The organism is Pseudoalteromonas issachenkonii (genome assembly GCF_002310795.1).
Taxonomy (GTDB): Bacteria; Pseudomonadota; Gammaproteobacteria; order Enterobacterales; family Alteromonadaceae; genus Pseudoalteromonas; species Pseudoalteromonas tetraodonis.
The window spans coordinates 173,015-230,685 of record NZ_CP011031.1 but is presented as its reverse complement, the minus strand read 5'-3'; the positions used below and the strand labels follow the sequence as shown (position 1 = coordinate 230,685).

Here is a 57,671-nt window from a genome sequence, read left to right as displayed (position 1 = left end):
CTAAGTTAACCGTTAGCTTACTAAGCCATTCGCTATCAGAACGAGCTCTCAACTGCTCTATGGTTGATTTTGAAAGATTATTAAAAAGAGATAATCTAAAAACAGATATTAATCTTAAAATAGTATCGTGGTTGTAAATTCTTTCTATATACCGAGAGATCGTTCTACTTAATGCAAAAAAACGAATACCGGAGCCGGGTATATATAAATTTAATATAGAAGTAATGCCCAAGCTTATTGCAATACCCGTTAATGCTGTAGCTGTGATAAACCAGCCCGATACCATCAATAAACTCACACCTGAAATAACAGTTAATAAAGCCCAGAAAACACCTAAAAAAAGACGTTTTTTTTGACTTTGGTATAAAAGTTTAAACCAATACTTCATTGTCATCCTCTGTGCTTGTTATTGATAAATCTAAATGGGCATCAGCAATATTCAAAAGTAATGGGTCGTGCGAGGCAACAATTAATATACGCTCTTTTTTAAGTATTTTAAGCGCACTGATAATATATTTTTTACTCAATCTATCTAACTTAGAAGTGGGTTCATCTAATAAAATCAATGGTGCTGGATTTAATAATACTCTTGCAATACTAATACGCTGAATTTGCCCGCCAGATAAACCTTGCCCATGTTCGCCAATAAGAGTATTTAAACCCGTGTGTTTTTGTAATAACTCTTTATCAAGACCAACAATTCGAAGCGCATCAAACATCTGCTCTTTTGTGGCATTAGGTGCTAACACTTTTAAATTATTAAAAACGGTGTCATTTTTTATCCACCCTCTTTGAGGCAAGTACGCAATGGGTGCTGCTTGCGGATAAATACTCATAGTGCCCGCTATCGGTGCTGTATATCCTGCAAGTGTGTTTAAAAGTGTTGACTTACCTGCACCCGAAGGCCCCGTAATACTTAACATTTGTGCTTGTTGTATATCAATATTAATTGTATGAGGAAGTGGTAACTTCTGGTTGTATCCAATGACTAAGTTTTGCAATCTAACCGCAATGTGTTGCTCTGAACCACTATCAGGTACACTTAAATTATAATACTTTTTACTTGTAGTGCTTTTTTCATCACATTCATCGCTATCAAGCAATAAGACGAGGTTATTAGCAGAGCCTAAAGCAGTCGCTCTGTCATGGTAAAATGCAGCTAAATTTCTAAGTGGTTGAAAAAATTCAGGTGCTAAAATAAGAATTGCTAACCCTGAAAATAAAGTAAGTTCGCTTGCGGGTCCCCAATCGATTGACCCATATAAAGAAAAACCAATATAGATTGCCAAGCTAGCAATCGCGACACTTGTAAAAAACTCTAATACCGTTGAGGATAAGAATGCGAGCTTAAGCGTTTTCATTACAACGGTTCTGTAACCTTCACTATTAACTTTAACCTCGTCATAAATTGCGCTTTCTGAGCGCAATAATTTAATATAATCAAGATTTGCCACTCTATCTAAAAAGTGACCAGCCAAACGCTGACGGATCAATGAATACTTCTGATTAACTTTTTCAGCGCCCATTCCCACCAAAATCATAAATAACGGAATAAGAGGCGCAGAAATAAGTAAAAGCAATGCCGATAGCCAATCAAGCCAAGCAATAACGCTTAATATTAAAATAGGAGATATAATAGCTAAATTTTGCTGCGGCCAATATCTAGAGAAGTAGCTATCCATAGATTCAACTTCTTCTATCCATTGAGCTGCAGAGGCCCCTGCGGAGTGTTTTTTTAACACCAAAGGGCTCGACATCCGCCATTTAGCTAAAATTGATAGCCGAATATCATTTCTGATTCGCACACTGGCTTTTTGACTCAAATTAACTTGCAACCTTATAAATAAAGGTTGGCCAATTAGTGAGGTAAAAAGCACGATAAGGGAGCCATATAAATCATTTAATTGTGCTTTTTCAATGAATAAGGAGTGCGCCAAATAGCTAAAAGTAACCCACTGAATTAAAAGAAGTAACGTGGAGGCTGTTCCTGACAATACAGCCGCATATAGTAAAAATGACTGTTTTTTACTGTAGCGTTTTAAAAACAGCTTGCCAGTGAGAGCTGCACTCTCACTGGCGGGTTTATTTTTCTTAAGCATCTAGTGGTAACCAGTATCCTTAACTTTCCCTCTAAATACCCAGTAACTCCAGCTTGTGTAACCTAATACAATAGGGATAACAAAAAGAAACCCTATAAGTAAAAATAACTGAGAATTATACGACGAAGCAGCGTCCCAAATAGTAAACTTAGGTGGGACAATATATGGCCATTTACTGGCTAATAAGCCTATGTAACTAAACAAGAAAATACCCATTGTTGCTACAAACGGCATACCGTCACTTTGCTTTTTAACTGAACGATAAACAACGTAAGCACAATAAATCACTAAAACAGGAATTATCCATAACAAGCTTATCTCATCAAACCATCTGCTCATAACGCTGTCATCGATGTAAGGGGTATAAACACATACAATTGCAAACATAACTAAAAATGCGACTAGTAATTTTGGCGTAATTTTATAAGCCCACTCTTGTACTTCACCATCAGTTTTCATTATGAGCCAAGTACTTCCCAATAATGCATAACCTACAACCAATCCTAATCCGGTCAATATGGTAAATACACTTAACCAATCAAGCGGGCCACCAGAATATACAAAACCCTCTGTTTCAAAGCCCTGTATATAAGCACCAACGACCGCTCCTTGAGCAAATGAGGCAACAATAGAACCTACTGAGAATGACCAGCTCCATAAATGTTTTGACGTTTTTGCTTTAAAACGAAACTCAAATGCAACGCCTCTAAAAATCAGTCCAGCCAGTAATAAAAAAACACCTATATATAGTGCAGGTAAAAAAACAGAATAAACCAGTGGAAATGCCGCAAGTAAACCCGCACCACCAAGTACTAGCCAAGTCTCATTTCCATCCCAGACAGGGGCGACTGAATTCATCATTTTGTCGCGTGCTTTTTCGTTTGGGGCAAAGGGAAATAAAATCCCCTGCCCTAAGTCAAAACCATCCATTAATACATACATCATGATCCCAAAACCAATAATGCCTGCCCAAATAATGGTTAAATCAAATGGTTGTTCCATAATTTATTCCTTTTCATCGATAGCAACATGTGCTGCAGAAAACGGACGCATAGGGCGCTCAATTTCATCCATCTCATGTGGTGCACTCGCCTTTTCTATTCCGCCTTTAAACACTTTTAATAAGTAGTAAACACCAGAGCTGAATACGAGTGAATAAACGATGATATACCCAACTAAAGTAAATAGTGCCATACCGCCGGTTAGTGAAGGGGTTAGTCCTTGAGCATGGGTCATTTGACCATAAATCAACCAAGGCGCTCTGCCAGTTTCTGTTACTATCCAACCAGCTAAAACAGCAAAAAACGGGCTTAAACTCATTAATCTTAAGCCATTTAAAAATAAAGGCGATTTATAGTACTGTCCTTTTCTTCTTAAGATTAAGCCCCACAATGCAAACCCTATCATTAAAAAGCCAAGCGCAACCATGATTCTAAACGACCAAAATACAATAAATACTGGTGGCTGCTCTTCTTTGGACACTTCTTTAAGGCCTGGTACTTCACCATCCCAGTCATGAGTTAAAATGAAGCTGGCTAGTTTTGGAATTTTTACTTCAAAATGATTTGTTTGCTCTTCTTTATCAGGTATTGCAAATAGTAACAGTGGAACACCTTTTTGTGTTTCCCAGTTACCTTCCATTGCAGCTACTTTCATAGGCTGATATTTAAGTGTGTTAATTCCATGAAAATCACCTACAAGCGCTTGTGCCGGAGCTAAGAAAAGTAAAAACCATAATGCGATTGAAAGCGCTTTTCGGTTAGCTTCAAACTCTCTGTTTTTAAGCAGGAACCATGCGCTTACGCCTGCTACAACCAATGCCGCAGTTAAAAAAGAAGCCAAAGCCATATGTAGAAAGCGATATCCAAACGAGGGAGTAAACAATGCCTCAGACCATGAAGAAACATGATAAATGCCATTTACTAATTCTAATCCCTGAGGCGTCTGCATAAGGGAGTTAGCTGCAAGTATCCAAAAAGAAGATATAAATGTACCTAACGCAACCATACAGGCGGCGAATAGATGAACACCTTGTGGCACTTTATCTCTACCGAATAATAGTACACCTAAGAAGGCTGCCTCTAAAAAGAACGCAGTCACAACCTCGTAACTCAGTACTGGACCCAAAAAGTTTGCGGTTGCATAGGAGAAGTTACTCCAGTTAGTTCCAAACTGAAAGGACATGACGATACCGGATACAACACCAATACCAAATACGACTGCAAAAACTTGAATCCAAAATTTAGAGAGCCTTTGCCATATTGGATTACCCGTTTTAAATGATAAGAATTCAAAGCCAGCAATTGTGCTTGCCAAGCCTATAGTGAAGACAGGGAATATTGCATGGAAACACACAACAAACGCAAACTGTATTCGGGATAGTAAAAGTGGATCTAGTTCCATATCCATTCCTAATATTTTAAAAATTACGCTCTGATCTATTGACCTTAGCAGAATAAAATTTATTTAACTCACCAGTAATTCATAACAGTAAAAGGCTTTTAACAGCGCTTATTCCATTTTAATATATACACCTTAAATTTTAACATAAGGATTATATTTCATCTGATCAAAAAATCAACTCTCAAATAAAATATATAATAAAAAATTCATTGTGCTAATACTAAACTCAGTACTGTTTACACTAATTAGTTGCTTTTAGTTGTTTTATTAGTGTAAACGCGCCACGAATATCACCCACATTAAATCCAATTGCTTTATCTTCAGGGTAATAATGCTGAATAACTTTTTTGACTTCAGGTGTGACTGAGGAGCCATGACAAGCTAAGCACAAACCGCCGGTTGGTATCGCTTTCATGTAACGAAAACTTTGTTCATCGTAATTCGACTTTGCCAATGTATTAACCTCAATGCCTTGTTGTTTGAGTTTTTCAAAATCAACCAGTGTTTTTAGTTCCCATTGATCAGCCGTATTGCTGGTGTTTCTGGTGCGTAAGCTAGTACGACCAACAGACCAACCGTCAGTTGACAACTGCTCAGCTATTTTTGGTGCCTGCTCACTACACACTTTAACACCAGCGCTGAGCCCTCCTTTATTGATAGCTAACTTTAACTGCGACTTTAAACTGCTCGAGAATTCTTTTATTCGCTTTTGTGCTTCTTGCTCCAATACACTTTTATCATTTTCACCAAGTGATGTTGAATTTACAGCTAAAGGAGTAAAACCCATGATTAAAATTAAAACTAAGTAGTTTTTTAACATTACTCTTCCCTCTGAGCTCTTGTAAAATAGATTAACTATAAAAGTAGCTATAATTTTAAAGCTGATTTAGTGGTACTTTTAAATAACTTACACCGTTATTATCTGCAGGTGGAAAATTACCAGCCCTCACATTAAGTTGAATTGCAGGCAAAATAAGGCGCGGCATAGATAGCGTTTTATCACGTGTTTCACGCATTTCTATAAATTGCTCTTTTATTACGCTGTTGTTGACATGGATATTAGACTCTTTTTGCTCTTTAACCGTTACGCTATGGCGATAATCTCGACTTTCGTTTGGGTAGTCATGGCATACTTGAATCGTTGTTTCATCCGGCAAAGCCAATACTTTTTTTATCGAGTCAAAAAGCTGTGAACTGCTCCCACCCGGAAAGTCACAACGCGCAGTTCCAACGTCCGGCATAAAAATTGTGTCTCCAACAAATACAACACTTTCATCAATTAAATACGCCAAGTCGGCAGGCGTATGTCCAGGTGTATGCATTACTCGGATAGTAAGTTCACCTATATGAAATATTTCACCATCTTTAAATAATTTATCGAACTGAGTTCCATTTGGTAGAAATTCTTTTTCTAGGTTAAATAACGTTTTAAATGTTTTTTGAACCGTTTTAATATGTTCACCAATCCCAATTTTTGCACCAAATACTCTTTTGAAGAATGGAGCACCTGAAATATGATCAGCATGTGCGTGGGTTTCTAGCACCCACTCAAGATTTAGCTCATTTTTCTTAATATAATTCGCTATTTTCTCAACCCCCTCCTCAGAAGTGCGGCCAGATTTATAATCGAAGTCCAATACAGGGTCTATGACTATAGCTTTCTTTGTCTGTTTATCAAAAATGACATAGCTAAATGTTTCACTGTCTTGATCAAGAAATTCTTGTATCTCATAGTTTGTTTTCATAAATATTCCCTCGAAGTTAGCCCTAGGAGAAATCCTTGGGCTAACGTTTCATTAAACAGTATTAAAGAGATTTTTTACTAAAGTACCAATCAACATAATCGTATCCTTTATCTTTACGACCAGCAGCGTCTTCAACGGTATGCGGTGGAGGTACAATAACTGGTTCGCCTTCTACCCAATTCTCTGGTGTAGCTACTGAATTTTCATCACTTGTTTGAAGTGCTTTAACTAAACGTAAAAATTCATTTACTGAGCGACCATTACTCATTGGGTAATAAACCATCGCTCGCATTACCCCCTCAGGGTCAATGATAAACGTAGCTCGTACAGCTGCAGTATCGCTTGCACCAGGTTGAACCATGCCATAAGCATGAGCCACTTCCATTGAAAGATCTGCAATAATTGGGAAAGGTATATTCACACCAAAGTTTTCTTCAATGTTACGTACCCAAGCAATATGCGCATGAATACTGTCAATCGATAAACCTAATAATTCAGTATTCATCGCTGAAAACTCTTCTGCTGCATTTGCGAAACCCATGAACTCGGTAGTACATACCGGAGTAAAGTCTGCTGGATGCGAGAAAAGCACTAACCACTTACCTTTGTAATCTTCAAGTGTACGATTACCATGAGTTGTCTTCGCATTAAATGCAGGTGCTGGCTTGTTTAATTGTGGGAACTGTAATTGTCTTTCATTTTGTTCAGTCATAACATTCTCCTAATTGATGTTTATCGTTTTGACAAGATCAATATCGCATAAGCATATAACTAAAAGCAATATCAAAAAACAGATTAACTTAATCAATATTATCGATGAAAAAGTAAGCTTTAAGAGTTAAAAAAGATTACCAACCTCGAAAAGTAAAACTCAATTTTATAAATTTAGTAAAGTATTCACCTTTTATATTAGAATAATCTAATATAAAGTACAGCTTGTTCTAAATAATTTTATTTCATGAGGAAATTAAAAAATGCAACCAAAAGAAATATCTGCAAATGAAGCTTTCATGTTAATTGAAAGGGAAGATGTAGGAATAATTGATGTTCGTGAACCAGCAGAACACATGACTTCACACATTGAGGGCTCTGAATTACTCCCTTTGAGTAAACTAAAAGGAGAAGATATTAAACATGAGAAAAGCGCTTATATAATATATTGCCAAAAAGGCGGTCGTGGTAAAAGTGCGTGTGAAAAGTTACTTGCCCATAACCCAGATTTGAATATATACAATATCAGCGGAGGCATAAATGAGTGGGTCAATGAAGGATATAATGTTCGTAAAGGTGAAAAATCAATTTTGCCACTAGATCGTCAAGTTCAATTATCTATAAGTACTCTAATTTTAGTGTTCTGTGCTCTTTCTTTAACAATTTCGACCGCTTTCATTTGGCCAATAATATTTATTGCAGCAGGCTTGTTTGTTGCTGGCGCAACCGGTTTTTGTGGTCTAGCAAGAATTATAGCGTTGATGCCGTGGAACCAGAGAGTATAATTAAAAACAAGTGCCCTCAATTACTGAATTAAAAAAGGTAAATTTTATGCGAATATTAACAGTCATCTTATTATTGGCTTCTACTATTAGTTTCAGTGCTTTTGCAGACGATAATAAGGCAGGCACTAAACCTAAGCTTTTATCATTTATAACATCTGACAACACACAAACTCAGTTAATGGGTATGGTTTTATCATCACAAGCTTTAAAACAAGGTGCTGAGGTCAATATCCTTTTATGTGGGCAAGCCGGCGATATTGCACTGATCGATGCTCCTCAATCAGTTTTAACACAGCTAAAGCCTAAAAATATGAGCCCACAAAGCTTAATGAAAAACATTATAAAAATGGGGGGAACAGTTCAAGTTTGCGCTCTTTATCTACCTAATAGAGGTGTTAAAAAAACTGATTTGATTGAAGGTATTACCCCTGCTTTACCTCCCCACATAGCTAAAAAAATGCTTGATGCTGAAACAAAAGTCATATCATTTTAATCACTGTGAGTAACTGATTCAGGCATTACGATTCGTATTGTCCTGAATCAACATAAATCTAGAGCGTGTAGATCCCCCAAGCTCTATTCTATTAGAAGCTATTCATGCTAAGTGTGTTTAGCTTTTTATACTGTTCTAATATGGTTATGTGTTTTCAAATTTTTTAGTTAGTGCAATTTGCTTTTTTGAGCCGTTTTTAAGATACTAAGTAAGTGCTGACGAGTTACGTAAAATCGTAGCACAAACCATAGCACGACAAAGTAACAACCTGTTTTTAAAGACTTTAATTGAAAACCTTATAACTGTCACAGTTAATGCATTTGCTGTTTATAAGTAAAGCCATGATTAAACTCTCTATTATGAAACAGCTTGTTTGAAAGGATTGCGGGTGTCTTGGTTTTCATCTAGGTTGCGCATCAGTATCGCGTGCTCTAAATCAATGTTGTCAGGCAGTGGAATTTTTACGATATGGCCTGAGCCTTTAGCATCAGTAATGCTTTCGCCTTTTTTATTTTCCATACTTTCTAGGGGAAAACTAATATTGCCTTTCGGCGTCATTAGCTCTAATGAATGACCAACACAAAACTTATTTTTTACATCTATTTCAACCAAACCATTAGCATTACGCCCTAATACCTCACCCACAAATTGCTGCTTGGTAGATACAGAGTGACCGTATTCGTAATTTTGATAATCTTGATGGGCGTGGCGTTTTAAAAAACCTTCAGTATAACCGCGGTGTGCAAGGTTCTCAAGAGTTTTAAATAAATCAGCATCGAATGGTTTACCTGCAACCGCATCGTCAATCGCTTTACGGTATACCTGTGCGGTACGGGCAACATAATAAAATGACTTAGTACGCCCTTCTATTTTTAGGCTATGCACCCCCATTTTTGTTAGCTGCTCTACGTATTGCACGGCGCGTAAGTCTTTTGAGTTCATGATATAAGTGCCGTGCTCGTCTTCAAATGCAGGCATATATTCACCCGGGCGACCTTGCTCTTCTAGCATAAATACATCGTTACTTGGTGCGCCTTCACCTAACGTAGGTATAACCGTTTTAGGGTCAATTTTATGTACCATTTCACCGGTTTCGTTTTCTGTACCAGGTTTAACATCATACTCCCAACGACATGCATTGGTGCAGGTGCCTTGGTTGGGATCGCGTTTATTAATATAGCCTGAGAGTAAACAACGCCCTGAATAAGCCATACACAGTGCGCCATGCACAAATACTTCTAGTTCTGTTTCTGGGCACAGAGCACGAATTTCGCTGATTTCTTCAAGCGATAGCTCGCGAGACAAAATTACCCGCTCAATACCTTGTTTTGCCCAAAACTGTACGCTTGCGTAGTTCACTGCATTGGCTTGAACCGACAAATGAATTGGCATATCAGGCCATTTTTCACGTACTAGCATAATTAACCCAGGATCTGACATGATCAATGCATCCGGTTTCATAGCAATCACCGGCTCTATATCACGTAAATACGACTTAACTTTTGCGTTATGCGGGGCAATATTCGACACTACATAAAACTTTTTATTCAGCGCATGTGCTTCGTTAATCCCTATTTGTAATGTATCTAAATCAAATTCGTTATTGCGCACTCTTAAACTGTAACGCGGTTGGCCGGCATAAACCGCGTCGGCACCATAGGCAAAGGCATAACGCATGTTTTTTAAGCTGCCTGCGGGGCAAAGTAATTCAGGTACAAATAAGGTTGAAGAAGAAACAGCTGACATGTGCGCTCCATACATCGAACCGGGTTCAAGCCGGTTGCATGAATAATTAAGGAAAATAAAGCGCGCAAGTATAATGAGATGGCAAAAGAGAAACCTTGATCAAGATCATCAAAATTTCTCTTCTGCGCTAATAAATGAAGAGCTGTAAATTTAAGTTATTTTTTACTGCTTAATTGGTTCGAGAATTGACTAACGGCATCAACAACTTGTTGCGCGCCTTTTTTAATATCACTCATTACATCACCAGATTCTTTGGAGAGCGCTAGACCTTGTTGCGCTTTATTTTTACCTTGCTCAATTACTGCAACGGTTGATTGAGTTAAATTTTGGTTTTGCTGTACAACATCCACGATTTCTTCGGTAGCTTTACTGGTTCTGGAGGCAAGTAAACGCACTTCATCAGCCACCACCGCAAATCCACGGCCTTGCTCGCCTGCACGCGCGGCCTCAATAGCCGCGTTAAGTGCCAATAAATTAGTTTGATCAGCAATACTGCTAATGCTCTGCACTATGCTCGCTATCAGTTGCGACTGTTTATCTAATGCTGAAATTTCTTGAGCAGCTTGCTCCATTTGCACCGACAGTTCGTTCATAACCTGAACTGTTTTTTGTACCACTTCAGCACCTTTATCCGCGTTATTATCAGTTTCGATAGAAGTGCCATGCGCAATACTCGCCGCTTGCTCTGTAGCCAGTTCTCTTTCTACTTGGTCAGTGATCACTGTGGCAAATTTAACTACTTTATAGAGCTCATTTGCTTCATTAAAAATCGGATTATATGAAGCCTCTAACCAAACTACATGGCCGTGTTTATCAATACGTTTAAATCTGCTCGCAATAAACTCACCATTACGCAAACGTTGCCAGAAGGCCTGATACTCTTTACTACTCGCTTCTTGTTCGTCACAAAACATACCATGATGCTTGCCCACCACGTCTTGTCTTGAATAACTCATACTTTTTAAAAAGTTGTCATTAACACGTAACACCATACCTTGAGTATCAAACTCAATAACCGCTGTTGAACGATGCAATGCTTTGATTAAATCTTCGTTTTCTCTTGAACTCTCAATTATTTGTGTAAGCACAGTGCAATGCAGGGTTAAATACTCAAGCTGACCTTGCTCGTTTTTTATAGGATGTAAAATGCAGCGTAACCAATCTCGTTGTCCGTTTGGGTGGGATACTTGGATAGCGCCGGCAAAATGTTCTACTTTACTTAGCGCTTTTTGAAAGGCATGAAAATCCGCGTTATTTCTAGCATTTTCAGGAATGAAGTCTAAAATATTTTTATTAATTATTTTGTTATTTGAGTAGTTAAACTCTCGCTCAAAATTTTTATTTTGTCTTAAAATAGCACCTTGCTTATCAAGCTCTAACACCAGCATTTCACTGTCTAAGCTTTGCTTAACCTGCTCCCTTACAGAAAGCTTACTTTGTAAATCAGCGATTTGATTTTTTAAAGATTGGTTAAAAAACATATTGTTACCTTAGTGTTTAAATGTATCGGCATGCATATTGAGTCTATAAAAAGTGTACTATGAATAAAAAGTCTCACCACTTAAACAAAAGTATAGCTCATGTTTATAAACACATAGTAAACGTAAAAACATTGTTTTTAGTTCATAAATCGGGGTTAGCAAATTAAAAAAAGCAAGCAAGGTAGAATAAATTAGGTTTTTTTGACTAAAACGCGTATAATTCGCGCCCGTTAATATTCAACCTTTTATTTAAATTATTGGAGCACAAAGATGGCTTTAGAGCGTACTTTTTCAATCGTAAAACCTGATGCAGTTGCTAAAAACCACATCGGCGCAATCTACAACCGTTTCGAAACTGCAGGTCTTAAAATCGTTGCAGCTAAAATGGTTCACCTTTCACAAGAGAAAGCTGAAGGTTTCTACGCTGAGCACAGCGAGCGTCCTTTCTTTGGTGCTTTAGTATCTTTCATGACTTCTGGCCCAGTAATGGTTACCGTTCTTGAAGGCGAAAACGCTGTTCTTAAAAACCGTGAAATCATGGGTGCTACTAACCCAGCTGAAGCACTAGCGGGTACTTTACGTGCAGACTACGCTGATAGCATCGACGAAAATGCGGTTCACGGTTCTGACGCTGTTGAATCTGCTGCTCGCGAAATCGCGTACTTCTTCGCTGACGAAGAACTTTGCCCACGTACTCGTTAATTCGAGTTCACAGCTAACCCTGTGATGCAAAGTATGAAAAGGGCTTTCGAGCCCTTTTTTAGTCATTACGTAAAGTATTAACCGTTTATTTATGATGTTTTACTTAATGATTATAGTGGATGAATTGTGTACAATTCGCCCTTGTAAATTTTTACCATCACCGCCACCGATTGAGGTTGTTACATGACCGAGCAAAAAAAGATTAACTTATTAGATTTAAACCGAGATGCAATGCGAGAGTTATTTGTATCATTCGGTGAAAAGCCATTTCGTGGCGATCAGGTGATGAAATGGATTTATCATTTTGGCGTAGATAATTTCGACGAAATGAGCAACGTAAACAAAAAGCTAAAAGAAAAGCTTAAAAATGAGTGTGAAATCGTTGCACCTGAAATTTCAGTTCGCCAGCAAGCCAGCGACGGTACAATTAAATATGCACTCGTACTTGAGGGCGGCCAAGAAGTTGAAGCTGTTTGGATCCCAGAAAAAGATCGCGCCACATTATGTGTATCGTCTCAAGTGGGCTGTGCACTGGAATGTACTTTTTGCTCAACGGCACAACAAGGCTTTAACCGTAATTTAAAAGTGTCTGAAATTATTGGCCAAGTATGGCGTGTAGCCAAAGACATTGGCCTTGATGGAAACAGTGAAAAACGCCCTGTCACTAACGTCGTTATGATGGGAATGGGCGAGCCGCTACTGAATGTTAAAAACGTAGTCCCGGCGATGGAGCTGATGATGGACGACTGGGGCTTTGGTTTATCTAAGCGCCGCGTTACATTAAGTACCTCGGGTGTAGTACCTGCCCTTGATTTATTAAAAGAAAAAATAGACGTAGCACTGGCTATTTCACTTCACGCTCCTGATAACGCACTGCGTGATATTTTAGTACCGATCAATAAAAAGTACCCAATTGAAGAATTTTTAGCGGCCTGTCGTCGTTATATTGATGGCTCAAAAGCCAATAAAGATGTCACCATTGAATACGTTATGCTTAATGGCGTAAACGACAGTACCGACCAAGCACATGAACTGGTTAAAACGCTAAAAGGTACGCCATCTAAGGTAAACCTTATTCCGTTTAACCCGTTCCCAGGTAATGAGTATACGCGTTCAAGCAACAGCCGAATTGACCGTTTTTCAAAGGTATTACAAGCTGCGGGGATTACCTGTATTGTTCGTCGTACACGAGGGGACGACATTGACGCTGCCTGTGGTCAGTTAGCTGGCGATGTGGTTGATAGAACAAAACGTATGGCTAAAAAGAAAATGCGTGATGACAATGCAATTGCAGTAAATATTCACCAAGCCTAACTAAGTAACTCTGTGCCTTTGTGCCTTTGTGATAAATTGTTTATTTTTAAATAAATGATGCAACACAAAGGCTTTGAGGTAAGATAGAGGCTATGGAAATAAATAAAGAGACAAGGTAATGCGATCTTTACTTGCTTTAGCACTATCAACACTACTTTTAAGCGGTTGTGTGACTGAAAATAGTTACAACGGCAGTGACAAACCCGTCGTCGAAAATAAAATAAACAACGCAGGCGCAGCACGTACCCGCATTGCTTTGGCATTACAATATTTAAACACCGGTAATAATTCCCAAGCAAAATACAACCTTGAGCGTGCGAGCGAATATGCACCAAATCTTCCCGAAGTTCATTATTCTTTAGCCTATTACTACCAACAAGTTGGCGAAAATGCATTAGCCGACAAAGCCTATCAAAAAGCGTTGGCGATTAAGCCTGACGATCCGAACACCCTAAATAACTACGGTACGTTTTTATGTAGTATTGATGAGTATGATCGCGCGACCGATCAATTTTTAAAAGCGATTGAAATTCCTAGCTATATTCGTGTAGCACAAAGCTATGAAAATTTAGCCTTATGCGCCATTGAATTTAATGACTTTACCAATGCAGAAAGCTACTTTCAACAAGCGCTAAACCACAGCTCGCAACGCGCCTCTACATTAATAAGCTTAGCGGCTTTGTATTACGCCAAAAGTGACTTATATAAAGCCAGTACTTTAATAAAACGTTATGACGATACTGCACAGGTTTCTTCGCGAGCATTGTTACTCAGCTACTTGGTTAAACAACGCATGGGTAGAATAGAAGATGCTGAAAAAATTGCAGCTACCATTTTGCAAACGTACCCAAATAGTGTTCAAGCTAACGCCATTCGTGACAACCAATTAAGGCAAACAGAGTTTGAAGTGCTGCGCGAAAAGTACCGCCAAGCACAACTTGATGAATTGCAAGAAAGCAGTAATAACAATCAAATTATTGTGGAGCCAAAAATAAAAATTATTCGTAAAAAAAGTCCAACATCTGCAGTAAGCTCTGATGATTCAGTAAAGTAAGCTGCAAAAATACAACAGAGACACAAATACCTTTTTAAATTAGTATAAATAAGAGTAAAAACGAGTGTATCGATTGATATCGCTCGTTTTGCTGTAAACCAATTTAGCATTTCAGTGTGATTCAATGCTAAACTGCTATATGTTAGGTGCATTAAAGGGCTTTAAAAATAAAAACAGCAAAAATTTTAAAAGGGCGATACTAACGTTTTTATAAAACCGCAGCTGATGATACCCTTTAAAAGCGTGCATTCTAGTAGCAAGAATAAACGAACACTAAAAAATAAAAACAAAGTCTTACTCTGGTTATTAAGCCAAAACATTAACTTTTACTCGTGGATCCAGACTCATACATATTATGAATGAAGATAATACACAACCGCAGAGCGACGAACCCTCTGTAGGACAAATACTAAAATCGCATAGAGAAAATGCAAATATCAGCATTGCTGAAATCGCCTCGCTATTAAAGCTAACAGAATCACAAGTTGAGCATATTGAAAGCGACGAGTATCATTTACTGGGTGCAAAAACGTTTGTTAAAGGCTATATAAAAAATTATTGTCGTACACTAAACATTGATAGCCCAGCTATTTTAGCGATGTTACCCGCTTTTAGCACATCAGATAAACCGGTCGATATGCAAAGCTTTTCAAGGCGCACAGAAAAAGAAGCCCATGACAGCCGACTTATGACCGTAAGTTACTTAATTTTAGCTATCGTTATTGGTTCTTCTGCAGTGTGGTGGTGGCAAAATGCAATGCCTATTGATGAACAAACTAAAACTATTAATGCTAATAACTCGCTCATAACTCAACAACAAGAAAACACCAAGCTGTTAGCTGAAGCCGCCGACGAGGCACTATTAAATGACATTGAATCTACAGAAGAAGTAGATTCTGCATTACAAAATGAACAACAAACAATTCAAGCTGCGCCAGTTGATAATGCACAGAGCACCAGTGAGCCAAAAAACAGTGATTTAAGCACCATTTTTATGATGTTTAACGATGAGAGCTGGGTAGAAATTCACGATGCCAATGATGAAAAAATTGCTTTTGGTGTAAAAAAAGCAGGCTACGAAATGACCCTAACCGGAGTAGCGCCTTTTTCAGTGGTATTAGGCAAGCATGATGTTGTTCGTATTACCCTAAATGGTGAGCCAGTTGATATTTCGGCCTTTCCTAAAAACCGTTTAGCTAAATTTAAATTACCCTTAGCAGAGTAGTCGCTATGTTTTCAGAATCTCCTATAAAACGCAGAAAATCCACACGCATAAATGTGGGTAATGTTCCTATTGGTGATGGTGCACCTATTGCCGTGCAGTCGATGACCAACACAGATACGATGGACGTTGATGCCACTGTAGCCCAAATTCAAGCTATTCAAGATGCCGGTGCAGATATTGTTCGCGTGTCAGTACCGACCATGGATGCCGCTGAGGCATTTAAAAGTATTAAAGAGCAAGTGTCGATACCCCTTGTCGCCGATATCCACTTTGACTATCGCATTGCATTAAAAGTAGCAAAATACGGTGTTGATTGTTTGCGTATCAACCCAGGCAACATTGGTAGTGAAGAGCGTATTAGAGCGGTAGTTGATTCAGCGCGTGAGCATAACATTCCTATTCGAATAGGGGTAAATGGCGGCTCACTTGAGCGCGATTTACAAGAGAAATACGGCGAACCTACTCCAGAAGCCCTATTAGAATCGGCTATGCGCCACGTAGATATATTACGCCGTTTAGACTTTGATCAATTTAAAATTTCAGTAAAAGCATCAGACGTATTTTTAGCGGTAGGCGCGTATCGCTTGCTCGCTAAAGAAATCGACCAACCACTGCATTTAGGAATAACCGAAGCTGGCGGCATGCGCTCTGGCTCTGTTAAATCGGCCGTTGGTTTAGGGATGTTATTAGCAGAAGGCATTGGTGATACGCTGCGCGTATCTCTCGCTGCAGACCCAGTACAAGAAATAAAAGTTGGCTTTGATATATTAAAATCACTGCGTATTCGCTCGCGCGGGATTAACTTTATTGCTTGCCCAAGCTGTTCACGCCAAGAGTTTGATGTGGTGAGCACCATGAACCAACTTGAAGAACGTTTAGAAGACATTATTGAACCGGTTTCAGTGTCTGTAATTGGCTGTGTTGTTAACGGCCCAGGCGAAGCGCTAGTCAGTGATATTGGCCTTGCCGGTGCAAACCGTCGCTCAGGCTTATACATAAATGGCGAACGCCAAAAAGCCCGTATTGATAACAATAATATTGTTGATCAGCTCGAAGGCTATGTGCGCGATTTTATCGAGCAAAAGCAGCAACAAACACCAATCGATATAAAAATCGTAGAGTGATTTAAACGCCAGCAATATGCATTCAATTGACTTTTTTAGTAGCGGCATTCACAGCGCAGTACAAATTACATACACACCGCTATACTCGCAATTACCTTGTAGTTAGGGTTATAATGCGCGGTCGATTTTTTAGTTTTACGTAGTTGCAGTCTAAGACTGCACATAAACAGATTTAGGATTTATCAGTGGCAAAACAAATTCAGGCAGTTCGCGGTATGAACGATTGCCTGCCAGGCGATACGCAAGTTTGGCAGAAAGTAGAGCACATTTTACGCGAGACCGTATCATCGTTTGGTTATCAAGAAATTCGTTTTCCAATTGTAGAATCAACCGACCTATTTAAACGCTCTATTGGTGAAGTAACCGATATTGTAGAAAAAGAAATGTACACCTTTGCCGATCGTAACGGTGATAATTTAACTCTGCGCCCTGAGGGTACCGCGGTGTGTGTACGTGCAGGTAACGAAAATGGCCTGTTATACAATCAAGAACAACGCCTTTGGTACATGGGCCCTATGTTTCGTCATGAACGCCCACAAAAAGGTCGTTACCGTCAATTTCACCAATTTGGTTTAGAAACCTTTGGTATTGCCAGCGCCGATATAGACGCTGAAGTTATATTGCTCACGGCGCAACTTTGGGAAGCATTTGGCATAAGCAATCATGTACGCTTAGAGCTTAACTCATTAGGCTCAAATGAAGCTCGCGCGCAGTACCGTGATGCCTTAATTGCCTTCTTAGAACAACATACCGATGTACTAGATGAAGACTCTAAGCGTCGTATGTACTCTAACCCGCTGCGCGTTTTGGATACTAAAAACCCAGATATACAGGCAATATTAGTGGATGCGCCAAAATTATCTGAACATTTAGATACTGAATCAAAAGAACATTTTGAAAATTTATGTGAACGATTAGATGCCGCAGGCGTCAAATACACGGTTAATGAAAAGCTAGTTCGTGGCTTAGATTATTACAACCGTACTGTATTTGAATGGGTAACCGATAGCTTAGGTGCACAAGGTACAGTATGTGCCGGTGGTCGTTATGATGGCTTAGTTGAGCAATTAGGCGGTAAATCAACCCCAGCAGTTGGTTTTGCAATGGGATTAGAGCGCCTAGTTTTACTACTTCAAGCACTTGAATGTGTAGGTGACATACGCCGTAGTGCTGATGTATATTTAGCAGCCATGGGCGACAAAGCCAGCATTCAAGCCCCTATTATTGCATCTACGTTACGTCGAGACGTACCTGGATTACGCGTTATGGTGCATGCTGGCGGTGGTAACTTTAAAAAACAATTAAAACGTGCTGATAAAAGCGATGCATTAGTCGCGGTTATTATCGGTGAAGATGAATTAGAGCAAGGCGTTGTGACCATAAAGTATTTACGTGAGCGTAAAGAACAAGTCACATTAGAACTAGAACAAGCTAAAGCGCTACTTGCAGAACTAATTAATAGCTAAAATTACATAAAGCGCAGCGAGTAAAGCGCTTTAATAGAGGTAAGCATGGAAATTTATTCAACTGAAGAACAACAAGCAGAAGCGATTAAACGCTTTTTTCGTGAAAACGGCCTATCACTTGCTTTAGGTGTAATTGTTGGCTTAGGTGGTTTGTACGGTTGGAAGGCCTACAACCAGAACCAAATAACAACAGCAGAGCAAGCATCTGATGCTTACACTAAGCTTGTTGAAAGTGATGACGTATTAGCCTCTGCTGATGCCTTCATCAGTGAAAATAAAGACACTCAGTACGCAACTTTAGCGGCATTTATTGCTGCAAAAGAAGCGGTAGATGCACAAAAATTAGATGTAGCGAATGAAAAGCTAAGCTGGATTGTATCAAATGTCGATAACGCGCAGCTAAAAGCCATTGCAACTACGCGTTTAGCGCGTGTGCAAATTGCTCAACAACAATACGATGATGCATTAACTACATTAAATTCACCATTGCCAGAGGCATTTAATGCAAATGTTGCAGAGTTAAAAGGCGATATTTACACTCAGCAAGGCAATAAAGAACAAGCACGCGTAGCCTACCAAGCTGCGGTTGATGCCGGTGGATTAACCAGCAATCCTCTATTACAAATTAAGTTAGATGACCTAGCAGTAACTAGCCCAGCGGCATAAGGTTTTAGGCATGAGAAAAATAACAACAGCAACGCTCGCCCTTTGTATGGCAACACTTATGGGCTGTTCATCAAGTGATGATGAAGAAGAACTGGTACTTCCTGAAATAGCCAATCAGTTTGAAACAGAAGTTGTTTGGCAAGAATCAATAGGTAGCGGTGTAGAGCATTACTTCTCACGTTTATCACCAGCTGTTTATAAAGATACTGTGTATGTAGCGAGTCGCGAAGGCCAAGTAGAAGCGTTATCACTTGCCAATGGTGATACGCTTTGGGAAACCGATGTTCGTCATGATTTATCGTTTTGGCCTTGGAGCGATAACGATAGTGCAAAATTATCAGGCGGAATATTACAAGCTTATGGTAAAATCTATTTAGGTTCAGAACATGGCTATATCATTGCCCTTGATCGTGAGACAGGTAAAGAGGTATGGCGTAAAAAAGTGCCAGGCGAATCACTGTCTAAACCTGCTGCAGGCGATGGTTTAGTGTTTGTTAATTTAGCATCAGGTAAGTTACTGGCCCTGCATCCTGATACGGGTGAAGAGCGCTGGAGCTTTGAGCAAGAAGTGCCAGCACTTACCTTACGCGGTCAAAGTTCACCAACCGTCGCTAATGGTGGTGTGTTGGTTGGCCTTGAAACAGGTAAGCTCAGTGTTTTAATTTCTGAGAGCGGCTACTCAGCGTGGAGCGCAGAAATTGCAGTAGCAAAAGGCGCATCAGAGTTTGAGCGTTTAGTTGATGTTGATACACAACCACTTATTAGTGGCCCGTTTGCTTATGCGATTGCATACAATGGTAACTTATCAGCAGTTGATATTCGTTCTGGTAATGTTGTATGGAAACGTGAATACAGCAGCTACCGTGAAATTGCCATGGATTTGCAAACAATTTACGTTGTTGATAGTAACGGCGTTGTTTATGCACTTGATAAAGATTCAGGCATTGAACGTTGGAGCCAACCCGCTCTTCGTGGCTGGTACTTAACAGGCCCAGCGGTTGCCGGTAATTATTTAGCGTTAGGTGACCAAGAAGGCAATTTGCATTGGTTAAATAAGGACACTGGCGAGCTAGTATCTCGTGAAGACTTTGACAGCTCAGGTTTTTTTGTTGAGCCTGTTGTTGCTGACGATAAGTTGATTTTATACACCCGTGATGGTGAAGTTAGCGCGGTAAAAATACCAAACTAACTTACTAATAGTCATATAGTTTTTTGTAAGGCTTCGCACTGCGAAGCCTTTTGTTGTTTTTTAAAGAGGTAGTTTATGCTTCCCGTGATCGCTCTTGTAGGGCGACCCAATGTGGGCAAATCCACATTATTTAACCGTTTAACACGTACTCGTGATGCACTCGTTGCCGACTTTCCTGGCTTAACGCGTGATAGAAAATATGGCCAAGCAAATTACGATGGCTTTGAATTTATCGTGGTAGATACGGGCGGTATTGATGGCTCAGAAGAAGGTATCGAAACCGAAATGGCTGATCAGTCATTACTAGCCATTGAAGAAGCGGATATTGTTTTATTTTTAGTTGATGCTCGCGTAGGTATGACAGTGGCTGACCAAGCTATTGCTAACCACTTACGTAAGCAAGAGAAAAAGTGCTTTGTGGTAGCCAATAAAACAGACGGCATTGATGCTGACTCGAACTGTGCTGAGTTTTATCAACTTTCACTCGGTGAAGTTCATCATATCGCTGCCGCTCATGGTCGTGGTATTACTTTACTGCTTGAGCAAACACTTCAGCCAGTTATTGCTGAACTTGCCGCACTTGATGAAGATGTAGCCGATGACGATGAAGAACTTATCGACTTATATCAAGAAGGTGAAGAAGATGACACAGATCACCAAGCGTTTGCCGACAAGCCGGTAAAGCTGGCTATTATTGGTCGTCCTAACGTTGGTAAGTCAACCCTGACTAACCGTATACTGGGTGAAGATCGCGTTATTGTATACGATATGCCAGGTACAACGCGCGACTCTATCTATATTCCGATGACCCGTAATGATAAAGAATATATTCTTATCGATACAGCCGGTGTGCGTAAACGCAAAAAAGTAAGTGACGTGGTTGAGAAGTTCTCAGTCATTAAAACACTACAAGCAATCGAAGATTGTAACGTGGTGCTATTAGTGGTTGATGCCCGCGATGGTATTTCAGATCAAGATTTAAGCTTATTAGGCTTTGCCCTTAACTCAGGGCGCTCATTGGTAATTGCCGTGAACAAGTGGGATGGCCTAGACAACTACGTTAAAGATCGTATTAAAACTGAGCTTGATCGTCGTTTGGGCTTTATTGATTTTGCCCGCTTGCACTTTATCTCTGCGCTACATGGTACGGGTGTTGGTCATTTATTTGAATCAGTTGACGAAGCGTATGAGTCGGCAACTAAACGTATAAGCACCGCTATGCTGCGTCGTATTATGGACATGGCACAAGCGGATCACCAGCCGCCACTTGTTCGCGGTCGTCGTGTTAAGCTTAAATATGCGCATGCTGGGGGTTATAATCCGCCGCGTATCGTCATTCATGGTAACCAAGTTCATGATTTACCTGATAGCTACAAACGCTACCTAATGAACTACTACCGTAAAGCACTTAAGATTATGGGTACGCCAATCAAAATTGAATTTAGAGAAGGCGATAACCCATTTGCAGGGCGTACTAATAAAGTAACCCTGTCGCAAAAACGTAAAATTCGTGCGTTTAGTAAAGAAAACCGCAATAAGTCATAACGATTTTGATTAAGTCAGTTTAATAAAACGGCGTACTTTATAGTACGCCGTTTTTTATGATTCAAAATTAATTAATGCTAATTGCACCAGCCGTTCAACTGTGGTGCCTTGAACATTTTTAGGCGCTTTGGGGTAATATTTTGATTTTGGCGGCTTAATAGTTATAAACCCATGATTGGTGGCCATTTCATGGGCTAGCAGTTTTCGTTCTTTGGGTGTTAAATGGTTTTCGTGTATTTTGCTTAATTCGCCACTATCAAGCCATATTCCTGCACAGCTTGGGCATTCATCTATTTCAACTGCTTTTAGCGGTGAAAAATACCTACGCATCATCACTATGCTTGGGCATTTAGGGCAATTTACTCGCATTGCGACTTCACCCTCACCTTCGGCATAATTACTCAAATACTTAAGTAAAACCTGACCATGTTTTAACTCTGGCGAGCTAAATTTAAAAATTTGGCTGTTATCGAAAAAAACGCCGCCTAACGACGATGTATAAACAGTGATACCGCCAACTAATATAGGCTCCAATGGTGTATTTGTTCGAGGGCACAACATTTTCAAAAATCCTTTTTATTTTAATACCTAAAGTTAAATAGTTATTCTAACGCTTTGTGTATCAGGCCAATTAATGGTGTGTGACCTGCCAATACAAACTCATGTGCATTATCTGACATTTTTTTCCAAGTACAGCGAGTAATCCCAATCCATTTTTCTTCATCATAATCGGATTTCGAACCTGCAAAGCTAAGCATGAAATGCTCAATAAATATTTGGGTGTTGGCTATTCGCCTTATCGGTTAGCAAAATACGTTATTAAATATCGCCACCCCAATATGTTTTATTTTAAACACCAGTAAAACAATAAGCTAGACTGCTGTTAAAAACCAACGCATTAATTGAGTGAACTTGTTATTATCATAAAATCAGCGCGCATAAATAATAATTAAAATTTTAAAAAGTGAAATTCAACATGCTAAAAAAAACAATTTTAGCTATTGCCTTAGCAGCCACCTCGCTGCCAAGCTTAGCCGACAGTAACAGCGATTTAAAAACCATTATTGATAACCACTGGCAAAACGCCAAAGCTGAGAAAATATTTTTTAGAACTGATCCTGATGGTTGGAAGCCCAACGGCCCCCTACCCGATTGGAGCGAGCAAGCCATTGCGAAGCGCCAAGCTTACAACAACAGCGTACTAAAAAACTTAGCCAGCATTGATCCTAAAACGCTCAATAGCGAGCAGTTAATGAACTACCGCTTGTTTAAATATGAGCGAGAAACCGAGCAGCAAAGCTACCTTTACCAAGATAAATACTTTCCGGTTAATTTTTTAAGTGGCTGGCATACTTACTTTGCAGAAGCGCCGGCTAACATGGCCTTTTTAACCGCCGAGGATTACGATGCCTTTTTAGTGAGCCTTGGTGATTACCCGCGCTTTAATCAGCAAAACATTAATTTAATGAAGCAAGGCATTCAAACTGGTTTTACCCACTACTGCGAAACGTTTAAAAATTATGGCCAAAGTATTAGCGCCCATATAGTTAAACAACCTGAGAATAGCGCCTTATATGAGCCATTTACCCGTATCCCTAATACATTTAGCGCAGCGCAAAAAGAAACTTACCAAAATAAAGCTAAAGCGTTAATTGCCTCAAAAGTTGTGCCTGCTTATCAGCACTTTTACGACTTTTTTGAAAACGAATATATGTCACATTGTAGATCGCAGCCGGGTATTACAAGTATTAAAGGGGGCCTTGATTATTACAAGTACACGGTTAATTATTACACCACAACTAACGCTACACCTAAACAAATTCATGAACTTGGTCTAAAAGAAGTGGCGCGCATCAAAGCGCAAATGCAAAGTATTATTGATAAAGTTGGCTTTGATGGCAGCTATAGCGAGTTTTTAGAATTTTTGGCAACCGATGAGCAGTTTTACGCAAAAGACGCCCAAGACTTGCTCGAAAAAACCGCCTTTATAACCCAAAAAATGTATGGCAAACTCCCTACTTACTTTGGCCACTTACCGCGCAATACTTTTACTATTAAAGGCTCAGCGAGTCGTGGCGCATTTTATATGCCACCGCCAGATAATCGTTCACCGGGGACTTACTTTTTAGCCTCAACTCCAAAACTGCAGCCTTTATATAATTTAGAAGCACTTAGCCTACACGAAGCCATACCTGGGCATCATTTACAAAACGCCATTGCTATGGAATTAGACGTTCCTGAGTTTAGACGCACACTGAGCCACTCTGCTTTTGGCGAAGGCTGGGCACTTTATACAGAGCGTTTAGGTAAAGAAGCGGGCTTTTACCAAAGCCCGTACAGCGATTTTGGCCGTTTAGGCTACGAAATGTGGCGCGCAGTGCGCTTAGTGGTTGATACCGGTATTCATGCCTTTGGCTGGAGCCGCCAAAAGGCGATTGATTATTTGGCTGATCATACCGCTTTGCCACAAAGCGCAGTGGAAGATCAAATAGACCGCTATATTTCTTGGCCAGGCCAAGCGCTTTCATACAAAATGGGCGAAATTAAAATACGCGAACTACGTGCCAAAGCAGAAAAACAGCTAGGCGCACAATTTGATATACGCAGCTTTCACGATACCGTTATTGGTCAAGGTTCACTCCCTATGGCGGTACTTGAAGATGTAATTAATGACTGGATAGCACAGCAAAAATCAGCTATTTAAAATAAAGCTAGAACAAATTGAGAGGCGGTATTGTTACCGCCTCTTTTTAAAACCCTATTAAACACCTCAAAACTAATCCCTACCCGCTTTTGCTTCGTAAAGTTAATGATTTTAAAAACCAGAGCTTAAGTATGAAAAAACGTATTCTGTATTGGCTGCAAAATGATTTGCGCATTGATGACAACCCCATACTCAATGATTTATCACAACAACAATGTGAACTTGATATCGTATTTGTGATCAATCCTGCTTGGTTTAAAAGCAATAACTATCAACAAAAACCCTATGGTGTACATAAACAACGCTTTTTAATGCAAAGCCTATACGAGCTACAGGAGTCTGTTTTAGGGCTTGGCCAAACCTTGCATATTTTAGAAGGCGATCCGGTAAAGGTATTCACACAGCGTATTAATGAGCTTGGCATTGATGAAGTTGTTTATAGCGAGCAAATAGGCGTTTATGAGCAACGCCAAATTACCGCAGTTAAATCGAAATGCGCCACTGTGGTATTTAAATCTGTGATGCAAGACACCTTATATCAACAGCAACAACTGCCCTTTGAACTTGCTGATTTACCAACCGGCTTTACCCCTTTTAGAAAAAAGATTGAAGCCACTGGTATCAGTTTATCCTCAGTGCCGTTCTCAGCAAAAAGACTTCCACCGCCTATTATTTTATGTGCTAAACAGCCTATATCAGAGCCGCCAACAGGAAACTCTTTACTCCAAGGTGGACACAAAGCCGGCCTTACGCATTGTCTACAGTACTTTTCATCAGCTTTACCAAGCAGCTATAAAATCACCCGTAATGAGCTGGATGGCTTTGATAACTCAACTAAATTTAGTAGCTGGCTGGCTTTTGGTTGCATTAGTGCCAAGCAAATTTTTTGTGCAGTCGATGCCTATGAAGCGCAGCATGGGGAAAATGAATCAACTTACTGGATTAAGTTTGAATTACTCTGGCGTGAGTATTTTAAGTGGCATGCAATTAATGTGAAGCATCAGTTATTTACTTTTAAAGGTAAAAAACAAAGCTCGCCACTTACCACTTTTAGCCCGAATCGTTTTGCTAAATGGTGCCAAGGCAGTACCCCTTATCCGCTAGTTAACGCTATTATGAAGGAGCTTAACGCAACGGGCTTTATCACTAACCGTTCACGACAAATTGCAGCCAGCTGTTTGGTCAACGAACTACAACTAGACTGGCGCTATGGCGCTGCTTACTTTGAACAACAACTTATTGATTACGATGTAGCCGCTAATTGGGGCAACTGGCAATATATTGCTGGAGTTGGCGTAGATCCGCGCGGCGGACGTCACTTTAATTTGCAAAAACAAACCCAGCAATATGATCCGCACGGTGAATATATTGCCAAGTGGCAAGGAAATGAGCACTGCGATGCACAATTAGATGACTTAGACGCCGCTGATTGGCCAGTGTAAAAATAAAACCTCGAACATAATACTGGCTAGCTGACTCTCGTTATAAGCCCAAGGTTAAATCTTGGGCGAGAGTGCCGCTGGGTTTTTCTACTACGCGGTTAACTTCAACCCCGTTATGCTTAATAATAAAAGTGGGGGTATATTGTAAGTCATGCGCTAGAGCAATACCTGCCTCATCACGTTTGTCATAACCGACTGTAACAAAGGTTATTTTCGAAAGTTCAACCTTAGACTCATCAAGTAACTTTATTAATCGAGGTACTTCGCGAGCACTGTCATGACACCAGCTACCTAAAAGCACTAACACCTCTTTACCTACTAATTTTTGCATCAATGCAACGTCTTGGGGTGTAGGCGAAAATGCTTGGTATTGTTTAGCAAATTTATCGTGCTCGCTTAATAAACGCTTAGCAGAAATAACGTCCGAGTGTGGTTTGAGCGTTGCATTCACTGCCAGTGGTAAACTCAACATTAAAAGAAAAATTAATTGTTTAAACATAATCTTATACTTAAATAGTGTTTTAGTTACTATACCCACAATCGAGCTTAAGTAAATAAAAGTTACTTGCTTTTATCCATAAAATCATCCACTTGTGATAAAACGGCTAAGTACTCACGTTTGGCTTCTTTGTTTTGTTCTAATTTATCTAAGTCACCGATTAATGTTACTAATTGCGTATGTGAATAACTCGATGTTGTTCTAAACTCATTCGTCGCCCCCACACCACTGAGTCGTTTTCTTTCATCCATACGATGACTATCTTCATTTTTCTCGAGCCAAATATCGTTAATAACACGAATATTGCTCTCACTGGTGGTTGTTTCTTTTAATTCCTTTTTTAGCTCGTATTGAGATATTTCGGGATTAAACTGATACACTTTTTTATCTACATCCACCTCATGAGCCTGATCAAGGGCAACCAATTCGTTATTTTTTACAGCGGTACCAATAGTGTAATTTTCTTGTTTGTCATAATAATCAGGAGGGATGTCAGAGCGGTTACCTTCTTCATAATTAAAACGCGTGCTCGCCGCTTTATCTTGAGTAACTCCAGTTAACCCTGCTGATTTTTGGTGTTCTGTATTTTGACTCAGCTTTGTGGTGCTTGTTGCTATGTAATCACCTTGATCCATTGCAAAAGAAAATTTCGCATCAAAATCAGCTAACTTAGATATACCATCACCTAAGGAATTTTTATTACTGCTTCCTAGCCCTTGATAACGTGGATCACGGGTGATCATATTGTCAACTAAATTAGCGACAAGCTCGCGTCCATTAGTAAACTGCTTTGTAGCAACTGACTCAATTTCACTGTAGCGCTCAGCGGCTGATGACATACTACTAAACGCACTTTTAAATACAGCCAACCCTTGTTTCATTACTTCATCACTTTTTTGGCCAAACGCCGAACGCGTACTTTTCTCTGAGCTATTGAGCTGGCTATCTTCTAAACTCTTATCGAGCGCTTTTATGTATTGCTGCATTTGGCTTTTGTCTTGAGCGCCAATGGTTGACATATCAAGCGAAAAATCAATGTTGTTCTGTCCATTTACCGATTCAAACTCTAGTATTTGCTGCTCAGAATCCTCATCAAGGGTATAGCTTAAATTAAGCTCATTGTCTTTTCCAAGTAGCGCTCCATCAGCATCGGCAGTATTTCCCTCTGACGTTGAAAAATACAAATCAAAACCCGAAAGTTCTTTGTTATCAAAATTGCTTAGAAAGCTTAAATCTAAATCAGCTTGGTTTGCGGGTACGTAACGACTGTAAGCGCTTTGTTTAGCCTTAAAAAATTCATCCGCCATTTCACCAACACCAGAAAGTACTTGCGTTAATGCTTGGTGTTCAGCCTCAGATAAGTCGCCATCTACTTCATAACTTACGCTAAATTCGTCAGTGGTTTCGCCTGTTTCCTCATCATAACCTTGCGCAGAATGAAGAGTGATTTTAATAACATCACCTTCTTTGGTTTTTACCGAAAGCTCAAACCCATAGTTATCATCATCTTCATATCGCTCGCGGTTAAAACTTTCCATAAAGGGGTCTAGCGAGCGTTCAACACGCTGCTGACTAGACGCTAAAAACGTTTTTTGATTGAACCCAAGCTGCCCCAAGTTTGATAAAATATCGCTAGTGTTAGCATAAGCGCCCTGAATATTTTTTACCGAGCTGTTTAAACGCTCAATTAACTGATCACTACGTTCGTTTTTTAATAAGCCCTCTTGCTGAGAGCTTATTACCGTTCGCAGCGCAACCTCTTCACTGGAGAGTTTATAATTTGAGCCACTGGGTGCGCTGGAAATCGTGAGTAACGAGGATAATTGCTGATTAAGTATTTCATCGACTTGTTCGTCACTAAACTGACTGAGCATTTCATCAGTGATTGTTGCCGTGCTTGGCGCTAAGTGAGCTCTCGATTGTAAGCCTGTGGACACATTGCTGTGGTTTGAATTATTGACTGATTGGGCAAGCAACGCATTTAGGTTAGCATAATTTCCTTGTAGTTTATTAACCATGATTATCCTTAATCTTCAGTACAATTAAGTACTTTGTCGGCCATCTAATTAAAACCTTTAATTCTTTTTTTTATTATTCAAGCATAAAATATTTTAATAAAAACGTTAGTTTAAAAGTAATTAACAGGTTTTGGCAAGCAACGACTTTAATATATCAGGTACAAATTTGCGCTGTGCGGTAATGGCATAAAAGTGCTCAAATGCATCAGGTAAACGTTGGTATTCAACTAATAGGCCTTGTTCTATTTCATCTTTTACGACGACTGAGGGCAATACCGATAGTGCACCACTATCACGGGCAAGTAATCGCAGCATAGCCATATCATCAGCCTCTGCTTTTATTTTTGGCTGATATTGCCAGCGGGCACACAAAGCATTAAATGAGTCTCTAATCGCGGAGGTTTTACTGGGTAGCACCCATTGTGCATCTGTGTAACCGGTAGGAAATTGACCGCGTGTTTTTTTATCAGCTGGACCCACTATGGCTAATGGCTGACGAGATACCAACTGACTCTGCCAAAGCTGATCGTAATGCTCAAGCCCGATGGGTTTATTAGTTAAAACTAAATCCAGTTCGTGTTCTGCCAAGCCATTTAACAGCCCATCCATACGCCCTGCAGTAAGCGAAAAGCGTACTTCGTCGTTACTCATTAAAGGGTTAATAAATTCCTCGATAAAGTTACGAGAGAGCGTATTAAGCACCCCGATTGATAAATGCTGAGTTTGGGAAATCACCCCTTTATGAATAAAAGACGACAGTTCTTCGCCCTTAGTGAATATATCGTTGGCGTACATTTGCACCCGCTTTCCCATATCGGTTAACGCCAAAGTACGTCCTTTGCGTTCAAATAACTCAATATTAATGGTGTGCTCTAGCTGTTTAATTTGAGTGGAGAGTGCTGACTGCGATAAATGCAGCTCTTTAGCGGCTTGGGTCAAGTTACCAATTCGGGCAACAGACCAAAAATAATACAAGTGATGGTAGTTCAAACGGCTCATTATAGTTCTCTTTTATAGAACGTTTATATGCATTATATCTATTTTTATTTAGTTATCTAGTTTGTCATACTCCAATAACTAAATAAGGAGCACTGAATGAGCGAGTATATTATTTCGTTGTTATTACTAATGATGCCATTAAGCACATTTTTAGCGGCGTGGCTAATTGGCCGACAACCTTGTGCCTCAAATGGCAATGTACTGTTTAAAGTGATGCTATTTAATAGTGTTGCATTTATCAGTGCCGTTGCACTTTATCGTATTTATGCCTTTGATTTACTGAGTTTTTTATCGCTCTCAGTGACCCGCGCTATTATGCTAGGACTAATCCTGTTCATAACGCTAATATTGATTCGGTTTTGCAAACACTATATGCAAGGTGAGCCACGTGTAAACTATTTTTGGCGCTGGCTGCTATTAACCGTAACCGCAGTGCTGATTGTAGTTATGAGCAATCACTTAGCGCTATTTTGGCTAGGCTGGGTGTCAATTAGTTTAGCACTGCACAAGCTATTAATGTTTTATCCTGAGCGCCCTCGTGCGGTACTCGCCGCTCATAAAAAGTTTATTGTGGCACGCGTAGCCGAATCCTTATTACTCGTCGCATTTATTATTTTATCGGTTACTCACAACAGCCTATATATTAGCGATATCACTACTTTTTATCACACCAACACACTACCGCTATCTTTGGCTGAACAACTCGCAGCCTTTTTAATCGCTTTTGCTGCTTTAATAAAATGTGCTCAGTTGCCTATGCATGGCTGGCTAATCAAAGTGGTTGAGGTGCCTACACCCGTCAGTGCCTTATTGCATGCTGGGGTGATAAATTTAGGTGGCTTTTTATTAATTTTATTTGCGCCTTTGTTTATTCAAGCTGCGGCTGCACAGTGGTTAATTTTAATTATTGCTGGTTTAACTACGGTGATCAGCGCTTTGATAATGACTACCCGAATAAGCGTTAAAGTAAGGCTTGCTTGGTCTACCAGTGCGCAAATGGGATTAATGCTCATAGAATGTGCGCTGGGATTATTTGAACTGGCTCTGCTTCACCTTGTTACTCATTCAACCTATAAAGCCTTTGCATTTTTAAACTCAGGCAACGGTGTAAACGAAGATCTGATTCGCCGCCACATTCCAAAACAATCACCCACGTGCTTTGCTTGGTTAACGGGGGCATTGGTGTCGATTACCCTAGTTAGCGCTGCATGGACCATTAGTGGCTATCAAGGCGCGGTCAGTGTGTGGCTACTTTTAGCATCGGCTTTAACTATTTTACTGGCCAACCAACATGGCGCTTCTAGCGTGCAAACTCACAGTAAAAAACTGCTAGTCGCACTATTAGTTGTTATTAGTTATGTGGTTGCTAAAAATATATTTACTTTAGCACTAGAGCTTGAGCAGTGGCGCGAAGCTGCATTTAGCCTCGCCGATAGCTGGGTAATAGCCCTTATTTTAACGTTAATGATTGCCAGCTACTTTTTACGCTACCAGTCTTGGCGACCACAGGTTAAATCACTTTCCACCCTATTATTTGCAGGTTTGTATTTAGATGAGTGGTTTACGCGGTTAACCCTAAAAATATGGCCGATAAATTTACCTAATAATGGCCACACCGATTTAAAAAATCATGCAGCTGGAATCACCGTTGAGGAATCAAAATGAGCAATCAAACGCATTCAAATCACACGGCATTATCGTTAAGTGACACTGAAAACAACATACTTAATAAAGTATGCGGTTACATAGCACCAAACTGGCCTTTAGATCAGATGATTGCCGTTAACCCATTTTGGGAAATGCGCCACCTGCCTATTGAAGATGTAAGCGCACGCATTGATACCTTATGTAATGCCAATATGCTAATGCCTAAAGACTTTTATCAGCACAAGTACGACAACGGCATTATTACTGATAACCACTTAGCCGATGCAGCCAAGTTACTTAACAGTGACTTTACGCATGAGCAACTCATAAAAACCCTTCACATTGATGTTCCTTTAGTGGATTGGCACAACATTGCAGATTTACTCGACCAGCAGCGCAATAAACATAAAATGGCTTGGCATGATGAAATCACCCATCAATTGAGCCAGTTTTGTGCCGCGCATTATCAGCAGCTTGGCCCTATGCTTCATGGTGATGGCACATCATCACAATCACCTTTATATCGCCATTGGTTAACCGTTATTCAAGCGGATAAAGGCATTAGTATTGTAATGGATGAAAAGCATTTAAATGGCTACTTTAAACGACTGCCCACTTGCGCTGATGAACTGATTGCACTAACACTCTCAACCCTTAATATAGATAACGACTCGTTAGAGTTATATGCTCATTCGCTGCTTTTAGATATTAATGGTTGGGCATCGTGGTTAGCGTATTTGCGATTCCAAGGCCAACTTTACGCTAAACCCAAAGATGATATGAAACAGCTACTGGCCATGCGAATGGCATGGGACTTGGTTATTTGGCAGTATCTAGCAGATCATGATAGTGCTTCATTTAAACAACTACAAAGTCAGTGGCAGCAAGAAAAGTCACTCGTAATTGAGCGCCTGCATGCACACAAATTGGCACAAAAGCCATTATGGGTGTGGGCAAAAGCACTGGAGCTGAGCTATCAATACCCGCTTAATCATGCGCTGCAAAACGCCACTAAAACGCCAGTGAACAACGCTCAATTACAAGCAGTGTTTTGTATTGATGTACGCTCAGAGGTTATTCGCCGCGCGCTTGAATCGCAAAGTAAAAATATAGAAACCTTCGGCTTTGCCGGCTTTTTTGGCTTGCCACTAGAATATCAAGAAAATGGTAGTGCAATTACTCGTCCTCAACTACCCGGGCTACTCAAACCAGCCATACATGCCACACAAACACACAAAGACGCGGCGCTTGAAGCATCTCGTCAAAATAGTGCTACATGGCAAAGTTGGTCAAAATCAGCCCCCTCATCGTTTTCTATGGTTGAATCAGCAGGCTGGCTGTATGCATTTAAATTAATAAAAAATACCTTTTTATCTAAAGGTAAAGCTAAAAAGTGCGCAACCACCGACTGGCAATTAACACAAAACCAGCAAAAACTGACCCTAAAAGACAAAACCGACTTAGCTCAAAAAGTGCTTAACACCTTAGGAATAAAAGAGTTTGCGCCGCATGTTATGTTGGTAGGTCACGCCAGTCATACAACTAATAACTTGCACAGCGCTGGCCTAGAATGTGGAGCCTGTGGAGGGCAAAGTGGCGAAGTTAATGTACGCGTGCTGGCTAACTTACTAAACGATACCCAAGTGCGCCAAGCGCTTAAAGAGCGAGGGCTAACACTGGCACAGAGCACGCAATTTATTGCCGCTATTCATAACACAACCACGGATGTCATCACCACTTACGATACCGAGCTTAATGACAATCTAAAAAAATGGCTAACCGTTGCCACGCAAACCGCTCAGCAAGAACGCTTAGTAAATATCGACCCGCAGTTAGTTAATAAAACCGCAGATGAAATTAACCATGCTTATCATCAGCGTGCCCGCGATTGGTCGCAAGTACGCCCAGAATGGGGGCTTGCTAATAACGCCGCCTTTATTGTTGCACCACGAGCCTGGACTCGCAGTGTTAACTTACAAGGACGCTGCTTTTTACATGATTATGAATGGGAAAACGATAACGAATTTACGGTATTAGAACTAATTATGACCGCACCCATGATAGTAACCCATTGGATCAATAGTCAATATAATGCCTCGGTTACCGACAACCATAAATACGGCAGTGGTAATAAAATACTCCACAATGCAGTCGGCGGTAATATTGGATTATTTGAAGGTAATGGCGGTGACCTTCGTATTGGCTTAGCCATGCAGTCACTGCACAATGGGGAAAAATGGATGCACGAACCAATTCGCCTTAATGTATATATTGCTGCGCCGCAATCGGCAATCGCGGCAATTTATAACAAACATGTCATGGTGAAGGAGCTGATTGATAACCATTGGCTCACTCTCATTCGCTGGGGCGATAATAATACTCTCGAGCAGTTCGAAAATGGACATTTCTCAACTATTTCAGCCTCTAATGAGCCAATATAAGCTATGCCAAAGATAGTCATTGCCACGAAACATAAAAAGGCACCTTTAGTGGCCCCTGCTCTAGAGCCACTTGGTTTTGAGGTATTCACTACTGATTTATTTGATACCGATACACTTGGGATGTTTAGTCACGAAGTACAACGTCATGGTAGTGCCAACACAGCGGCACTGACAAAAGCTCAGCGCGCATGTGAACTCACAGGCGAGCAATTTGGGCTTGGCAGTGAAGGCAGTTTTGGGGGTGGGCCGTATCCGGGTTTAATGAACTGGAACGAAGAAGTTATTTGTTTTTACGATAAACACAATAACAATGCTATTTATGGATACGCTGGTGGACCATTTTCGCCCAGCAGTTTAACTATAAACAGTGAAACTAGTACTGAATCAATCACTACTGCATGTCAGCGCTATGAAAACCAGCATTGGATACTTGACGACACCCAAACGCTTCATAAAGGGCTTAGCATAGAAGCGCTTATTGCTTTGTATACAGAAAAAACGCCAAGCACAGGTACAATCACGCCTGATCTGAGGGCCATGTATAGCCCGCAACGCCAAGTAATTATTAGCCGAGCTGCAGAAGATCTTGCAAGGCGACTATCATCAACATGCCCACAGTGCCAAAACCCTAACTTTGTTGCTAAACAAGTTACAAAAGGCTTGCCCTGTGAGCTATGTAATATGCCAACAGAACAAATGAAATCAACTACTTCAGTGTGTGATAGTTGCGGCTTTAGCCACATTGAAACGAATAAAAAACACGTTGCTGATGCAACATATTGCCAGTTTTGTAATCCTTAAGAGTTATTATGACATCATTACAACCCACTCAATTATTGAATACTGAAGAGCGTATTAACCAAGCCGTGGCACTATTAAAAGCGGGCGAATGCGTTGCCTTACCCACAGAAACTGTATATGGCCTTGCTGCCGATGCGAGCAATAGTGATGCTGTAGCAAAAATATTTGCCGCGAAAGGACGCCCAACAAACCACCCATTAATTGTGCATATTCCTGAACTATCACATGTGCACCACTGGGCAAAAAATGTAAATAAGGCAGCGATTACACTTGCTGAAGCCTTTTGGCCAGGCCCGCTCACACTTATTTTAAATGCAAAAGATAATTTAAATAGCCCTGTAACAGGTGGCTTGAATAGCATTGGTTTACGCGTACCAGCACATCCGCAATTTTTAGCCGTTTTAAAACAATTAAATACTGGGCTTGCAGCTCCCTCAGCTAATCGCTACAAACAACTAAGCCCAATAAATACAGCCCATGTTATGCGCGATTTAAATGGCCGAATTAGCGCGGTATTAGAGGGCGGTCAATGTGATGTGGGTATTGAATCAACGATTGTTGATGCCACCACTGAGCAGCTTCGCATTTTACGCCCAGGACCTATATCCGCTGCAGATATTTTGCAAAAAACCGGACTGAATGTCACTACACCGCTTTCACACAATGAGGCAGTGCCTGGCAATGTAAAAGCGCATTACCAGCCACATGCTCCTGCAACACTTATTAATAGCGCAGACTTTCCAAGTGTTTTGAGTAAAACACCGCATTTGCAAACACATTATTTAATCTATTCAACCAAGGCAGAGCAACAGTTATTAGCTAATCACATTTCGCCTCAGTACATTACTAAGCTAAGTGCTTGCCCTGTTGAGTATGCTAAAAACATTTATAAAACGCTACATCATATCGATGAGACAACACCGATGAATATTTATATCGAAAAGCCGCCAGTAAGCAGTAAGTGGGGGGCTGTGAATGACCGCCTTAGCCGTGCCACCACAGTATTTGCAGGATAAGTTAATTAACCGTTAGGTATTCAATAACCGTTGCTGCTGCCACTGGTTTATAAAAGTAATACCCCTGAAAACGTTTACAGCCAATATCAACTAACATATCAAACTGTGCCTGTTCTTCCACGCCCTCAGCTATAACACTTAAGTTATGGCTGTTGGCAATGGCAATAATACTTTGCACCATACTATTTGATTTAGAGTCCACCAAAATATCATCAACAAAGCTCTTATCTATTTTCAGTTCATCTATCGGTAAGCGTCTCAAAAGACTCAGTGATGAATAGCCTGTGCCAAAATCATCCATTGAAAAGCGTATTCCACGTGACTTTAAGCTCTTAATCGTATCAATCACATGTTCAAGATTATCCATAAAGAGGGATTCTGTTATTTCTAAAATGATACTTTGCGCAGTAACATTGTGCGTCTCTAAACTGTGTAATAATGTAGGAATAAATACACTACTTTGAAATTGCATTACTGAAATGTTTATTGCCAATTCAAGAGGGGTATCGCTGTGTTGCTGCATTTTTGCAAACTCACCAATAGATCGCGCTAAAACAAAGTCACCAATTTTAAAAATTAAATCACTTTGCTCTGCAATAGCAATAAACTCAGCGGGTGATACCATACCAAGCTCACCATCTTTCCAACGAATGAGCGCCTCCATAGCATGGATTTTACCCTGTTCATTTACTTGGCACTGATACGCCATAGACAATGACTGCTCGTTTAACGCCATATTAAGCCGCTCTTCTACTTTTAAACGACGTAAGTAAGCTTGTTTAATATCAGCATGATAATGACACAGCCATTGGCCGGTATCTTTTGCCCACTGGTTAGCTAAATGCGCACTTCGTACGAGCTTACTCTTTGTTATACCATGCTCTGGATAACAGGCTATGCCCACACTTATATTAAGTAATCGTTCACTATTGTTGGTTTCATATTGCTGGATTGCTGACTCTAAAATATGCTCGAATGCACGTCTGTTTTGCTCATCAAAAGTGTGAGGTGCAATAATACAAAATTCATTCCCACTATTTCTAAATACTAAATAGGGTGATAAAAATGTTGTTTTTAAAAAGCCAGCAAAGGTTTTTATCGCTTTATCGCCAAACTCCATGCCAAAGCGATTATTCATAGAACGCAAGTTGGTAATGTTAATGATTGCTAAGCTAAACGATGTTTCTTTTTTTTCTTCAAAGCTATCTCGTAACGCTTTTCGATTTGGGAGTTTGGTCAAATCATCATGTCTTGAAAGATGGAATAGCTCATCAATACGCTTTTTTTCAGCACGTGCAATAAGCCTAAAACCAAAAAATAGCACCATACAAATAAACACATAAACTAGGACATACAAGCCAACTTTCCAATAATACAGATTTTTTATTGGTTGCATCGCCATTTGTGACAGAGTCCACAACTGATAACGGTTATCAAATTTTGCTGAGGTGATATACGGTTTGCCTTTTACCGTCGTTTCTATGCTAAACACTTCCTCGGAAGATTTAAGTGTTTGCTTTGTTTTACCTGTTTGCTCTATCAAAGCATTACCCGATAACCCCAATGCCTCTTTAGTCTGGGTTTTTATATAACTTGCTATATCTGCATCTCTAACCGAGCTGTATTGAATAAAGCCATCTATTTCTCTTGCTAGCATGATGTAATCATCACGATTACTTTGCAAAATATTTAAGTACTTAGCCCCTCTCGACACCGCCATACCTGCCGTCATAACCGCAATTACTGTGCCGCTCTTATCGCGTAATGCTTTTCTTATTGGGATGACCCACTCTTGTAAAGATTCATTAAAGTAAGTCTGTCCTAATACCATTTTGTCTGATACGAGGGTTTGCGCAAAGCTTTGGCGTGTATTTTTATTTTCTTTCAGGTTGATCATGGTTGAAGCGTTTAAGTTTGAGCTGTAATAAATAATCTCGCCTTGCGGATTAAACAGTCCAAAGCCTAATAACACGGGATTTTCGAGCAAAATATTATCAAGAAGTTTAATTGTCGACGTTTTTTCATGTAAATTATTATTAGAGAGAATATCTCTACCAATTAAATCTAGCATCAGCTCTTTATTTCTAAGGGTGCTTTTAAGTGCTTGCGCAGAAAATTCCACACGATTTTGGGAGCTCGTGCGGTAATCTTTTTTGATGTTTTTCCACTCGTAAACCAAAAGCACGCTTAATAAAATTAAGCCACCCAACAGCAAAAAACAGAAGAGTTTCCATAAATTATTTTTTATTAGTGCCATCTAATTCTCACAACCCCGCCACAACCTGTTTGGTAGTGTGTTATGTATTTGGGCTCTTAAAAGCACTTTATGGCTAGCTTGGTTTTTTTTCAAGCAATTTTATTGCAAAATTAAGAAAATACACACAAATAAAACACCTTTAATTAACAATAAAGGCAACATTAATTAACAACCAGCAAGCTCGATAAAAGCATTATTGTTATTGCTAAGCTAAGGCCTCGTTGTGTCCTTGCATTTAATAAACGATATTATTAAGCGACTATTGTAGTTTATTTATTAAATATAATATTGATTTAAAACAATAGCTTTAGTTGTAAAATGTAATTTAAACCAGCTCATGTATGAAGTCGTTTTGTTTAGTCATAATTTTGCAATAATGATCGGTAATAATAGCTGCATTATTAATCAAAAATAGCATTTGAAGCCCCTCATGAGCGAATCTATAGTGCAACTTACCTTTGCACTTCCGTCATTTGAAGATCCTATGTCTGCGGCAATGAGTCACAGCATGGAATTTGAAACGCTATCGCAGGATGCTAACAGTCAGCATCAAATCACACTGCAATGCGTTTTACCTGAGGCTGCTCATGAAAGTGATATTATTTCACTCAGCGCAACTGAGCCAAATGCACGAGCGGCTCAATACTACACAGAAAAAACACTCAACCTATCTGATCTAGAACAAGGGCGAGTCAACCTAACTTTGAGTCAAATAGCACATAGTCATGATTTTGTGATGCAAATGATTTTGCATGGTAAGCACGGCACGTTAAAAAATAGTTTGCAGTTTGATATGCATATTAACCAATTTGGTAGTGGTTATACTGCACCTGCAACTTATGTAGCGCCGCCTAGGCCGCATCGGGTACGTCAGTATTTCGCTAATATGGGAACAGCTTTACTTTCGCTTTTTTAGTTATTGGCGCACAATTTTCCACTGGTTTTTTATTACTCAATCAGCAAAGCTCACTTTACCCATAGTTATGTCTAAAATCCCTTGGTTGTTATTATTTAAGCTTTGACGTTGCCCTGCCAAACATTCATTTGCCAAAATAGCAAACAGCACGGCCTCTTTGGCATCAGGATTTACGCCTAAACTCTCGGTGTTTTTAAACGCCTTAATGTTTGGGCTGTGCATCAATAATTGCTCCATTAATAATGGATTATGAATACCTCCACCACTGGCATACACTACACAGTCTTGAGTATGTTGAGCACAGTCATTTAATGCCTTAGCAATCGTAGTGGCAGAAAGGGCATTTAAAGTCGCTAAAACATCTTCGTGGTTTAGTCTTTGTGTCGTTGAATGCATTTGTGCCTCCCGTAAATAAGCTAAATTAAACACCTCAGGTCCGGTTGTTTTAGGCAGAGGTAATTTAAAAAACGCGTTATCGGTAAGCGCAGTAAGAAGCTTTGTATTCACTTTACCAGCTTTGGCAAGTTTAGCTCCCTCATCATAATGGAGCCCTTTAAAATAATGCTGTACATAAGCATCCATAATAGTATTGCCAGGGCCAATGTCAGAGCTAAAGACCGCTCCAGTATCGCCGTTTTTAGGTAAAAATGTTAAATTAGCAATGCCCCCCATGTTGAGTAAAATACGATTTTCATTTGGGCTGGCAAAAAACAAATAATCTCCATACACAGCTAATGGTGCACCTTCACCACCAGCAGCAATATGCTTTTGCCTAAAGTCACCTATCGTGGTAATGCCTGTAGTAAACGCTATTTGATCGCTGTCGCCAATTTGTAGCGTGCCATTTTTAAAATCGTGGTGGTTATGTTGGGATTGCGGGCAGTGATAAATAGTTTGCCCGTGACTGGCTATTACATCAATATCGGCTGGATTTACTTGCCACAGTGCTAAACACTGATTAACCATAGCACCATGGAGTTTACCTACCCACGGATGTAACAAAGTCAGCACTTCTAAATCGCATTCGCGCTTAGCAAACACCTGTTTTATTTTAGTTTTATACTCGTCGTTGTACTCAACCGTGGTGAATTTTAATACCTCTATTTGGGTATGCAAACCCGCTCCGGTTATTTTACATAGCGCCACATCTAAACCATCTAAAGAGGTGCCACTCATTAGGCCAATAATTAAACGACTAGGCTTTTTAGCGCTATTATAAAGGGCGGCAATGTGTGGGTGCATAGTGACTCTGTGTAGGTACTTTTTATTATATTTTAAAAGAGTTTAAAGCAAAGTTATAGCTGTATACACTTTAATTTTAAAAAGATAGTTTCATTGTTTAAACGCCTAAAGCTTGCTAGGTTATTGGTGGATAAACGAGGGAGCAAAATGTGGCATCATTAAAGCCATTGAAGTTGATGGCCTGTGTGTTGGGTGTATTGGTATTACTCCTGGTGAATTTGAGTATAGCCGCAGTGGCGAAATAGGCTATTGGCTTAGTCAGCAATATTGGGGGCAAGGTATTATCACCCAAGCCATTGGGTTGATTATTAGGGTCTGTTGACCTTTCAAGGTTAAATTTGCAACAGTCTGTTTGGTATTTAGGCAAGGCAGCGCCTATGAGGTGTGGTTATTCCACATAAATAGGCGATAACGCAGCATTAATGCTAAACAGGCGCTGCCCTTCGGGTTCTGCCTAGGGGCTATTTACTCTTTGTTGCTCGGTTTTGACTTAGCCCACTAGGTTACAAACCTCGCGCCGCGATTAAACCGCCCCTAGTTTGAACAAATTGTAATCCGCAAAGGTCAACAGACCCTAAAGAAGTGTTTAAAAGTACTAATTTAAACCGTATTCATGCGGCTGTATTTGCTGGTAATGCGGGCTCAATAAAGGCGTTGCTTAAAAGTGGCTTTAATACCGAGGCTATTTTAAAACAAGCAATTTATAAAAATGGTCACTATTTTGATAGCCATATATTTAGCATGCTAAAAACAGAGTAATTATTCTAATTAAATGTTTGCAAAGGTTGAATTAACCCCCTCTCGCCCAAAGCTCGTGTATCAAGGTACAAATTTTATCTGCCTATCCGCGCATTATTGTTGAGCCGTGTATTGTTTTAAAGCTTAAACATTCGGTAATAGGTGGTTTTTTCACTTTATTTTGGAGATTTTTATGTCTACAACTAGCCGTCAATTTACTTTAGCCTCGCGCCCACATGGCGCCCCTACCAATGACAACTTTGAATTTAAAAGCAAAGAGCTTCCATCGTTAAAAGAGGGCGAAGTACTGTTGCGTACAATTTACTTATCATTAGACCCCTACATGCGTGGCCGTATGAGCGATGCTAAATCGTATGCCGACCCTGTCGAAATTGGTGATGTAATGGTTGGTGCAACGGTGTGCCAAGTAGAAACATCTAAAAACGATAAATTTAGCGAAGGCGAATGGGTATTAGCGTACACAGGTTGGCAAACTTACGCCATCTCAAATGGCGAAGGCTTAATGTCATTAGGTAAAGAACCAACAAACCCTTCATACGCATTGGGTATTATGGGTATGCCTGGCTTTACCGCCTACATGGGTTTACTCGATATTGGCGCCCCTAAAGCAGGTGAAACCGTAGTCGTTGCTGCTGCAACGGGGCCTGTCGGTGCAACGGTTGGCCAAATTGCTAAAATTAAAGGCTGTAAAGTGGTTGGAGTTGCCGGTGGTAGCGAAAAATGTGCTCATGCCGTTGAAAAGCTAGGCTTTGATGCCTGTATTGATCACAAAGCCGATGACTTTGCCGAGCAATTAGAAAAAGCATGTGACCAAGGCATTGATGTTTATTATGAAAATGTGGGCGGAAAAGTGTTTGACGCCGTACTGCCTTTACTTAATACCTCAGCACGCGTGCCTATCTGTGGTTTGGTATCGCAGTACAATGCAATCAGCTTGCCTGAGGGCCCAGATCGAATGGGCATGCTAATGGGGCAATTACTAACTAAGCGCATCAAAATGCAAGGCTTTATTATTTTTGATGATTATGGCCACCGCTATGACGAATTTGCACAAGACATGCAAAAATGGCTACAAGACGGAAAAATTCAATACCGCGAACATCTGGTAGAAGGCATTGAAAACACCATCAGTGCATTTAACGATATGATCAGTGGGAAGAACTTTGGTAAAACCGTAGTAAAGATTAACAGCCCACTATAATAACATTCAGGCTGTGTTGTAATTCAACACAGCTCAATAAGGAAGAAAATGATTAAACTACACCATTTAAATAAATCTCGCTCTAAACGTATTATTTGGTTACTAGAAGAGCTTGAGGTCGATTACGAAATTGTTGCTTACCAACGTAACACTGAGACTTTTTTAGCCCCTGATGAGCTTAAAAATGTGCATCCGCTGGGTAAATCGCCAGTTATAGAAGATGATGGCTTAGTGATTGCCGAGTCTGGCGCTATCACAGATTACCTGATCACTAAATATGGCAAAGGTAAATTAGCCCCAAAAGCAGGCACCCCTGATTACGTTGACTACCAGCAATGGCTACATTTTGCAGAAAGCTCAGCAATTTTACCGCTTTTACTCAAAATGTTTGTGCAAAAAGATGGTGCTAAAACCCAGTTTTTAGAGGGCTATGCTGATGCAGAAACCGCTAAAGTGATTAGCTATTTTAACAGCCGTCTTGAAGGCAAGCGTTATTTAGTGGGCGAGACCCTAACCGGTGCCGATTTTATGATGTCGTTTATTGTTGAAATCGTTAAAAATGCAGGCCAGTTAGAGCACTTTAAAAACCTGGTTAAATACGATGAGCAATTACAATCTCATGCAAAATTTCATACCGCTAACGAGTTAGAAGCCAAGTACGACTAACTTACCTTTCGCTTTGATTGTGGTTTCACAGTCAAAGCGATACCCGCTTTTCTACTCAGGTCTATCAAGATAAATTTGTTTAAAATCATTAAAATGTGCTTCAAAAAGTGCAACTAAGTTTGGATCAAAATGATTACCTGCACCTTTAATTATTTCCGCTTTTGCGTCATCCATACTCCAAGGCTCTTTATAACAACGGCGACAACATAACGCATCAAACACATCAGCAATCGCAGTAATTCGTCCCTCTAAACTGATTTCTTGCTGTTTTTTTGCGTGCGGATAACCGGCTCCATCCCAACGCTCGTGATGATCAATCGCAATGTTTGCAGCCATATCAATAACAGGATTAGCTGTCCCTTTGAGAATTTCCCAGCCCTTAGTGGTATGCTGTTTCATAATTTCCCATTCGTCAGCATCTAATTTTGCCGGCTTGTTTAAAATGAGATCTGGTACACCTACCTTTCCTACATCATGTAATTGCGCAGCTAGGCTAATTTTATCGCAGTACGCTTGATTTTGATTATGCAGCTGCGCGAGTAATTTTGCATATAAGCCAACCCTAATTACGTGAGATCCCGTTTCCTTGGAGCGCGACTCCATGGCACCTCCCATCAGTGAAATAGCCAGCTGCTGGGTTTCTTCAATTGAATTAGCTAATAATAAACTTTCAAATGTGAGAACAACATTGCCCAAAAACAAGTCAACAAGCTGTTGCGCTTCTTTTTTAACCGGTTGCAATGATTGAAATGCGAGTATTGAATCTAGACCTTTTTGTGAATGATGAAAATAAACATAATGATCTTCTGCAATAAAATTCTGCTTGGTTTGTTTCGCCCTTAAAAAGTACTCTTGATGCTTTTTCGGAATACTATCAATACCACTTCCCGTGAACAGATGTATACCTGAGACTTCCCCTTCAATCATTTGCAACTTTTCATCTAACTGACAAATACCAAATACTTTAGGCGCATCAATATATAAATTGGCCGAGCTCATATTCAGTACAAGTTTTAACTCTTCCATGACAACAGAGGTAAACTCTACCAAGTCACCAATTTGGGTAATGGTAGAGATAGCTTTTATTAGTCTTTTTAAATTATAGCGGTGAGTTTGTAGCATACAAATATCGCGGTAGGCTCGTAAAGAGGTATAAAAAATCAATTCAAGATCTTGGCTTTGCAGTTGGCTCTTCGCTTTATAGCCATCAATATCATAATCGCGAATAACACTGCGCTCAGGCGCAACCCCAGGCTGACCTGTTCGCAAAATAATTCGACTATAACCATTTTGTAAGTCTTGGCGAATAAATCGCGCAAGATCTAATCCTGCATGTTCTGTTTCCATTACGACATCTAGTAAAATTAATGCGTAACGTTCTGAGCTTTGTAGTTTCTCTTTCGCCTCAGATGCACTGTACACACTGTGTAGTTCAACAGGGCGTTGCTCAAATTCAAAGCGCTTCATTGCAAGTTGAGTTACCTGATGCACAGAGTCATCGTCATCAACAATTAAGATTTTCCATGGCTTAGCATTGCTGTTGGCAACCGCTTTATCTGACACTACATCATCTTGTAACCACTCCATAAACACACCCTGCTATTAATTAATTCGGTGGCGTTACCGGAAATTGAATGAAAAAATAAACGCCTGTGGATTCTTTTTGCTTTACTGCAATTTGCCCTTTCAGGCGGTGAACTACGAGGTTATAAACAATATTCATCCCCAAGCCACTGCCGCCACCCGCTCTATTTGTAGTGTAAAACGGGTCAAACACTTTTTTCTGAACTTCATCTGTCATGCCTTGACCACTGTCTTGATAATGAATACAGACAGAGTCTGAGTACTCAATATGAACACTTATCTGCCCTTTTTTGCTACCATTTTGAAAACCGTGAATAATTGAATTCATTACTAAATTAGTGAAAATTTGCGCTAAGGCACCGGGATCAGAATACACTTCTGGCTCAGGCTCCGTTGCACTAATGGTAATATCAACCGGTGTTGCTTTAAGGGTATGATAGAGGCTTTTTAGCACCTCATTAAAATAACTACTTACATACAAATTACGTAATTCTTCGGTTGTTTGATCAACCGCTACACGTTTAAAACTGCTTATTAAATCAGCGGCACGTTGCATGTTTTTTAGCAAAATGTCACAGCTTAAATCAACTTCACTAATAAACTCACTAAACTGCGTTTTACTTAAGGTGCCAGAAGCCACTTTGTTTTTAGTTTCGATTAACATTTCTCGCAAATGAGATGTCGCTGTCACACAAACACCTAACGGTGTATTCACCTCATGTGCCACACCACTGACTAAACTTCCAAGTGAAGACATTTTCTCTGCTTCAACAAGCTCCTGCTGAGTGCGACGAAGCTCTATGGTTTGCTCAAGTAGAGCCTGCTCTGCCTCATGGCGTTTACTCGACATTAAATTAATAGAATCACTTAAACTATCATAAGGGCTGCGCTTAGAAACTGTTTGAGAAAAATCCCCAGCTGCAATCGCAGAGCAAACCTGATCAATATCTTTACTGGCTTTAATTAAACGCTCAAAGCTTCTAAACATGGTGCCAAGCTCATCCTTTTGAGTCATATACTTTTGAACATGAATAGATAAATCTCCATTAGCTAGCTGTTCAACAGATTTAATCGCAATATTAATACGCTTGGTTGTTCGGTTAATAAAATACCAAAAGAGTAAAAACACCAGTAATACACTTGCAAAAGCCGCTGCCAATAATGGGCTAAATTGCGCTTGAATAGGCCCAATAATATCGGTTTCAGAGCGACGCACTATCACTGTCCAATGCCCAGTGGCAACCTTGGCTTTATCAAAATAGAATATTCCAGAATCAAAAGGATCGTTAGCAGATAATATTTCTCTTGCTTGCCCCTGTGATTTTAGCTGTTTGGCTATACTTGCATAATCTGTGTCTAAAATGGCTTTCGTTTTTAGTCCTGAATGATTTAATGTCGTGGCAATCACGTTGTCACGTTGGCTGAGTAACAAAACATCAATTTTTAGTTGCTGCTTTATGGTTTGTAAGAATTCCGTAATATCAGCAAGTGCTCTATCTACACTTGCCATACCGACAAATTCGCCATTAATAATAATTGGCGAACTTTGTTCAACCAGCATTCTTCCCTCGTAAACATAGGGCTCAGTGATCATCGTCTCGGTATTACCATCACGTAAAAACTGTTGACGTACTCCCTCATAATAAAGACTTGATTCCATATCGACCAAGGGCTCAAGTAACAAACGTTCAGAGTCATTAAAATCACGATGCCAATAAGGTAAAAAACGGCCAGTTTGGTCTACATAAACGCCCTCTTTTAATGGTGGAGCATTAATATAGGCTTGATCTTGATTATCGGCATTAGGCTCATAACCAAACGAAGCCCCCACAAATGAAGGGTTCATTTTAAGCACTGCACGAACAAAATTAATACTTGCCTCTCTATCACCAAACAACCCATTTTGCTGTGCTAAGGCCATAATCTCTGTAGTGCGTACCGCTAATTGCGTTTCTTCATTTACCTTCGCGGCAATCGTATCTGCCGTCTGGCTTAAATTTAGTTTTGCTTGTATAACAGCCTGATTAAGGCTAGTTGAATACCAATAACTCAAAATACTGGCAATAATGAGCATGACGGGCAATGCCAAATACAGCAGCATCTTTCCTTGCAAAGAGTGTATGAGTGGTAGTCGCATAATTTTAGGCTTAAACAAGCAAGCCAACATCCTGAGGATCTGAAGTATTAAGCTTAAAAATTAGACTATAAAAACTTTCTAGGCAAATCAATTGTGTAAAATTAATGCAGAAGCGGGGTATTAAAATACCCGCTATATAACGGACAAGGTTGTTAAATAGAGTATCGCGGAAACAAAAGCGTTATTTATATAATTTATCAGACTCGCTGAGTTGTAGAGCAGACTGTAAAGTTCTTATTGTTTAATCGACCAACCGATAACCCACAGCGGGTTCAGTTAATATGTATTTTGGACTAGCAGGGTTAGCTTCTAGTTTTTGTCTGAGCTGCGCTACATGTACCCGCACATATTCAGGACGGTCTATGTACTGCGCTCCCCAAATATGGCTTAAAATTGCATTATGAGTGAGTACTTTATCTTTATTTTGAAACAGCAATAATAATATTGCGTACTCTTTTTTAGTCAGTTTTATCTCATTCCCCGAGGTGGTTACTATGTGCTTTTGTGGATCTATTTTTATATTCCCACAGGTAAACGCCACACTCGGCTGACTTTGGGTGCGCAATAACACCCGAATTCTGGCGAGTAACTCATTCGCGCTAAACGGTTTGGTAATATAGTCATTTGCTCCATTATCAAGCGCGGTTACCTTTTCAACTTCGCCATCTCGCGCTGACAGCACCAAAACAGGTAAGGCACTCCATTGTCGAAACTCAATCAGCCAGTCTTGACCGTCCATATCTAACAAGCCTAAGTCTAATAACACAAGATCATAACTTTGCTCACTTAAACGTGCAAAACCATCTAAGCCTTTATCACAAATACTTAGCTCGTAACCACTGGCTTGCAACAAGGTTTTTAAAAAGCTTTGTAAAGGGGGAGAGTCTTCCAATATTAATATTTTAGTCATTGTCTTTTTCCCAGATCAATTTTGCGTACGCCATCTGTGTCTCGTTGTTAATTGTTAATGTAAATGTACCTTGGTGAAATTTAGCCACCACATCACAAATAATACTGCCCAGCCCAACGCCTTCATCGCTACTTGTTTGCGCTTTAGTGATCACGTTATTAGTAAGAAGTAACTGATAACATACCTTTTGCTGATTGCTACTCTGAGTAAATTCAACGCTCACCTTCCCATCACCATAACGCCATGCATTTTCGAGCATATTAGCCAGCGCAATTTCTAATAAAGTCACATCCCCTATGCATTTTGACTGAGCGTCTATATTGGTATCTATAACAAAATGAGTGAGTTGCTGCTGTCTGCGAGCTTTGGCTTCACTGAGTAATGCTTGTAAGTTTATTGTTTGCCAACATAGGTTTTCACCCATTTTATTAACTCGGCTTAACTCCATGACTTTATCAAAGTGCTGATTAAGTATTTTACTTTGCTCATAAATATTACTCGCTTGCTCTTTTATCACGCTGTCGCTGAGGGTAATTTCATCATCTGCAAGCATGCTGGATGCGCCCATAATAGTTGCCAATGGTGTGCGTAAATCATGTGACAAACTACGTAAAAGTGCATTTTTAGCGCGTTCTAATTCCGCTTGCACCGAAATAGCAGCCGACTGCTGGCGTAATATCGTTTTTTCATGTACTTGATAAAGCAGCGAGATAGCGGTATCAGCAAAAGCTTTTTGCCCTTGCGTTAACCGTTTAGTAAAATTAAACCCGCCCCAGCTCGGGTTAGCCTCACTAAGTAATATAAATTCACTGTTGCCTCGCGGTGCTGCAGGCATAAATGTGCAAGATGCATTTAAATGCTTACCGATCCGCTGTACAAAGTACTTTTTTTGTTCGTCCAGCGTATCTAGGCTATTTAAGTCTTTGGCCAGTTCATACAAAGTGCGGCTATTACTTGCGTGTAATTGCACATCTCTGACTTTAGTACTGAGCTCCCCCGCCAATTGACTGATCACAAAACCAACAATTAGCATAACAATAAAGGTTACTAAATATTCTATGTTTTCAATATGAAAAGTAAAATTAGGGGCAACAAAAAACCAATCTGTACATGCGACACTTACTAAGGTGGTCAGTATCGCAAGGCGACGGTTACTCCGTACAGCAACCCAAGTCACCCACAATAACTGAAGCATTACAATATCGGTAGTAGTAAACCAGTTACGTACAGGGAAAATGGCCATAACCACAATTAATGGCATTATTAACGCCAAAAAAAATGCTTTATACCACCTTGGTTTGGCCTCGACCTGATTCATTAATTATTCCTCTAACATTTGAGCACTTAGGTTACTGCCTTTTCGATATTGCCTCTATAAAGTTTTTATAAAGTTTTTTATCTCGTTCGTTAAATCTTTATAAAGCTTTGCAGTGCAGCGCTGACTTTAGTATTTGATCCCGTATATTCAACTCAACTTTAGTGATTGCGTGTTACCTGCAATAGGTGTTTGATAAGGCGTATTGATGATAAATTGGAGAATCACCTTAAGACTACTCGCCTTTCCTATTATTTGGATGGGAGTGGTGCAACTAGTATTCGCAGCGCTTTCATTATTTATTTTTAAAGATCGCGTTATTAGTGCGTTTCTTATTTCTGGCGCAACGATGATCTCAGTCGCTTTAGTGCTACTTATCAATTTACGTAAAACAGATTATACCGGCGCAACATTCAGAGATGCACTCATTTACGCCACAGTAACGTGGATTATAGCCGGTGTGTTAGGCGCTATTCCCATTTTGGTTGTCACTGGCGTTAACTTTAGCGATGCAGTATTTGAGTCAATTAGCGCCTTAACTACCACTGGTGCAACCGTGCTATCAGGGCTCGATAACATGCCTGCTAGCTTTTTATTGTATCGACAATTTTTACAATGGATGGGCGGTTTAGGCATAGTAATTTTTGTAGTGGCTATTTTACCTATGTTGAATATTGGTGGCATGAAATTACTAAAAGCAGAAACCCCAGGCCCCATTAAAGACGAAAAATTAACTCCGCGCGTTGCCAGTACCGCGCATTATTTATGGGGTGTTTACTTTGCAATCACGCTACTTTGTATTTTAGCCTATTACGCTGGCGGAATGAGTTTATACGATGCGATTGCACATGCCTTTACCACAGTTTCAACTGGGGGGTTTTCAACGCATGATGCCAGTATGTGGTATTACCGCAGCCATTTACTGCTGTGGATAGCTAATGTCTTTATGCTTGCAGGTGCGATTAACTTTGCCTTGCACTTCAAAGTGGCGCACAAAAGAGCCATTACTAGTTATTATCACGATGAAGAAACACGTTATTTTATTTATATCGTCGTATTTTTATCAGTTCTTTTAACCACCATGTTGCTGCTTAAAGACAGCTACTCAAATGTACTTGAAGCATTTAGTTTCTCCACATTTCATATTATTTCTTTTATTACCAGCACCGGTTATGGCGCAGCAGGCTTTACTGACTGGCCAGCTGAGGCTGGGTTTTTGCTGGTTATTGCTGGCTATCTTGGTGGTTGCGCAGGTTCAACCGCTGGCGGAAATAAAATAATTCGTAACATTATTGTTGGCAGAATGATTAATAACAATATTAAACAGCTACTTCATCCAAGAGCGATATTTACACTTAAATATCAAGGTTCGCCCGTTAAAGAAGATGTACGCCATGCAATTATGGCATTTATGACCTTTGCTGTTGGTACAAGCTTACTGTTTACAATGTTGCTTATGGCAACGGGTCTTGATTTTTGGAGTGCATTTACTGCGGTAGCTGCTTGCGTCAATGTACTTGGCCCTGGGTTTGGTGAAGTTGGCGCTAACTTTCAACCCGTTTCAGATACCGGTATTTGGATACTCTCGGTCGCTATGATCGTGGGCCGGTTAGAATATTTTACTGTTTTTGCACTTTTTACTCATAGCTTTTGGAAAAAATAACGAGGAATAATATGGCACATTTTACAGTGATTGGTTTAGGTCGCTTCGGCATTGCAGCAAGTCTTGAGTTAATTCATTTAGGGCACACAGTGACTGGCGTTGATAGTAACCCAAAACTCGCCGAAAAGTATGTTGAGCATTTATCTGAAACCGTCGTTTGCGACTCCACCGATGAAGCCGCACTTAAAGAGCTTGATTTAGCGAGTAGTCAGGCTGTTTTAGTGGCGATAGGGGAAGATATGCAATCGAGCATTCTGTGCACGCTTGCATTAAAAAACTTAGCTGTTGAGCAAATATGGGTAAAAGCGAGTACTAAAGCCCATCACACTATTATCTCTAAATTAGGTGTAACACGCATTATTCACCCTGAGGAAGAAATGGGGGTGCGCGTTGCACAAGCGCTTAATTACCCGATAGTGAACGACTATATTTCATTAGGCAATGGCTTATACGTTGTTGAAGTAAGTATAAAAGCTCACCTACATAAAACAAAACTAGGGCATCTACTCAGAGAAATAAAAGGCACTGTAGACCCTCTATTGGTAAAGCGCGCCAAGCAAACGTTTGTCAAACTTGATGACGACTTTGAGTTACATACCCACGACACCTTACTGCTATCAGGTAGCCGAGTCGAATTAAACTATCTAGCTCCAAGGCTCTTATAATCATGGTTTTATGGCACCCTCTCAAAACGCCTATTGAGCGCAAAGTCAGTGGGCATAAAAAAATCAATGCGGCTCCGCCTCTTATTTTATGTTGCAGTTTTTTAATATTAATAACGCTAGGGGCATTGGCATTAAAACTGCCTTTTGCAACCTATGAGCCTATTTCATGGATACAAAGTGCGTTTACGGCAACCTCTGCGGTGACTGTAACTGGACTGGTTGTAGTGGATACCGGTTCAGTGTTTACCCCTTTTGGACAAGGCGTTATTGCGTTATTAATTCAACTGGGTGGTCTGGGGTTAATGACCTTTGCGGTTGTAACTTTAATGGCACTGGGAAATAAAGTTGGCTTTATTCAAAAAACAGTCACCAAAGCTGCTTTTAATCAAACAGATACATCTACGTTGGTCAATACCGCTAAGTCTGTTTTGCTGTTTGCACTAATCGTAGAATCTATAGGCGTTGTTATTTTAACGCTGTATTGGCTACCTGAAATGGGTTTACAGAAAAGCTTTTTTCATGCTCTTTTTTATACCATTAGCGCTTTCAACAATGCAGGGTTTGCATTGAGTCCTAACAGCTTAATGCAGTATGTTGAAGACCCCGTTGTGAATTTAACTATTACCGGTTTGTTTATTATTGGTGGCCTTGGCTTTACCGTATTAATGGATTTATATAAATCAAAGCGTTGGGCAAAGCTCAGTCCCTACAGTAAATTAATGTTGATCAGCACAGTTATTATTAACGTTATTGCATTATTGCTTATTTACGCGATTGAATACGATAATCCAAAAACACTGCAACCACTGTCTGAAGTAGGTAAATGGTTAGCTGCTTGGTTTCAAGCTGTCACTCCCCGTACTGCGGGATTCAATACCATTGCTATTGAAGAATTAAAAAATGCCAGCATCGCTTTAACTATGATGCTTATGTTTATTGGTGGCGGCTCTTTAAGTACCGCAAGTGGCATTAAAGTCGTTACGTTTATCGTTTTAATTTTAGCAACCTATAGCTACCTAAGACGTGACAAAGGCGTCACTGTGTTACGCCGAGAAATAGACAAAGAATCTGTGTATAAAGCATTAGCTTTAACCATTATTTCAGCAGGAGTCACTTGGTTAGCTATTTTTACCTTACTGGTCGTCGAAGATGCGCCTTTTTTAGATGTTGCTTTTGAAGCGGTATCTGCACTGGGGACGGTAGGGCTTTCACGTGGTTTAACATCCTCGCTATCACCACTGGGAGAGTTTATTATTATGTTTTTAATGTTCATGGGCAGAATAGGTCCGCTCACTATCGCCTATTTTTTAGCAAGTCCACGCACTAAAAAGCTAAGATACCCAAGCGCGCAACTCTCTATTGGCTAACAAACATTCACGCGGGTTAATCAGCCCGCGTTTTAAATACCCGCTAGCTCCCGCTCAGTAATACACTCACCCGATGCCATTTCAAATTCTCGACACGTTAATGGGCGATTTTCGTAAATAGTACACATGAGGGTATTTCTATCAAGTGCTTCGCACCAGCCATCGTCGCCGCGCTTCATGACCTCACTGCCCCATTTGTCGTAATCAATATATCGAAAAGGTACACCGGTATCGGTGATAATACGCACTTCTAATTGGCAGCAACACGCTTGGCAGTTAGCGCAAGTGACTGGTTGGGTATTGATATTTTCAACAGCAATGATTGAGTTTGACATACAGACTTTTGATAAATGATATACAACCTATAGGATACACGAGCAAGGCAAGGGTGACAGTAAAATAACGTCAGATATTAAACATCGTTATATTGTAATTAACTAATCACTAAAAAAGCGTGCTGATTAACCAGCACGCTTATTTAAGATTAAAAATTGAAAACCACTTTAACGTTATCCGATACAGCTGATGAAGAGACAAAGCCAATGGTGTCAGGGTTAGCTGCGACCATTTTGATTACTTCACTGTCATTTTCTAATTCTTTAGGTGGTGTGCCCTTTCCTGTGAAAATTAGTTTTGACCAATATGCTTTTAACTGAGAAGACGTTTTATTAAGTAATTTACTATTAAATTGCTCGGTTGCAGCACTACTTTGTTCTTGAGATATTGGAATGATCTTATTGCCATTGCTAAATGACTTTTCTTTTCCTGTATAAATTCGGCTGATAACAGACTCATCAAAGCTACTTTCATTTGAAGGATGCACGATAATAGCAAAATCTGCATAGGCGAAGTTCGTAAACAGGAATATTACACTTAATATTAATTTTTTCATTTTACTTCTCCTTAAAATACAACATCGACACCAAGCGTGATAGCTTTACTATCACCGGCCACAGCTAAATCAAACGAGTCATCTTTGACTCTATCGTATTGCACTTTAAATGCAGCTGACGGATGAAAGTCCCACCTCACACCAACAGCAAATGTATTATGCTGCTCTGTATCACCTTCACCTTCTTGTTCGAAGTCTGAAAACATGACATAAGGTGTAATAGAGTCAAAACGATAGCCCGCACTGATCATATAAGTGTCGAGATTACCATCTAAGTCTAAGCGGTTAAGCTCACTTAAAACGAAAAAATCACCAAAATCAAGATTTGCAGCTAAACCATAAAATTTACCATCTCTGCTATCTTTGCCGTCCCACAAAACCGGTTCACCCGCACGAAAACGCTTGTTGGTGTATTGCATGTGGGTCACTCTTAGTTCGAGCCAGTCACGATTTAGTAACAGTACGCCGCCTAACATATCTTCCCAAATTTCTCTTGTTGGCTCTTGAAAGAAGAAGTCTGATAATAGCTTGTTATCGTCATCGTCCTCTTTACCGGTATAAATATTCGCAGACACTCCCCAGTCACCTATAGAACCTGAGTAGAGTAAATTAACGCCCTCGTAGTTAAATACTTGCCATGTATAGTTATCTGCAGGGGCTCGCATCCATACATATGCATAACCTACATCGAAAAAGTCTGAGTAGTAAAATAGTGGTAAACGCTTTTTACCTGCTTGAATAGTCCAATTATCATTAATATCGTAAGAAATATAAGCCCATTCAAAGTTTGCCTCAAAGTCGTTGACTCCTCTGGCAACTAGCTGACCTGTTACAGAAAGACCTTCACCCAAATCGCCTGATACCTGTAATCCAATCAAAGACTCTGGCGAAAAGGATAAATCTTCAGTGTATGCACTAACATTTGGATAGTCCGCAAGAAATGTTGGTTCAACGCCATATTGCGGGACACCTGTACCGCTCAGTACCTTACCTGCATTAATACTTGCAAAACCCGAAATATTAATTTCAGCATAACTACTTGCTGATATAAATGCTCCCAATAGTATAATTTTTTGCAGTTTCATTGATCACCTCATTATTATAATGGCTGTCATAGCCAACTTGAGTATAGTAAAGCAAGAAAAAGAAACAAAAAATTAACACTCTTTTATTTTTATACTGATTTCTAATATTATTTAGCCATCGACCTTGATAGCAATGTCCCTTTAATTTCGCTGTAGCGCTGTTGCTCGCACAGTGCAAAACCACTTAGTTGACGTACTTTATTACGCGCAAACAGTGGCACGCTCATTCCCGCTAAAAACCGGCATTGGGTTTCAATACCCACATTGTGTACACCTTTAGTTGCCATGTGCGCTAAAAACTCATCGACCTTTTGATAAATAAGCGCTGTATCAATCGTTGCAGGGGGAATTGAATATTCAAGCTTAACTGAATGCCCACGACACACCGAGCAATGTCCACACTGCTGTGGCGCATTCGCATCATCAAAGTAACGGGCTAAGTTATAGCTTAAGCAAAATTGCAGCTCAAAAAAGCGTACTAAAGCAGCAATCCGTTTTATTTCCGCTTGCTCTTTATCGGTAAAATAATCGTGTAACTGCTGGGCAAGTGCAGGATTATTAATCACCTCGCTATGCACTTTGTACACGTGAGTAATACGTTTGGTTTCAAGCGTGATAAGGTTTTTTTCAGCCAAATAGTCAAGCGCGGCTACCACACGTTTACGGTCAACCTGCGCGGCTTGCGTTAGGGAGTCAAAATTAAGTGTGCCCCATATTTTTTTAAAGTCGGTATGACTAAATATTTGTGTTAAAAAAGCTTGGCGCTGCTCATCAAACTGGCTAAGTAACTCATTTTTATCAACCAAAAATTTATACTTAAAATCGGCATAATAAGCATACTGCGGGGTTATTGCGCCTTGCATTTCAAGCTGTACCAGCAAGGTTTTAAGGGCAAGCTGGCGAATATTACTCTCGCTTGAAAGGCTATATTCTTGCATTTCCCATTGCTGTTGAGCTTGGCGAATATCGTTAATAACATATTCAATACCGCTGAGCTCTGGAGTATCGCCGTAAATAAAGTTTTCTACTGTATTTAAGCCATCTAAATTAGCCAGGGTATAACAATTTGATGGGTTGCCGTCACGCCCTGCGCGTCCAATTTCTTGGCTGTAGTTTTCTATTGATTTAGGTAAATCGTAGTGAATTACAAAGCGTATGTCTGATTTATCAACCCCCATACCAAAGGCAATGGTAGCAACCACTACATTTATTTTGCCTGCCATAAAATCGTCTTGAATTTTCCCGCGTAGGGTATCTTCAAGCCCTGCATGATACGCCACTGCTTGCAGGCCCTGCGCGCTTAACATATTGGCCACTTGCTCAGCACTTTGCTGCAGCGTGACATACACAATACCGGGGCCGGTTTGCGCACGGACAATTTTAGTAAGCTCATTGTTTTTATCCGCCGTTTTAACACTCAGCACATTTAAATCTAAATTAGCGCGATAAAACCCCGTTTGCACAATACATTGTGGCTCAATAGCAAAGCGCTCGGCCATATCGCGTTTTACTTTTTTAGTGGCGGTAGCGGTTAATAGTAGCACTAACGGAATATTTAGCTCTTCACGGTAACGAGGTAATTTTAAGTAATCGGGTCTAAAGTTATGCCCCCATTCAGATATACAATGCGCTTCGTCAACAACCAACATAGAAAGCGCCACTTGGCTTATAAACTCCCTAAAGCGTTCGTTTTTAAAGCGCTCAACCGACACCATTAACACTTTAACTTTACCACTTCGTACGTCGTTCATTACAGTGCTACTTTGCATTTGGTCTTGGTTTGAGTCGAGGCTGGCGGCATAGATTCCTTTGCTATTTAAAAAGCTAATTTGATCTTTCATCAAGGCCAATAACGGCGATACCACCAGCGTTAAATGCGGTAAATGTAACGCAGTGAGTTGATAGCACAACGACTTACCCGATCCTGTAGGAAATATTGCCAGTGATGATTGGCCATTTAGCAGCTGCTCTATGGTTTGTTGTTGCCCTGCTCTAAACTGATTAAAACCAAAATGTTGCTCAAGAGACTGAACTAGCGAGGTACTCATAAAAGCGTCCTTTTTATGTCGGTGCCCATAAATGCTGTAAATGCGCAGTAGATGAAATATTTGCATATCAGTATACATCAAATGACGTGATTTATTGCTGACATATCCTTTAATTAGGCGCACACTATAGCCCCATAAAAACGTGCTTTGCCAAAATAATTTTTTGATACCCAAGTCATTTTAAAAATCAACGTACAGAAATTGCTTCGGTATATTATTTTTAAGGGCATAGTCATGGATATAACCATACCAAAAATCGTCATCATCGGCGGTGGCGCTGGTGGGCTGGAGCTAGCAACTCAATTAGGGCACAAATTAGGAAAGAAAAAACACGCAAATATATTACTCATCGATAAAAATCGCACTCATATATGGAAACCGTTATTGCACGAGGTTGCAACTGGCTCTATTGATGCCGATTTAGATGGGGTTGTTTACTCCGCGCATGCTGCCAAACACCACTATAACTTTCAACTTGGTACCTTTTGCAACCTCGATAACAACAATAAAACCATTACCTTAAGCCCTCTATATGACGAGTTAGGGCATCAAATTTTACCTAAACGCACCGTTCACTATGATCATTTAGTTATTGCTATTGGCAGTGTGAGTAACGACTTTAATACGCCAGGCATTAAAGAGCATTGTTTTTACCTAGATTCAAATCAACAAGCAGAGCGCTTTCAACACGCGCTGCTGGATAACTTTACTCGCCTTCATCAAGACGATGACCCATTACACTCATTAAATATCGCCATTGTTGGCGGTGGAGCAACTGGGGTTGAGCTCTCGGCTGAGCTGTATCATGTTTCTGATTTACTAAAAATATACGGTTTAACTAATATGTCGGCTAAGCGTTTACATATTCATCTGATTGAAGCGGGCCCCAGGATTCTTCCGGCGCTGTCTGAGCGAATTGCCAGTTCGGCCAAGCGTGAGTTATTAAGATTAGGCGTCACCGTTCGGGAAAATACCCAAGTTAAACAAGCAACCGAACATGGCTTTATCACCAATGATGATGAGCAAATAAATGCGGATATTATGGTGTGGGCGGCGGGCGTAAAAGCACCTGACTTTATTAAAGAGCTGGGTATTTTTGAGCTGACTCGTAATAACCAAATAAAAGTAAACGAGTACTTACAAAGCAACCTTGACCCACAAATATATGTGCTCGGTGATTGCTGCGCGTTTACGCAAGATGATGGTACACAAGTGCCGCCACGCGCACAATCGGCACATCAAATGGCACAATGCGTTGAAAAAAACTTAATCGCCACATTACGTGAGCAGCCCCTTAAAAAATTCGAGTATAACGACCATGGCTCACTGGTTAATTTATCGCGCTACAGCACAGTAGGCAGCTTAATGGGTAACCTAACCAGTAATAGCTTTTTTATTGAAGGTAAAATTGCCCGCTTTATGTATATTTCATTATATAGAATGCATCAGCGCGCTATTCATGGCAGTGCCAAAACCTTTGCTTTGTGGATCAGCGAAAAAGTGCTGCGTGTTGTGCGTCCTAAAATGAAGCTGCACTAGCCAAAATTAAAGACAGTGGTAATTTAAGTTACCACTGTCTTTAATTTTTAATATTAGCTATATAAAGTACACAAAAATTTTAAGGAAACAGGCTATGTCGGATAAAACGC

48 protein-coding genes and 3 pseudogenes (2 of these 51 running past the window's edge) are annotated in these 57,671 nt (G+C 40.0%); 27 read left to right on the top strand and 24 right to left on the bottom strand.

Annotation, left to right across the window (positions count from 1 at the left end; translation table 11 throughout):
- From PISS_RS16710 to PISS_RS16680, 7 genes are all read right to left on the bottom strand, one after another.
- A protein-coding gene (locus PISS_RS16710; protein WP_036955276.1) for an amino acid ABC transporter ATP-binding/permease protein crosses the window boundary here: on the bottom strand, positions 1 to 388 show its start. 1,262 nt of this gene lie to the left of the window's left edge; the window shows 388 of its 1,650 coding nt (coding positions 1-388); its start codon is at positions 386 to 388; its stop codon lies off the left edge, out of view.
- Complete coding sequence (gene cydD / locus PISS_RS16705) at positions 372 to 2,099, bottom strand: thiol reductant ABC exporter subunit CydD (protein ID WP_058155760.1); 1,728 nt, start codon at positions 2,097 to 2,099, stop codon at positions 372 to 374. The genes PISS_RS16710 and cydD overlap by 17 nt, the downstream gene beginning before the upstream one ends.
- Positions 2,100 to 3,101, bottom strand: coding sequence for a cytochrome d ubiquinol oxidase subunit II (cydB, locus tag PISS_RS16700; protein ID WP_016899620.1), 1,002 nt, complete (start codon positions 3,099 to 3,101; stop codon positions 2,100 to 2,102).
- Positions 3,102 to 3,104: 3 nt separating this feature from the next.
- The gene (locus PISS_RS16695; RefSeq protein ID WP_016899621.1) at positions 3,105 to 4,502 is read right to left on the bottom strand and encodes a cytochrome ubiquinol oxidase subunit I; all 1,398 of its coding nucleotides are present in this window, start codon (positions 4,500 to 4,502) and stop codon (positions 3,105 to 3,107) included.
- Between the two features lie 241 nt (positions 4,503 to 4,743).
- Positions 4,744 to 5,322: a Tll0287-like domain-containing protein gene (locus PISS_RS16690; RefSeq protein WP_058155759.1), complete on the bottom strand. Its 579-nt coding sequence runs from the start codon at positions 5,320 to 5,322 to the stop codon at positions 4,744 to 4,746.
- 55 nt (positions 5,323 to 5,377) lie between these two features.
- Positions 5,378 to 6,247: an MBL fold metallo-hydrolase gene (locus PISS_RS16685; RefSeq protein ID WP_058155757.1), complete on the bottom strand. Its 870-nt coding sequence runs from the start codon at positions 6,245 to 6,247 to the stop codon at positions 5,378 to 5,380.
- Between the two features lie 61 nt (positions 6,248 to 6,308).
- On the bottom strand, positions 6,309 to 6,959 hold the full coding sequence (locus PISS_RS16680) for a peroxiredoxin (protein WP_016899624.1): 651 nt from the start codon (positions 6,957 to 6,959) through the stop codon (positions 6,309 to 6,311).
- A 262-nt stretch (positions 6,960 to 7,221) separates the two neighbouring features.
- Between PISS_RS16680 and PISS_RS16675 the strand changes: the two genes are divergently transcribed.
- Both PISS_RS16675 and PISS_RS16670 read left to right on the top strand, forming a co-directional pair.
- Positions 7,222 to 7,743, top strand: a complete 522-nt coding sequence (locus PISS_RS16675) for a rhodanese-like domain-containing protein (RefSeq protein WP_058155756.1) — start codon at positions 7,222 to 7,224, stop codon at positions 7,741 to 7,743.
- A gap of 46 nt (positions 7,744 to 7,789) precedes the next feature.
- Entirely contained in the window at positions 7,790 to 8,236 is a 447-nt protein-coding gene (locus PISS_RS16670) for a DsrE family protein (RefSeq protein ID WP_016899140.1), read from the top strand.
- Between the two features lie 357 nt (positions 8,237 to 8,593).
- Here PISS_RS16670 and trhP read toward each other — a convergent pair whose 3' ends face one another.
- Both trhP and PISS_RS16660 read right to left on the bottom strand, forming a co-directional pair.
- Positions 8,594 to 9,982 carry a prephenate-dependent tRNA uridine(34) hydroxylase TrhP gene (gene trhP / locus PISS_RS16665; RefSeq protein WP_013462935.1) on the bottom strand — a complete coding sequence of 463 codons (1,389 nt, stop codon included), beginning with the start codon at positions 9,980 to 9,982 and terminating at the stop codon, positions 8,594 to 8,596.
- 155 nt (positions 9,983 to 10,137) lie between these two features.
- A complete protein-coding gene (locus PISS_RS16660; RefSeq protein WP_058155754.1) occupies positions 10,138 to 11,463 on the bottom strand; it encodes a methyl-accepting chemotaxis protein in 1,326 nt (441 codons plus the stop codon).
- A gap of 270 nt (positions 11,464 to 11,733) precedes the next feature.
- Here PISS_RS16660 and ndk point away from each other — a divergent pair, with 270 nt between their 5' ends.
- The 9 genes and pseudogenes from ndk to der all read left to right on the top strand — a co-directional run bounded on the left by ndk (position 11,734) and on the right by der (position 21,748).
- The gene (gene ndk / locus PISS_RS16655) at positions 11,734 to 12,165 is read left to right on the top strand and encodes a nucleoside-diphosphate kinase (RefSeq protein ID WP_008111339.1); all 432 of its coding nucleotides are present in this window, start codon (positions 11,734 to 11,736) and stop codon (positions 12,163 to 12,165) included.
- A 183-nt stretch (positions 12,166 to 12,348) separates the two neighbouring features.
- Positions 12,349 to 13,479, top strand: a complete 1,131-nt coding sequence (gene rlmN / locus PISS_RS16650; RefSeq protein WP_010389431.1) for a dual-specificity RNA methyltransferase RlmN — start codon at positions 12,349 to 12,351, stop codon at positions 13,477 to 13,479.
- A gap of 118 nt (positions 13,480 to 13,597) precedes the next feature.
- Positions 13,598 to 14,503, top strand: a pseudogene (gene pilW, locus PISS_RS16645) (type IV pilus biogenesis/stability protein PilW); the annotation flags it as partial.
- Positions 14,504 to 14,888: 385 nt separating this feature from the next.
- Positions 14,889 to 15,758 (top strand): RodZ domain-containing protein, encoded by an 870-nt coding sequence (locus PISS_RS16640; RefSeq protein ID WP_058155750.1) that lies wholly within the window; start codon positions 14,889 to 14,891, stop codon positions 15,756 to 15,758.
- Between the two features lie 5 nt (positions 15,759 to 15,763).
- Positions 15,764 to 16,882 carry a flavodoxin-dependent (E)-4-hydroxy-3-methylbut-2-enyl-diphosphate synthase gene (gene ispG / locus PISS_RS16635; protein ID WP_013462930.1) on the top strand — a complete coding sequence of 373 codons (1,119 nt, stop codon included), beginning with the start codon at positions 15,764 to 15,766 and terminating at the stop codon, positions 16,880 to 16,882.
- A gap of 185 nt (positions 16,883 to 17,067) precedes the next feature.
- Positions 17,068 to 18,348 carry a histidine--tRNA ligase gene (hisS, locus tag PISS_RS16630; protein ID WP_058155748.1) on the top strand — a complete coding sequence of 427 codons (1,281 nt, stop codon included), beginning with the start codon at positions 17,068 to 17,070 and terminating at the stop codon, positions 18,346 to 18,348.
- Positions 18,349 to 18,393: 45 nt separating this feature from the next.
- On the top strand, positions 18,394 to 19,014 hold the full coding sequence (locus PISS_RS16625) for a YfgM family protein (protein ID WP_058155746.1): 621 nt from the start codon (positions 18,394 to 18,396) through the stop codon (positions 19,012 to 19,014).
- A 10-nt stretch (positions 19,015 to 19,024) separates the two neighbouring features.
- Positions 19,025 to 20,203, top strand: coding sequence for an outer membrane protein assembly factor BamB (gene bamB, locus PISS_RS16620; RefSeq protein WP_058155743.1), 1,179 nt, complete (start codon positions 19,025 to 19,027; stop codon positions 20,201 to 20,203).
- 75 nt (positions 20,204 to 20,278) lie between these two features.
- Positions 20,279 to 21,748 carry a ribosome biogenesis GTPase Der gene (der, locus tag PISS_RS16615; RefSeq protein WP_010389444.1) on the top strand — a complete coding sequence of 490 codons (1,470 nt, stop codon included), beginning with the start codon at positions 20,279 to 20,281 and terminating at the stop codon, positions 21,746 to 21,748.
- Between the two features lie 54 nt (positions 21,749 to 21,802).
- Here der and PISS_RS16610 read toward each other — a convergent pair whose 3' ends face one another.
- Both PISS_RS16610 and PISS_RS18940 read right to left on the bottom strand, forming a co-directional pair.
- Entirely contained in the window at positions 21,803 to 22,309 is a 507-nt protein-coding gene (locus tag PISS_RS16610) for a TFIIB-type zinc ribbon-containing protein (RefSeq protein WP_058155741.1), read from the bottom strand.
- A 41-nt stretch (positions 22,310 to 22,350) separates the two neighbouring features.
- Positions 22,351 to 22,524 (bottom strand): annotated as a pseudogene (locus PISS_RS18940) (DUF4202 domain-containing protein); the annotation flags it as partial.
- Positions 22,525 to 22,724: 200 nt separating this feature from the next.
- Between PISS_RS18940 and PISS_RS16605 the strand changes: the two are divergent.
- Together PISS_RS16605 and PISS_RS16600 are read left to right on the top strand one after the other, a co-directional pair.
- A complete protein-coding gene (locus PISS_RS16605; protein WP_058155740.1) occupies positions 22,725 to 24,452 on the top strand; it encodes a DUF885 domain-containing protein in 1,728 nt (575 codons plus the stop codon).
- A 131-nt stretch (positions 24,453 to 24,583) separates the two neighbouring features.
- Positions 24,584 to 25,894, top strand: coding sequence for a DASH family cryptochrome (locus PISS_RS16600; RefSeq protein WP_058155739.1), 1,311 nt, complete (start codon positions 24,584 to 24,586; stop codon positions 25,892 to 25,894).
- A 40-nt stretch (positions 25,895 to 25,934) separates the two neighbouring features.
- Here the strand turns inward: PISS_RS16600 and PISS_RS16595 are convergent, their stop codons facing one another.
- The 3 genes from PISS_RS16595 to PISS_RS16585 form a co-directional block, all read right to left on the bottom strand.
- A complete protein-coding gene (locus PISS_RS16595; protein WP_058155738.1) occupies positions 25,935 to 26,393 on the bottom strand; it encodes a TlpA family protein disulfide reductase in 459 nt (152 codons plus the stop codon).
- 62 nt (positions 26,394 to 26,455) lie between these two features.
- Positions 26,456 to 28,411: a hypothetical protein gene (locus PISS_RS16590; protein WP_058155736.1), complete on the bottom strand. Its 1,956-nt coding sequence runs from the start codon at positions 28,409 to 28,411 to the stop codon at positions 26,456 to 26,458.
- Positions 28,412 to 28,531: 120 nt separating this feature from the next.
- Positions 28,532 to 29,410, bottom strand: coding sequence for a LysR family transcriptional regulator (locus PISS_RS16585; RefSeq protein ID WP_096040849.1), 879 nt, complete (start codon positions 29,408 to 29,410; stop codon positions 28,532 to 28,534).
- 96 nt (positions 29,411 to 29,506) lie between these two features.
- Between PISS_RS16585 and PISS_RS16580 the strand changes: the two genes are divergently transcribed.
- The 4 genes from PISS_RS16580 to PISS_RS16565 are packed head-to-tail and all read left to right on the top strand — an operon-like array spanning position 29,507 to position 35,315.
- Complete coding sequence (locus PISS_RS16580) at positions 29,507 to 31,075, top strand: NADH-quinone oxidoreductase subunit L (protein ID WP_058155734.1); 1,569 nt, start codon at positions 29,507 to 29,509, stop codon at positions 31,073 to 31,075.
- A complete protein-coding gene (locus tag PISS_RS16575; RefSeq protein ID WP_058155732.1) occupies positions 31,072 to 33,498 on the top strand; it encodes a DUF2309 domain-containing protein in 2,427 nt (808 codons plus the stop codon). Before PISS_RS16580 ends, PISS_RS16575 begins: the two co-directional genes overlap by 4 nt.
- A gap of 48 nt (positions 33,499 to 33,546) precedes the next feature.
- Positions 33,547 to 34,299, top strand: coding sequence for a DUF6671 family protein (locus PISS_RS16570; protein ID WP_232311373.1), 753 nt, complete (start codon positions 33,547 to 33,549; stop codon positions 34,297 to 34,299).
- An 8-nt stretch (positions 34,300 to 34,307) separates the two neighbouring features.
- Complete coding sequence (locus tag PISS_RS16565; protein WP_058155728.1) at positions 34,308 to 35,315, top strand: L-threonylcarbamoyladenylate synthase; 1,008 nt, start codon at positions 34,308 to 34,310, stop codon at positions 35,313 to 35,315.
- A 1-nt stretch (position 35,316) separates the two neighbouring features.
- Here PISS_RS16565 and PISS_RS16560 read toward each other — a convergent pair whose 3' ends face one another.
- Positions 35,317 to 37,386, bottom strand: a complete 2,070-nt coding sequence (locus PISS_RS16560) for a bifunctional diguanylate cyclase/phosphodiesterase (RefSeq protein ID WP_232311372.1) — start codon at positions 37,384 to 37,386, stop codon at positions 35,317 to 35,319.
- A gap of 616 nt (positions 37,387 to 38,002) precedes the next feature.
- Between PISS_RS16560 and PISS_RS16555 the strand changes: the two genes are divergently transcribed.
- Positions 38,003 to 38,488: a hypothetical protein gene (locus tag PISS_RS16555; RefSeq protein WP_058155724.1), complete on the top strand. Its 486-nt coding sequence runs from the start codon at positions 38,003 to 38,005 to the stop codon at positions 38,486 to 38,488.
- A 36-nt stretch (positions 38,489 to 38,524) separates the two neighbouring features.
- Here the strand turns inward: PISS_RS16555 and PISS_RS16550 are convergent, their stop codons facing one another.
- The gene (locus PISS_RS16550) at positions 38,525 to 39,730 is read right to left on the bottom strand and encodes an anhydro-N-acetylmuramic acid kinase (RefSeq protein ID WP_058155722.1); all 1,206 of its coding nucleotides are present in this window, start codon (positions 39,728 to 39,730) and stop codon (positions 38,525 to 38,527) included.
- A gap of 124 nt (positions 39,731 to 39,854) precedes the next feature.
- On the opposite strand from PISS_RS16550, the pseudogene PISS_RS16545 reads away from it, so the two are divergent.
- The 4 genes and pseudogenes from PISS_RS16545 to PISS_RS16530 form a co-directional block, all read left to right on the top strand.
- Positions 39,855 to 40,037, top strand: a pseudogene (locus PISS_RS16545) (GNAT family N-acetyltransferase); the annotation flags it as partial.
- Between the two features lie 275 nt (positions 40,038 to 40,312).
- Entirely contained in the window at positions 40,313 to 40,489 is a 177-nt protein-coding gene (locus tag PISS_RS16540) for a GNAT family N-acetyltransferase (RefSeq protein WP_083494676.1), read from the top strand.
- A gap of 172 nt (positions 40,490 to 40,661) precedes the next feature.
- Positions 40,662 to 41,690, top strand: coding sequence for an NADP-dependent oxidoreductase (locus tag PISS_RS16535; RefSeq protein WP_058155720.1), 1,029 nt, complete (start codon positions 40,662 to 40,664; stop codon positions 41,688 to 41,690).
- 48 nt (positions 41,691 to 41,738) lie between these two features.
- A complete protein-coding gene (locus tag PISS_RS16530) occupies positions 41,739 to 42,356 on the top strand; it encodes a glutathione S-transferase family protein (protein ID WP_058155718.1) in 618 nt (205 codons plus the stop codon).
- Positions 42,357 to 42,407: 51 nt separating this feature from the next.
- On the opposite strand, the gene PISS_RS16525 is transcribed toward PISS_RS16530, so the two are convergent.
- From PISS_RS16525 to PISS_RS16510, 4 genes are all read right to left on the bottom strand, one after another.
- Positions 42,408 to 43,943, bottom strand: a complete 1,536-nt coding sequence (locus PISS_RS16525; protein WP_033103016.1) for an HD domain-containing phosphohydrolase — start codon at positions 43,941 to 43,943, stop codon at positions 42,408 to 42,410.
- Positions 43,944 to 43,962: 19 nt separating this feature from the next.
- The gene (locus PISS_RS16520) at positions 43,963 to 46,077 is read right to left on the bottom strand and encodes an ATP-binding protein (RefSeq protein WP_232311371.1); all 2,115 of its coding nucleotides are present in this window, start codon (positions 46,075 to 46,077) and stop codon (positions 43,963 to 43,965) included.
- A gap of 241 nt (positions 46,078 to 46,318) precedes the next feature.
- A complete protein-coding gene (locus PISS_RS16515) occupies positions 46,319 to 46,987 on the bottom strand; it encodes a response regulator (protein ID WP_024602614.1) in 669 nt (222 codons plus the stop codon).
- Entirely contained in the window at positions 46,980 to 48,305 is a 1,326-nt protein-coding gene (locus PISS_RS16510) for a DUF4118 domain-containing protein (RefSeq protein ID WP_024602613.1), read from the bottom strand. The genes PISS_RS16515 and PISS_RS16510 overlap by 8 nt, the downstream gene beginning before the upstream one ends.
- A 205-nt stretch (positions 48,306 to 48,510) precedes the next feature.
- On the opposite strand from PISS_RS16510, the gene PISS_RS16505 reads away from it, so the two are divergent.
- Genes PISS_RS16505 through PISS_RS16495 form a run of 3 tightly spaced genes read left to right on the top strand, consistent with a single transcriptional unit; the run spans position 48,511 to position 51,997 of the window.
- Entirely contained in the window at positions 48,511 to 49,965 is a 1,455-nt protein-coding gene (locus tag PISS_RS16505) for a TrkH family potassium uptake protein (RefSeq protein ID WP_058155715.1), read from the top strand.
- An 11-nt stretch (positions 49,966 to 49,976) separates the two neighbouring features.
- Positions 49,977 to 50,630, top strand: a complete 654-nt coding sequence (locus PISS_RS16500) for a potassium channel family protein (protein WP_016899132.1) — start codon at positions 49,977 to 49,979, stop codon at positions 50,628 to 50,630.
- A 2-nt stretch (positions 50,631 to 50,632) separates the two neighbouring features.
- Positions 50,633 to 51,997: a TrkH family potassium uptake protein gene (locus PISS_RS16495; protein ID WP_058155712.1), complete on the top strand. Its 1,365-nt coding sequence runs from the start codon at positions 50,633 to 50,635 to the stop codon at positions 51,995 to 51,997.
- Positions 51,998 to 52,029: 32 nt separating this feature from the next.
- Here PISS_RS16495 and PISS_RS16490 read toward each other — a convergent pair whose 3' ends face one another.
- From PISS_RS16490 to PISS_RS16475, 4 genes are all read right to left on the bottom strand, one after another.
- Positions 52,030 to 52,332 (bottom strand): YkgJ family cysteine cluster protein, encoded by a 303-nt coding sequence (locus PISS_RS16490; protein WP_058155710.1) that lies wholly within the window; start codon positions 52,330 to 52,332, stop codon positions 52,030 to 52,032.
- A gap of 149 nt (positions 52,333 to 52,481) precedes the next feature.
- Entirely contained in the window at positions 52,482 to 52,889 is a 408-nt protein-coding gene (locus PISS_RS16485; protein WP_058155709.1) for a substrate-binding domain-containing protein, read from the bottom strand.
- Between the two features lie 11 nt (positions 52,890 to 52,900).
- Positions 52,901 to 53,974 carry a porin gene (locus tag PISS_RS16480; RefSeq protein WP_013462897.1) on the bottom strand — a complete coding sequence of 358 codons (1,074 nt, stop codon included), beginning with the start codon at positions 53,972 to 53,974 and terminating at the stop codon, positions 52,901 to 52,903.
- A 107-nt stretch (positions 53,975 to 54,081) separates the two neighbouring features.
- Complete coding sequence (locus PISS_RS16475) at positions 54,082 to 56,022, bottom strand: RecQ family ATP-dependent DNA helicase (RefSeq protein ID WP_058155708.1); 1,941 nt, start codon at positions 56,020 to 56,022, stop codon at positions 54,082 to 54,084.
- A 234-nt stretch (positions 56,023 to 56,256) separates the two neighbouring features.
- Between PISS_RS16475 and PISS_RS16470 the strand changes: the two genes are divergently transcribed.
- Together PISS_RS16470 and PISS_RS16465 are read left to right on the top strand one after the other, a co-directional pair.
- Entirely contained in the window at positions 56,257 to 57,561 is a 1,305-nt protein-coding gene (locus tag PISS_RS16470; protein WP_016899130.1) for an NAD(P)/FAD-dependent oxidoreductase, read from the top strand.
- A gap of 94 nt (positions 57,562 to 57,655) precedes the next feature.
- Positions 57,656 to 57,671, top strand: partial view of a phospholipase effector Tle1 domain-containing protein gene (locus tag PISS_RS16465; protein ID WP_016899129.1) — the beginning only. It continues 1,484 nt past the right edge of the window; the window shows 16 of its 1,500 coding nt (coding positions 1-16); the start codon lies at positions 57,656 to 57,658; its stop codon lies off the right edge, out of view.

Coding starts and splice junctions, on each gene's coding strand:
- cydD (WP_058155760.1), bottom strand. CDS start 2,099: ATGCTTAAGAAAAATAAACCCGCCAGTGAGAGTGCAGCTCTCACTGGC.
- cydB (WP_016899620.1), bottom strand. CDS start 3,101: ATGGAACAACCATTTGATTTAACCATTATTTGGGCAGGCATTATTGGT.
- PISS_RS16695 (WP_016899621.1), bottom strand. CDS start 4,502: ATGGAACTAGATCCACTTTTACTATCCCGAATACAGTTTGCGTTTGTT.
- PISS_RS16690 (WP_058155759.1), bottom strand. CDS start 5,322: ATGTTAAAAAACTACTTAGTTTTAATTTTAATCATGGGTTTTACTCCT.
- PISS_RS16685 (WP_058155757.1), bottom strand. CDS start 6,247: ATGAAAACAAACTATGAGATACAAGAATTTCTTGATCAAGACAGTGAA.
- PISS_RS16680 (WP_016899624.1), bottom strand. CDS start 6,959: ATGACTGAACAAAATGAAAGACAATTACAGTTCCCACAATTAAACAAG.
- PISS_RS16675 (WP_058155756.1), top strand. CDS start 7,222: ATGCAACCAAAAGAAATATCTGCAAATGAAGCTTTCATGTTAATTGAA.
- PISS_RS16670 (WP_016899140.1), top strand. CDS start 7,790: ATGCGAATATTAACAGTCATCTTATTATTGGCTTCTACTATTAGTTTC.
- trhP (WP_013462935.1), bottom strand. CDS start 9,982: ATGTCAGCTGTTTCTTCTTCAACCTTATTTGTACCTGAATTACTTTGC.
- PISS_RS16660 (WP_058155754.1), bottom strand. CDS start 11,463: ATGTTTTTTAACCAATCTTTAAAAAATCAAATCGCTGATTTACAAAGT.
- ndk (WP_008111339.1), top strand. CDS start 11,734: ATGGCTTTAGAGCGTACTTTTTCAATCGTAAAACCTGATGCAGTTGCT.
- rlmN (WP_010389431.1), top strand. CDS start 12,349: ATGACCGAGCAAAAAAAGATTAACTTATTAGATTTAAACCGAGATGCA.
- PISS_RS16640 (WP_058155750.1), top strand. CDS start 14,889: ATGAATGAAGATAATACACAACCGCAGAGCGACGAACCCTCTGTAGGA.
- ispG (WP_013462930.1), top strand. CDS start 15,764: ATGTTTTCAGAATCTCCTATAAAACGCAGAAAATCCACACGCATAAAT.
- PISS_RS16625 (WP_058155746.1), top strand. CDS start 18,394: ATGGAAATTTATTCAACTGAAGAACAACAAGCAGAAGCGATTAAACGC.
- bamB (WP_058155743.1), top strand. CDS start 19,025: ATGAGAAAAATAACAACAGCAACGCTCGCCCTTTGTATGGCAACACTT.
- der (WP_010389444.1), top strand. CDS start 20,279: ATGCTTCCCGTGATCGCTCTTGTAGGGCGACCCAATGTGGGCAAATCC.
- PISS_RS16610 (WP_058155741.1), bottom strand. CDS start 22,309: ATGTTGTGCCCTCGAACAAATACACCATTGGAGCCTATATTAGTTGGC.
- PISS_RS16605 (WP_058155740.1), top strand. CDS start 22,725: ATGCTAAAAAAAACAATTTTAGCTATTGCCTTAGCAGCCACCTCGCTG.
- PISS_RS16600 (WP_058155739.1), top strand. CDS start 24,584: ATGAAAAAACGTATTCTGTATTGGCTGCAAAATGATTTGCGCATTGAT.
- PISS_RS16595 (WP_058155738.1), bottom strand. CDS start 26,393: ATGTTTAAACAATTAATTTTTCTTTTAATGTTGAGTTTACCACTGGCA.
- PISS_RS16590 (WP_058155736.1), bottom strand. CDS start 28,411: ATGGTTAATAAACTACAAGGAAATTATGCTAACCTAAATGCGTTGCTT.
- PISS_RS16585 (WP_096040849.1), bottom strand. CDS start 29,410: ATGAGCCGTTTGAACTACCATCACTTGTATTATTTTTGGTCTGTTGCC.
- PISS_RS16580 (WP_058155734.1), top strand. CDS start 29,507: ATGAGCGAGTATATTATTTCGTTGTTATTACTAATGATGCCATTAAGC.
- PISS_RS16575 (WP_058155732.1), top strand. CDS start 31,072: ATGAGCAATCAAACGCATTCAAATCACACGGCATTATCGTTAAGTGAC.
- PISS_RS16565 (WP_058155728.1), top strand. CDS start 34,308: ATGACATCATTACAACCCACTCAATTATTGAATACTGAAGAGCGTATT.
- PISS_RS16560 (WP_232311372.1), bottom strand. CDS start 37,386: ATGCTAGATTTAATTGGTAGAGATATTCTCTCTAATAATAATTTACAT.
- PISS_RS16555 (WP_058155724.1), top strand. CDS start 38,003: ATGAGCGAATCTATAGTGCAACTTACCTTTGCACTTCCGTCATTTGAA.
- PISS_RS16550 (WP_058155722.1), bottom strand. CDS start 39,730: ATGCACCCACACATTGCCGCCCTTTATAATAGCGCTAAAAAGCCTAGT.
- PISS_RS16535 (WP_058155720.1), top strand. CDS start 40,662: ATGTCTACAACTAGCCGTCAATTTACTTTAGCCTCGCGCCCACATGGC.
- PISS_RS16530 (WP_058155718.1), top strand. CDS start 41,739: ATGATTAAACTACACCATTTAAATAAATCTCGCTCTAAACGTATTATT.
- PISS_RS16525 (WP_033103016.1), bottom strand. CDS start 43,943: ATGGAGTGGTTACAAGATGATGTAGTGTCAGATAAAGCGGTTGCCAAC.
- PISS_RS16520 (WP_232311371.1), bottom strand. CDS start 46,077: ATGCGACTACCACTCATACACTCTTTGCAAGGAAAGATGCTGCTGTAT.
- PISS_RS16515 (WP_024602614.1), bottom strand. CDS start 46,987: ATGACTAAAATATTAATATTGGAAGACTCTCCCCCTTTACAAAGCTTT.
- PISS_RS16510 (WP_024602613.1), bottom strand. CDS start 48,305: ATGAATCAGGTCGAGGCCAAACCAAGGTGGTATAAAGCATTTTTTTTG.
- PISS_RS16505 (WP_058155715.1), top strand. CDS start 48,511: ATGATAAATTGGAGAATCACCTTAAGACTACTCGCCTTTCCTATTATT.
- PISS_RS16500 (WP_016899132.1), top strand. CDS start 49,977: ATGGCACATTTTACAGTGATTGGTTTAGGTCGCTTCGGCATTGCAGCA.
- PISS_RS16495 (WP_058155712.1), top strand. CDS start 50,633: ATGGTTTTATGGCACCCTCTCAAAACGCCTATTGAGCGCAAAGTCAGT.
- PISS_RS16490 (WP_058155710.1), bottom strand. CDS start 52,332: ATGTCAAACTCAATCATTGCTGTTGAAAATATCAATACCCAACCAGTC.
- PISS_RS16485 (WP_058155709.1), bottom strand. CDS start 52,889: ATGAAAAAATTAATATTAAGTGTAATATTCCTGTTTACGAACTTCGCC.
- PISS_RS16480 (WP_013462897.1), bottom strand. CDS start 53,974: ATGAAACTGCAAAAAATTATACTATTGGGAGCATTTATATCAGCAAGT.
- PISS_RS16475 (WP_058155708.1), bottom strand. CDS start 56,022: ATGAGTACCTCGCTAGTTCAGTCTCTTGAGCAACATTTTGGTTTTAAT.
- PISS_RS16470 (WP_016899130.1), top strand. CDS start 56,257: ATGGATATAACCATACCAAAAATCGTCATCATCGGCGGTGGCGCTGGT.